54 protein-coding genes (2 of these 54 cut by a window edge) are annotated in these 57671 nt (G+C 67.2%); 26 read left to right on the top strand and 28 right to left on the bottom strand.

Annotated elements, in window-relative coordinates; all coding sequences use genetic code 11:
* The 3 genes from ACFC4D_RS29175 to ACFC4D_RS29185 all read left to right on the top strand — a co-directional run.
* Positions 1–139 carry the end of a hypothetical protein gene (locus ACFC4D_RS29175; protein ID WP_364642007.1) on the top strand. The gene continues 179 nt to the left of window position 1, outside the view, so only the last 139 of its 318 coding nucleotides appear in the window; the start codon falls outside the window, past its left edge; it ends in the stop codon at positions 137–139.
* A 63-nt stretch (positions 140–202) separates the two neighbouring features.
* Entirely contained in the window at positions 203–880 is a 678-nt protein-coding gene (locus ACFC4D_RS29180) for a hypothetical protein (protein WP_375965044.1), read from the top strand.
* Between the two features lie 3 nt (positions 881–883).
* Positions 884–1516 (top strand): DUF2461 domain-containing protein, encoded by a 633-nt coding sequence (locus tag ACFC4D_RS29185; protein WP_375965041.1) that lies wholly within the window; start codon positions 884–886, stop codon positions 1514–1516.
* Positions 1517–1573: 57 nt separating this feature from the next.
* Here ACFC4D_RS29185 and egtD read toward each other — a convergent pair whose 3' ends face one another.
* The 4 genes from egtD to egtA all read right to left on the bottom strand — a co-directional run bounded on the left by egtD (position 1574) and on the right by egtA (position 6167).
* Complete coding sequence (egtD, locus tag ACFC4D_RS29190; RefSeq protein WP_376068143.1) at positions 1574–2545, bottom strand: L-histidine N(alpha)-methyltransferase; 972 nt, start codon at positions 2543–2545, stop codon at positions 1574–1576.
* Positions 2542–3393, bottom strand: a complete 852-nt coding sequence (locus tag ACFC4D_RS29195; RefSeq protein ID WP_376068145.1) for an ergothioneine biosynthesis protein EgtC — start codon at positions 3391–3393, stop codon at positions 2542–2544. The genes egtD and ACFC4D_RS29195 overlap by 4 nt, the downstream gene beginning before the upstream one ends.
* Positions 3393–4733 (bottom strand): ergothioneine biosynthesis protein EgtB, encoded by a 1341-nt coding sequence (egtB, locus tag ACFC4D_RS29200; RefSeq protein ID WP_376068146.1) that lies wholly within the window; start codon positions 4731–4733, stop codon positions 3393–3395. Before egtB ends, ACFC4D_RS29195 begins: the two co-directional genes overlap by 1 nt.
* 123 nt (positions 4734–4856) lie before the next feature.
* Positions 4857–6167 (bottom strand): ergothioneine biosynthesis glutamate--cysteine ligase EgtA, encoded by a 1311-nt coding sequence (gene egtA / locus ACFC4D_RS29205; RefSeq protein ID WP_376068249.1) that lies wholly within the window; start codon positions 6165–6167, stop codon positions 4857–4859.
* 188 nt (positions 6168–6355) lie between these two features.
* Here egtA and ACFC4D_RS29210 point away from each other — a divergent pair, with 188 nt between their 5' ends.
* Together ACFC4D_RS29210 and ACFC4D_RS29215 are read left to right on the top strand one after the other, a co-directional pair.
* Complete coding sequence (locus ACFC4D_RS29210) at positions 6356–7528, top strand: aminotransferase class V-fold PLP-dependent enzyme (RefSeq protein WP_376068148.1); 1173 nt, start codon at positions 6356–6358, stop codon at positions 7526–7528.
* A gap of 117 nt (positions 7529–7645) precedes the next feature.
* Positions 7646–9292 (top strand): fatty acyl-AMP ligase, encoded by a 1647-nt coding sequence (locus ACFC4D_RS29215; protein ID WP_376068149.1) that lies wholly within the window; start codon positions 7646–7648, stop codon positions 9290–9292.
* Positions 9293–9347: 55 nt separating this feature from the next.
* Here ACFC4D_RS29215 and pth read toward each other — a convergent pair whose 3' ends face one another.
* From pth to ACFC4D_RS29230, 3 genes are all read right to left on the bottom strand, one after another.
* A complete protein-coding gene (gene pth / locus ACFC4D_RS29220; RefSeq protein WP_375965024.1) occupies positions 9348–9929 on the bottom strand; it encodes an aminoacyl-tRNA hydrolase in 582 nt (193 codons plus the stop codon).
* 21 nt (positions 9930–9950) lie between these two features.
* A complete protein-coding gene (locus ACFC4D_RS29225; protein ID WP_364642036.1) occupies positions 9951–10559 on the bottom strand; it encodes a 50S ribosomal protein L25/general stress protein Ctc in 609 nt (202 codons plus the stop codon).
* A 250-nt stretch (positions 10560–10809) separates the two neighbouring features.
* Positions 10810–11478: a lysophospholipid acyltransferase family protein gene (locus ACFC4D_RS29230; RefSeq protein ID WP_375965021.1), complete on the bottom strand. Its 669-nt coding sequence runs from the start codon at positions 11476–11478 to the stop codon at positions 10810–10812.
* 120 nt (positions 11479–11598) lie between these two features.
* Between ACFC4D_RS29230 and ACFC4D_RS29235 the strand changes: the two genes are divergently transcribed.
* Positions 11599–12207 (top strand): TetR/AcrR family transcriptional regulator, encoded by a 609-nt coding sequence (locus ACFC4D_RS29235; protein WP_375965018.1) that lies wholly within the window; start codon positions 11599–11601, stop codon positions 12205–12207.
* A 53-nt stretch (positions 12208–12260) separates the two neighbouring features.
* The gene (locus ACFC4D_RS29240; RefSeq protein ID WP_375965015.1) at positions 12261–13889 is read left to right on the top strand and encodes a peptide chain release factor 3; all 1629 of its coding nucleotides are present in this window, start codon (positions 12261–12263) and stop codon (positions 13887–13889) included.
* 30 nt (positions 13890–13919) lie between these two features.
* Here the strand turns inward: ACFC4D_RS29240 and ACFC4D_RS29245 are convergent, their stop codons facing one another.
* On the bottom strand, positions 13920–14444 hold the full coding sequence (locus ACFC4D_RS29245; protein ID WP_364642045.1) for a nuclear transport factor 2 family protein: 525 nt from the start codon (positions 14442–14444) through the stop codon (positions 13920–13922).
* A gap of 115 nt (positions 14445–14559) precedes the next feature.
* A complete protein-coding gene (locus tag ACFC4D_RS29250) occupies positions 14560–15387 on the bottom strand; it encodes a DUF4393 domain-containing protein (RefSeq protein ID WP_364642048.1) in 828 nt (275 codons plus the stop codon).
* A gap of 362 nt (positions 15388–15749) precedes the next feature.
* Between ACFC4D_RS29250 and ACFC4D_RS29255 the strand changes: the two genes are divergently transcribed.
* The gene (locus tag ACFC4D_RS29255; RefSeq protein WP_375965011.1) at positions 15750–17027 is read left to right on the top strand and encodes a hypothetical protein; all 1278 of its coding nucleotides are present in this window, start codon (positions 15750–15752) and stop codon (positions 17025–17027) included.
* Complete coding sequence (locus tag ACFC4D_RS29260; protein WP_376068152.1) at positions 17018–17878, top strand: Abi-alpha family protein; 861 nt, start codon at positions 17018–17020, stop codon at positions 17876–17878. Before ACFC4D_RS29255 ends, ACFC4D_RS29260 begins: the two co-directional genes overlap by 10 nt.
* Positions 17879–17944: 66 nt before the next feature.
* Here ACFC4D_RS29260 and ACFC4D_RS29265 read toward each other — a convergent pair whose 3' ends face one another.
* From ACFC4D_RS29265 to ACFC4D_RS29275, 3 genes are all read right to left on the bottom strand, one after another.
* Entirely contained in the window at positions 17945–19738 is a 1794-nt protein-coding gene (locus ACFC4D_RS29265; protein ID WP_375965006.1) for an ABC-F family ATP-binding cassette domain-containing protein, read from the bottom strand.
* A gap of 91 nt (positions 19739–19829) precedes the next feature.
* A complete protein-coding gene (locus ACFC4D_RS29270) occupies positions 19830–20765 on the bottom strand; it encodes a 4-(cytidine 5'-diphospho)-2-C-methyl-D-erythritol kinase (protein ID WP_376068154.1) in 936 nt (311 codons plus the stop codon).
* A 23-nt stretch (positions 20766–20788) separates the two neighbouring features.
* Positions 20789–21541 (bottom strand): SDR family oxidoreductase, encoded by a 753-nt coding sequence (locus tag ACFC4D_RS29275; protein ID WP_376068156.1) that lies wholly within the window; start codon positions 21539–21541, stop codon positions 20789–20791.
* A gap of 81 nt (positions 21542–21622) precedes the next feature.
* Between ACFC4D_RS29275 and ACFC4D_RS29280 the strand changes: the two genes are divergently transcribed.
* From ACFC4D_RS29280 to ACFC4D_RS29305, 6 genes are all read left to right on the top strand, one after another.
* On the top strand, positions 21623–22234 hold the full coding sequence (locus ACFC4D_RS29280; RefSeq protein ID WP_375964997.1) for a TetR/AcrR family transcriptional regulator: 612 nt from the start codon (positions 21623–21625) through the stop codon (positions 22232–22234).
* 100 nt (positions 22235–22334) lie between these two features.
* Positions 22335–22541, top strand: a complete 207-nt coding sequence (locus tag ACFC4D_RS29285) for a copper ion binding protein (RefSeq protein ID WP_364642071.1) — start codon at positions 22335–22337, stop codon at positions 22539–22541.
* Positions 22542–23426 carry a hypothetical protein gene (locus ACFC4D_RS29290; protein ID WP_376068158.1) on the top strand — a complete coding sequence of 295 codons (885 nt, stop codon included), beginning with the start codon at positions 22542–22544 and terminating at the stop codon, positions 23424–23426. It begins immediately after the preceding gene.
* Positions 23426–25666: a heavy metal translocating P-type ATPase gene (locus ACFC4D_RS29295; RefSeq protein WP_376068159.1), complete on the top strand. Its 2241-nt coding sequence runs from the start codon at positions 23426–23428 to the stop codon at positions 25664–25666. Before ACFC4D_RS29290 ends, ACFC4D_RS29295 begins: the two co-directional genes overlap by 1 nt.
* A gap of 156 nt (positions 25667–25822) precedes the next feature.
* The gene (locus ACFC4D_RS29300) at positions 25823–26320 is read left to right on the top strand and encodes an LpqN/LpqT family lipoprotein (RefSeq protein ID WP_364642081.1); all 498 of its coding nucleotides are present in this window, start codon (positions 25823–25825) and stop codon (positions 26318–26320) included.
* Positions 26321–26338: 18 nt separating this feature from the next.
* Entirely contained in the window at positions 26339–27115 is a 777-nt protein-coding gene (locus ACFC4D_RS29305; protein WP_376068161.1) for a hypothetical protein, read from the top strand.
* Position 27116: 1 nt separating this feature from the next.
* Here the strand turns inward: ACFC4D_RS29305 and rsmA are convergent, their stop codons facing one another.
* The 3 genes from rsmA to ACFC4D_RS29320 all read right to left on the bottom strand — a co-directional run bounded on the left by rsmA (position 27117) and on the right by ACFC4D_RS29320 (position 30623).
* Entirely contained in the window at positions 27117–27998 is an 882-nt protein-coding gene (gene rsmA / locus ACFC4D_RS29310) for a 16S rRNA (adenine(1518)-N(6)/adenine(1519)-N(6))-dimethyltransferase RsmA (RefSeq protein WP_376068163.1), read from the bottom strand.
* 104 nt (positions 27999–28102) lie between these two features.
* On the bottom strand, positions 28103–29239 hold the full coding sequence (locus ACFC4D_RS29315; protein ID WP_376068165.1) for a lipase family protein: 1137 nt from the start codon (positions 29237–29239) through the stop codon (positions 28103–28105).
* Positions 29240–29462: 223 nt separating this feature from the next.
* Positions 29463–30623 (bottom strand): lipase family protein, encoded by a 1161-nt coding sequence (locus ACFC4D_RS29320; RefSeq protein ID WP_376068167.1) that lies wholly within the window; start codon positions 30621–30623, stop codon positions 29463–29465.
* A 150-nt stretch (positions 30624–30773) separates the two neighbouring features.
* Here ACFC4D_RS29320 and ACFC4D_RS29325 point away from each other — a divergent pair, with 150 nt between their 5' ends.
* Positions 30774–31541 carry an SDR family NAD(P)-dependent oxidoreductase gene (locus ACFC4D_RS29325; RefSeq protein ID WP_375966393.1) on the top strand — a complete coding sequence of 256 codons (768 nt, stop codon included), beginning with the start codon at positions 30774–30776 and terminating at the stop codon, positions 31539–31541.
* 131 nt (positions 31542–31672) lie between these two features.
* Here ACFC4D_RS29325 and ACFC4D_RS29330 read toward each other — a convergent pair whose 3' ends face one another.
* Positions 31673–32800 (bottom strand): transglycosylase family protein, encoded by a 1128-nt coding sequence (locus ACFC4D_RS29330; RefSeq protein ID WP_376068168.1) that lies wholly within the window; start codon positions 32798–32800, stop codon positions 31673–31675.
* A 173-nt stretch (positions 32801–32973) separates the two neighbouring features.
* A complete protein-coding gene (locus ACFC4D_RS29335; protein WP_376068169.1) occupies positions 32974–33801 on the bottom strand; it encodes a TatD family hydrolase in 828 nt (275 codons plus the stop codon).
* A 67-nt stretch (positions 33802–33868) separates the two neighbouring features.
* On the opposite strand from ACFC4D_RS29335, the gene metG reads away from it, so the two are divergent.
* Complete coding sequence (gene metG, locus ACFC4D_RS29340; protein WP_375964974.1) at positions 33869–35428, top strand: methionine--tRNA ligase; 1560 nt, start codon at positions 33869–33871, stop codon at positions 35426–35428.
* On the opposite strand, the gene ACFC4D_RS29345 is transcribed toward metG, so the two are convergent.
* On the bottom strand, positions 35425–36354 hold the full coding sequence (locus ACFC4D_RS29345; RefSeq protein WP_376068171.1) for an SMP-30/gluconolactonase/LRE family protein: 930 nt from the start codon (positions 36352–36354) through the stop codon (positions 35425–35427). The genes metG and ACFC4D_RS29345 overlap by 4 nt on opposite strands.
* 297 nt (positions 36355–36651) lie before the next feature.
* Here ACFC4D_RS29345 and ACFC4D_RS29350 point away from each other — a divergent pair, with 297 nt between their 5' ends.
* From ACFC4D_RS29350 to ACFC4D_RS29380, 7 genes are read left to right on the top strand one after another with little or no spacing between them, the layout of a single operon-like run.
* Positions 36652–37701: a 3-oxoacyl-[acyl-carrier-protein] synthase III C-terminal domain-containing protein gene (locus ACFC4D_RS29350; protein ID WP_364642104.1), complete on the top strand. Its 1050-nt coding sequence runs from the start codon at positions 36652–36654 to the stop codon at positions 37699–37701.
* 2 nt (positions 37702–37703) lie between these two features.
* Positions 37704–38615, top strand: a complete 912-nt coding sequence (locus ACFC4D_RS29355; RefSeq protein WP_375964968.1) for a hypothetical protein — start codon at positions 37704–37706, stop codon at positions 38613–38615.
* A complete protein-coding gene (locus tag ACFC4D_RS29360) occupies positions 38612–40642 on the top strand; it encodes an AMP-binding protein (RefSeq protein WP_376068172.1) in 2031 nt (676 codons plus the stop codon). The genes ACFC4D_RS29355 and ACFC4D_RS29360 overlap by 4 nt, the downstream gene beginning before the upstream one ends.
* Before the next feature lies 1 nt (position 40643).
* Entirely contained in the window at positions 40644–40919 is a 276-nt protein-coding gene (locus ACFC4D_RS29365; protein WP_376068174.1) for a hypothetical protein, read from the top strand.
* Positions 40919–41977 carry an NAD-dependent epimerase/dehydratase family protein gene (locus tag ACFC4D_RS29370; RefSeq protein ID WP_376068176.1) on the top strand — a complete coding sequence of 353 codons (1059 nt, stop codon included), beginning with the start codon at positions 40919–40921 and terminating at the stop codon, positions 41975–41977. The genes ACFC4D_RS29365 and ACFC4D_RS29370 overlap by 1 nt, the downstream gene beginning before the upstream one ends.
* Positions 41978–42005: 28 nt before the next feature.
* Positions 42006–43190 carry a peptide synthetase gene (locus ACFC4D_RS29375; RefSeq protein WP_376068177.1) on the top strand — a complete coding sequence of 395 codons (1185 nt, stop codon included), beginning with the start codon at positions 42006–42008 and terminating at the stop codon, positions 43188–43190.
* A complete protein-coding gene (locus ACFC4D_RS29380; RefSeq protein ID WP_376068251.1) occupies positions 43190–45325 on the top strand; it encodes an MMPL family transporter in 2136 nt (711 codons plus the stop codon). The genes ACFC4D_RS29375 and ACFC4D_RS29380 overlap by 1 nt, the downstream gene beginning before the upstream one ends.
* Positions 45326–45389: 64 nt before the next feature.
* Here the strand turns inward: ACFC4D_RS29380 and rsmI are convergent, their stop codons facing one another.
* Positions 45390–46244, bottom strand: a complete 855-nt coding sequence (gene rsmI, locus ACFC4D_RS29385) for a 16S rRNA (cytidine(1402)-2'-O)-methyltransferase (RefSeq protein WP_376068179.1) — start codon at positions 46242–46244, stop codon at positions 45390–45392.
* 158 nt (positions 46245–46402) lie between these two features.
* Here rsmI and ACFC4D_RS29390 point away from each other — a divergent pair, with 158 nt between their 5' ends.
* Positions 46403–48007, top strand: a complete 1605-nt coding sequence (locus ACFC4D_RS29390; RefSeq protein ID WP_376068181.1) for a dolichyl-phosphate-mannose--protein mannosyltransferase — start codon at positions 46403–46405, stop codon at positions 48005–48007.
* A 63-nt stretch (positions 48008–48070) separates the two neighbouring features.
* Here ACFC4D_RS29390 and ACFC4D_RS29395 read toward each other — a convergent pair whose 3' ends face one another.
* Positions 48071–48439, bottom strand: a complete 369-nt coding sequence (locus ACFC4D_RS29395; protein WP_364642132.1) for a GntR family transcriptional regulator — start codon at positions 48437–48439, stop codon at positions 48071–48073.
* Positions 48440–48445: 6 nt separating this feature from the next.
* On the bottom strand, positions 48446–49675 hold the full coding sequence (gene arcA / locus ACFC4D_RS29400) for an arginine deiminase (RefSeq protein WP_364642135.1): 1230 nt from the start codon (positions 49673–49675) through the stop codon (positions 48446–48448).
* A gap of 75 nt (positions 49676–49750) precedes the next feature.
* Here arcA and soxR point away from each other — a divergent pair, with 75 nt between their 5' ends.
* The gene (gene soxR / locus ACFC4D_RS29405) at positions 49751–50266 is read left to right on the top strand and encodes a redox-sensitive transcriptional activator SoxR (RefSeq protein ID WP_364642138.1); all 516 of its coding nucleotides are present in this window, start codon (positions 49751–49753) and stop codon (positions 50264–50266) included.
* A 60-nt stretch (positions 50267–50326) separates the two neighbouring features.
* On the opposite strand, the gene ACFC4D_RS29410 is transcribed toward soxR, so the two are convergent.
* From ACFC4D_RS29410 to ACFC4D_RS29440, 7 genes are all read right to left on the bottom strand, one after another.
* Complete coding sequence (locus ACFC4D_RS29410; protein WP_376068183.1) at positions 50327–51271, bottom strand: SDR family oxidoreductase; 945 nt, start codon at positions 51269–51271, stop codon at positions 50327–50329.
* A gap of 88 nt (positions 51272–51359) precedes the next feature.
* Positions 51360–53225, bottom strand: coding sequence for a sensor domain-containing phosphodiesterase (locus ACFC4D_RS29415; RefSeq protein WP_364642144.1), 1866 nt, complete (start codon positions 53223–53225; stop codon positions 51360–51362).
* Positions 53226–53241: 16 nt separating this feature from the next.
* Entirely contained in the window at positions 53242–55467 is a 2226-nt protein-coding gene (locus ACFC4D_RS29420) for an Rv1355c family protein (RefSeq protein WP_376068185.1), read from the bottom strand.
* Positions 55464–56225, bottom strand: coding sequence for a hypothetical protein (locus ACFC4D_RS29425; protein WP_376068187.1), 762 nt, complete (start codon positions 56223–56225; stop codon positions 55464–55466). Before ACFC4D_RS29425 ends, ACFC4D_RS29420 begins: the two co-directional genes overlap by 4 nt.
* A gap of 253 nt (positions 56226–56478) precedes the next feature.
* Complete coding sequence (locus tag ACFC4D_RS29430) at positions 56479–56910, bottom strand: effector binding domain-containing protein (protein ID WP_375964942.1); 432 nt, start codon at positions 56908–56910, stop codon at positions 56479–56481.
* Positions 56907–57350 carry a GyrI-like domain-containing protein gene (locus ACFC4D_RS29435; protein WP_364642155.1) on the bottom strand — a complete coding sequence of 148 codons (444 nt, stop codon included), beginning with the start codon at positions 57348–57350 and terminating at the stop codon, positions 56907–56909. Before ACFC4D_RS29435 ends, ACFC4D_RS29430 begins: the two co-directional genes overlap by 4 nt.
* Before the next feature lie 121 nt (positions 57351–57471).
* Positions 57472–57671, bottom strand: partial view of a trimeric intracellular cation channel family protein gene (locus tag ACFC4D_RS29440; RefSeq protein WP_375964939.1) — the 3' end only. 463 nt of this gene lie beyond the right edge of the window; the window shows 200 of its 663 coding nt (coding positions 464–663); its start codon lies beyond the right edge, outside the window — the gene reads right to left on this strand; it ends in the stop codon at positions 57472–57474.

Consider the following 57671-nt stretch of genomic DNA (forward strand, 5'->3'; position numbering starts at 1 on the left):
TGACAACGGCCGGCTCGGTATCGAGGCCGAACTCGATCAGGAGTGGACCCGCCGCCGTCAGCGCGATGAGAACAAGTCCGAGGACGATCGGCCCGCCGAACTCGCCGCCATGGAAATCGTCGACGAACCGGACGATTAACGAACAGCTCCGCAGCGTGATACCCATGGAAAGCATTCACACCACCAGCGAGGAGGGTGCGAGATGAGCACGCCGCCGAACGAACCTCAATCCAACCCGGGCGACATGTTCAAGAAGGACTCCGACGCGAACGCGCCGGAGACCCCGGCCGCGGGTCAGCCGCAGGACGCGGGCACGGCGGGACAGTGGGGGGAACCGGCTTCCGGACAGCCCGCGGCCGGACAGTGGCAGAGCGATCCCGCCGCATCATCGCAGCCGGGGTACCCGCAACCCGGACAGTGGCAGGACCAGCAGACCACGCAGTACAACCCCGGCGCGGCCGGGCAGCAGCCGCAGCAGCCGGGTGGATATCCGGCGGGCGGGGTGTACAACTATCCGCCGATGGGCGGCCAGCCCCAGGGCGCGCCGCAGGGCGGGTATCCGTCGTATCCGCAGCAGCCGTACGGGCAGCCGGGACAGTCCGGGTATCAGCCGTTCCCGCAGCAGCCCTACGGCGCGCAGCCCTACGGTGTGCCGCAGCCGCGCGGGACGCAGATCTTCTCCATCATCGGATTCATCTGCGCCGGAATCGCTTTGCTGTTCTGTCCGCCGATCTTCGGCATCGCGGGCATCGTGCTCGGCGTCATCGGCAATAACAAGGGTGAACCGCTGGGCAAGTGGGCGGCCGTCGCGTCCGGTGTGACCCTGGTGCTCGGCGTGATCATCGGAATCGCCATCTACGGTTCGAGTCTGACCCGCTGACATATGACCGCGTTCACCGGATTTCCGCTCACCGGCCTCGACTTCTACGAGGATCTCGAGGCCGACAATTCCAAAGCGTTCTGGACGGCGAACAAGAAGGTGTGGGAGACCGCGGTGCGGGATCCCATGCAGGCCTTGCTCGCCGAGCTGGAACCGGATTTCGGCACGGCCAAATTCTTCCGGCCGTACCGGGACGTTCGATTCTCCAAGGACAAGTCGCCGTACAAGGATCATCAGGGCGCGACGGTGCACGCCACCTCCGGCGGCGGGTGGTACGTGCAGATCGGCGCGGCCGGGCTGTTCGTCGCCGCCGGGGTGTACGCGCCGTCCCCGAGTCAGCTCGCACAGCTGCGCGGCACCATCGACAACGAGGTGCGCGGAGCCGAGCTGGAGAACCTGCTCGCCGCATTGACCAAGGCGGGGTACACGATCGGCGGTGACAAACTTCGCACCAAGCCCAAGGGCTATGCGGCCGACCATCCGCGGATCGAGTTGCTGCGGCATAAATCGCTGGTCATCAGCAAGGATTTCGGCGCGCCCGCCTGGCTCGATACGCCGCGCGCGGCCAAGGAGATCCGCAAGTCGTGGGAAACCATGCGACCCGCGATGGAATGGCTTGCGGCCGTAACCGGTTGACAGTGGATGGCGGCGAGGCCCGAACCCTCGCCGCCTCCCTCAATTCGCGGTCCGGGGCTAGCGCCGTTCGGCGAGCACCAGGGCGAAGCGGTCATCCGGATCCGTCCAGATGCGCTCGGTGGCGAAACCGGCTGCGGCCAGCTCACTTTCGAGGCCCTCGCGGCGGAATTTGGCCGAGATCTCGGTGCGGAGCTGCTCACCCTTGGCGAATTCGACCGTCAGATCCAGATCGTCGATCCGGACGATGGCGGCTTCGGTTGCCTCCAAACGCATTTCGATCCACTCGTTATCGGCGTCCCACAGCGCGACGTGCGCGAAGTGGTCCGGATCGAAGTTCGCGTGCAGGCGGCCGTTGAGCACATGCAGCACATTGCGATTGAATTCGGCGGTCACACCGGCGGCGTCATCGTAGGCGGGCACCAGGATGGCCGGATCGATGACCAGACCCGCGCCCAAGAGCAATTGCTCACCGGGCTCCAGCACATCGTGCACACCCGCGAGGAAGGCCGCGCGCTCGCTCGGCACCAGATTGCCGATGGTGCCGCCAAGGAAGGCGATCATGCGGCGGCCGCCGCGCGGCAGATTGTCCAGCGTGGCGGTGAAATCGCTGACCACGCCGTGCACGCTCAGTCCGGGGAACTCCGCCGACACCTGATCGGCGGCGGCGCTCAGCGCGGACACCGACACATCCTGCGGCACATATGTTTTCAGCGGACCCTCGGCGGTGAGCGCCTCCAGCAGCAGCCGGGTCTTGGCCGCCGATCCCGCACCCAGCTCCACCAGCACCTCGGCCTGCGCCAGCTTCGCGATCTCGCCTACCACGCGCTCCAGCAGGGCCCGCTCGGTGCGGGTCGGGTAGTACTCCGGCAGTTCGGTGATCAGCTCGAACAGCTCACTGCCCCGCGCGTCATAGAACCACTTGGGCGGCAACCACTTCGGGTCGGCGGTCAACCCCGCGCGCACGTCCGACCGCAGCGCGGCGGTCAGATCCTCGTCGGTCAAATGGATGTCCAGCGCAGCCGCACTCATGAATCAGCCCTTCCGATCTCGATATTCAGGTCTTCCACCGACAGCCACCCCGGCCGCGCCACCACGAGTTGCCCATCCGCGATGGCACGCCAGCGCGGATCCTCGTCGTACGCCTCCGAGGCGACCACCGTGAACTCATCCCCCGGCAGCACCGTCAGCGCGTGCCGCCATGTCGTAGCCCACACCGAATCACCGTCCCCCAGCAGCAGATTCAGCCGAGCGTTCGGCGACCGTTCCACCACGGCCTGGGTCACCGCCCGCAATGCCGCCTCCGGCCCCAGCCGCCCGCCGTCCAGCAGACCGCGCAGGATCACCCACAGCACCGCCGAATCCGTGAGCGACTCGGCCTCCAGCAGTGAGGGCGAATCGAATTGCGCGGCAACGGCGGTCAGCGCCACCCGCCAGTCCGGAATCGCCCCGTTATGGCTGAAAGCCCAGCGGCCGTGGGTGAATGGGGCACACGCCGCCTGCTCCACCGGCAGCCCCACCGTCGCCGAACGGACCGCGGCCAGCACCGCCGGTGAACGCAATTGCGGCAGCACCTCATCCACCGCCGGATCGGTCCAGATGGGCGCGGCATTGCGATAGCGGGTCGCCGTCGGCGCGCCCGTCGCGGCCTGCGGCGGGGCCGCGAGGTCCTGGCGGGTGCCGCCGTGCCAGATGACGCCCTCGGAATGGGTTGGGGGCGCGGGGGTCCACCAGGCGACGCCGAAACCGTCGGCGTTGATGGTGCCGCCGCCGCGCATATCGCGGGGCGCCCAGGATTGGGTGCGCAGCGAGTTGGGGCCTCGGGTGAGGAGTTCGCCTACCGCGGCGGGTGGGCCGAGATAGGCGAGGTGGCGGCACATCAGGCGTCCTCCGGGGTGAGGTCGCGGGCCAGGCGGAAACCGGAGAAGATCTGGCGGCGAATGGGGTGATCCCAGTTGCGGAAGGTGCCGCGCACGGCCACCTCGTCCGCGCCGAAGGAACCGCCGCGCAGCACGCGGTAGTCACCGCCGAAGAAGACGTCGGAGTACTCGGCGTAGGGGAAGGGGCGGAAGCCCGGGTAGGGGGTGAAGCCGGAGGAGGTCCACTCCCAGACGTCACCGATCAGCTGGTGCACGCCCTGCGGGGAGACGCCCGCAGGGTACGCGCCCGCGTCCGCCGGTTCCAGATGGCGCTGACCGAGATTCGCGGTCTCCGCGGTGGGATCGGCATCGCCCCACGGGTAGCGGCGGGAGCGGCCGGTGGCCGGATCGAAGCGCGCGGCCTTCTCCCATTCCGCTTCCGTCGGAAGGCGTTTGCCCGCCCAGGCGGCGTACGCCTCGGCCTCGAAATAGCAGACGTGCAGCACCGGCTGATGCGGGCGCAGCGGCTGCATGACACCGAAAACCCTGCGCCACCAACGGCCGCCGCCATCGCGCTCCCAGAACTGGGGTGATACCAGCCCGGCCTCGACGCGATGCGCCCAACCGGCTTCGGACCACAGCTCCGGGCGGTCGTAGCCGCCGTCGGCCATGAATTCCAGGTACTGCTCATTGGTGATCGGCGCGATATCGATGGCGAAGCCCGGCACATGCACGGGATGCGCGGGCCGTTCATTGTCCAGCGCCCACGGATCGGTATCGGTGCCCATGGTGAATTCGCCCGCGGCAATGACGACTTCACCGCGCGGCGGTGTCGCCACGGTCGGCGCGGCCGGTGCGCTGAGCACCGCTTCCCCCTGCCGCAGTTGATGTGTCGCGAGCATGGTCTCGTCATGCTGCTGCTCGTGCTGGGCGATCATCCCGAACGCGAAGCCGTTGTCGACCAGCGCCGCACCGCGTAATGGGTTGCGCTCCAGCACATCCCACACCTTGCCGCGCACCTGCCCGACATAATCGCGGGCCTGTCCCGGATTCAGCAGCGGCAGCGACGGCCGATTCGCCCGAGCGTGTTTGAACGCGTCGTACAGCTCGTCGATATCGGACCGCACGGCTTCCCGCCCGCCCACATCCCGGACCAGCCACAGCTCTTCCTGATTGCCGATATGCGCCAGATCCCACACCAGCGGACTCATGATCCGCGAATGCTGCGCCACCAACTCCGCCTCATCCAGGCAATCGGTCAATCCGGCGGTCCGCCCCCGAGCCCGCTCCAGCACCTGCGCGATCCGCTCCCGCAGCCGCTCCGTCTCGCCCCGATCAGTCCCCGGTAGCTGAATAGTCATGACAAAACTCCGAATTCGATTCGAGAATGGATAGCGCCCGCAGCGCATTCGGGCGTGCCCGCCGGAGAGCCCGGCCGGAACCGCGATTCGCGGTTCCGGTGTGTGGTCTGTGACAGGGCGCGGTCATGCGCCGGTTCCGGTGGGATCCGCTGTGGGCGCGTGTCCCAGGCGACATCGCTCCGCGGCGGCGGCCAATTCCGCCGCGGCGGCGGGTGTCGCGGCGTGTGCGGTGGCCAATTCGAGGAGAGCTACTGCCGTAGCGCGGATTTCGAGGTCGGCGAGGCCGTAGCGCGCGGCCTCGGACCAGAGATCAGCGGTCGAGGCCGCCAGTGCCGTGGCCTCCGCGACCACGGTGGGACTGGAGACCAGGGCGTCGATGGCGTGCACCGGGACGGTCCAGGTGTCGCCGGGTTGGGCGTCCAGGTAGCGGACCTCCAGATGGCCGGAGGCGCGGACCTGGGGGAAGACCGTGGTCAGGTGGTAGTCGAGGTCGGTGTGGTCGGGGCGGCGGCCGATCTCCTCGTCGAGAGCGCCGCACAGCCAATCCGCGAAGGTCGCCCCCGGCGGGGCGGACCAATCGGCGGTAACGGGGTCGCCGCCGCCCGCGTTCACGGGGTTGGCGGCATCATCCGGGTTCGTGGGCCGAATGCAGAGCAGGGGGACGTCCAGGGCCCAGCGGGCGTAGCCCGCGACCGGATCGGTCCAGTGGTGCACGGGTGGGCGGGTGCGGAGGTGGTCGAGGCGGAGCCAGGTGCGCATGCGCTGGGAGGCCCAGGCGCCGGGCGGGGCTCCGCTCAGGGTCGGGGAGCAGGCGAAGGCGGCCAGCAGGGCCGGGCCGATGGCGTAGAGGGCCGTCACGCGGGCGGTGATATCGGCGGGGTCCGCACCCGCGTCGACGCTCACCTGGGTGGCGGCGGTATTGCACATCATGAGTGCGCCGAAGGGGCCGATACCGGCGAAGGTGCGCTCCATGGCGCGATAGCGCGGGAGCTGGAGCAGGCGTTGCGGATCGCGAGCCGGATCGGCGGAGGCGGAGAAGGTGTGGATGCCATGGGAGGCGAGGAGTTCTCGTAGGCGGACCGTATCGGTGCGCAGGCGCTCACACAGTTCGGCGGCGGTGCCGAACGGGGCACTGGAGAGTTCGATCTGACCACCGGGTTCGATGGTGACCCGGCTGCCTCCCGGCAGCGGATGGGCCGGGGAATCTGGCGAAATGGACTGCGGCGCATAGGGCCCCAGTGCGTCTGCGATCGCAGTCAATCGCGGGCGCGGGGCCGACGCCGAGGGCTCCCCCTGAGCGGTGAGCCATTCCAATTCGGCGCCGATGAGCGCGGGTGGCCCCTGCTTGAAACAGACCTTTCCGACATACGCCTCGGCTGCGGCACGGGTGGAGAACGCACTCCCGGGCGCCTGCGCAACCCGTCCCGTCTGCACGTCGGCGTCCTGCGCCGCGTGCCCGGCAACTCGCGGCAAATCGGAGAGGGACGCAGAAACAGCCATGTCGACCTCCACTCGATCAAACCAACCCTGCCCGGCATGCCGGGCGATCAATCCAGAGTAGCGATGAACACCGACAACAAAACTTACGAAATGAGGAACACACCAACCGATATGGTCGATTCATGGTGAACATTGCCCGGTTGCGCGCCGATACACCCGGTTGCGAAGGCCAGATTTTTCTCGACAGCGCGGGCTCATCACTGCCGCCGCAGGTGGTCGTGGACACCCAGATCGCACATCTGCGCCGGGAAGCGGAGATCGGTGGCTATCGTGCCGCCACCGAACGCCTGGACGATCTGCACGGCGTCAAGACCGCGATCGGGCAGCTCATCAATGCCCCCGCCGCGGCCATCGCGCTCAGTGACAGCGCCAGCCGCTCCTGGAGCGACTTCTTCTACTCGGTCCCGCTGCGGCCCGGCGACCGCATTCTCATCTCCGGCGCGGACTACGCCAGCAATGCCATCGCCGCCCTGCAACGCGCACGGCAGAGCGGGGCCGTGGTGCAGACCATCCCGAGCGACGGCAATGGGCAGATCGATCTCGCGGCGCTGGAAACCATGGTGGACGAACGGGTGAAACTGGTTTCGCTGGTTCATGTTCCGACCAATGGCGGCCTGGCGAATCCGGTCGCCGAGGCCGCGCGCATCGCCCGCCGCGCCGGTGCGCTGGTACTGCTGGACGCCTGCCAATCGGCGGGTCAGCTACCCCTGGATGTGGCCGAACTGGACGTGGACGCGCTGTCCGCGACCGGGCGCAAATGGCTGCGCGGACCGCGCGGGACCGGGTTCCTGTACGTGCGCCCCGAACTCGCCACCACCATGGAACCCACCCGGCTGGATCTGCACAGCGCCGAATGGACCGGTCCGGACAAGTACACCCTCGCCGCCGACGCGAGCCGCTTCGAATTCTGGGAGTGCGATATCGCGGCCCGGCTGGGATTGGGCGCGGCGGTCCGATACCTGCTCGACCAGAGCCCGGCCGAGATCTACGCGGCCATCGCCGAGCGCGCGGAACTCCTGAGGGCGGCCCTGTGCGAGCTCCCCCGGGTGACCGTGCGCGATCAGGGGCTCCGGCACGCGGGCATCGTGTCGTTCACCGTCGACGGGCTCGCACCGGTGCAGGTGCGCGATCGGCTGGCTCCCGAGCGCATCACGGTGACCGTGAGCCACCGTTCCTCCACCCTGCTCGATATGACCGCCCGCGATCTCGATTCGGTGGTGCGCGCCTCCCCGCACGCCTTCGTGAGTTTCGAGGACCTCGACCGCTTCGTGGCGGCGGTCGCCGCATTGGAGTGAGTCGTCGATCTTGTTGCGAAGCTTGTGCGCGCTGGCAACTATTCCGAAACTGTTAACAGGACAGGGGTTCCGGCGGGATAGTTGAGGTGAGTCCGGCCAGCGTTTGAGGAGTCGATCGTGAGCCGCTTCACCGAGGAAATGTATGCCACCGCGGACACCTCCACACATGGACTGGTGACCGGGGAACCGGAGGCCCCGCTGCGGCAGTCGTGGGGCGAGATCCACCGCATCGCAAGACAAATGGCCGGCGGGCTCGCCGCCGCGGGCATCGGGCACGGTGACGCCGTGGGCGTGCTCGCGGGCATGCCCGTCGATATCGCCCCTGCCTGCCAGGCGGTTTGGATGCGCGGGGCCTCGATCACCATGCTGCATCAGCCGACTCCGCGCACCGATCTGATGGTGTGGGCACAGGACACCGAAACCGTGCTCGGCATGATCGAGGCCCGCGCGGTGATCCTGGGCGCACCGTTCGAGGCCGCGGCTCCGCTGCTGGCCGAGCGCGGCATCACGGTGGTGACCATCGACGAGATGCGCGCGGGCGAGCCGATCGATCCGCTGCCGACGGGTGAGAACGATATCGCCTTACAGCAGTTGACATCCGGGTCCACCGGCTCGCCGAAGGCGGTGCGGATCACGCACGGCAACTTCTTCGTGAACGCCTACGCCATGTTCGATCGGGTGAAATTCCAGCTCGACGACGATGTGATGATCAGCTGGCTGCCGCTGTTCCACGATATGGGTATGGTCGGATTCCTCAGCGTGCCAATGCAGTTCGGCGCGGAGGTGGTGTGCGTGACACCGCTGGACTTCCTGGTGCGGCCCATCCTGTGGGCCGAGCTGATCTCGAAGTATCGCGGAACGGTCACCGCCGCACCGAATTTCGCGTATTCCCTGCTGGCACGCAGACTTCGCAATGCCGAGGACGGCGCGTTCGATCTGAGCAGTGTCCGATATATGTGGAATGGCGCGGAACCCGTGGACGCCGACACCATGGACACCCTCGCCGCGGCGGGAAAACGCTTCGGGCTCAACCCGATGGCGCTCACCCCGGTCTACGGTATGGCCGAAACCACCCTCGCGGTATCGATTCCGGATCCCGGCCTCGGACAGGTGCTCGATGTCGTCGACGCCGATCTGCTGGAGGCGATCGGCAAGGCGGTGCCGGTGCGCGATCCCGAACACCATCACGGCGCGGTGCGCCGCCTGCCCACGCTCGGCTATCTGGTCGACAACCTGGAGGGCCGGGTCGTCGACGCCGACCGGCAGCCGCTGCCGACGCGCAGCGTCGGCGTGATCGAATTGCACGGTCCCGCCGTCACTTCCGGCTATGTCACCACCGAGGGCTTCCGCCCCGCCCAGGACGCCGACGGCTGGCTGGACACCGGCGATATCGGCTACATCACCGAGAACGGCCTGGTCGTGGTGTGCGGCCGCATCAAGGACGTCATCATCATGGGCGGGCGCAATATCTTCCCCACCGATATCGAACGGGCGGCCCTGCGCATCAAGGGAGTTCGCCCCGGCAATGCGGTGGCGGTACGACTGGACGCGGGCCAGAAGCGCGAGAGTTTCGCGGTCGTGGTGGAGAGCAACGACTTTCAGAATCCCGGCGAGGTCAAACGCATCGAACACGATATCGTGCACGCGGTCTTCTCCGAGGTGGGCGTGCGCCCGCGCAGCGTCACCATCCTCGGCCCGGGCGCGCTCCCGAAGACCTCCTCCGGCAAACTGCGCCGTTCGGCCACCACCGCCCAACTCGGCTGACAAAAGCGAACACCCCCGTCCGGAATCCGGACGGGGGTGCGAAAGTCTTTACAGCTCAGTGCAACTGGTTCTGCGCGGGCTCCAGGCCCACGCGCAGCAGTAGCTCCACCGCGTCGGCGGCCTGCTCCACGATCACCGGCACCTCCTTGCGCTCGGGAGCCGAGAACGGCTTGAGCACATAGTCGGCGGGATCCTGGCGGCCGGGCGGACGCCCGATACCGAACCGGACCCGCAGGTAATCCTTGGTGGTCAGCGCCTGCGACATGGAGCGCAGGCCATTGTGCCCGCCCTCGCCGCCGCCCTGCTTCAACCGGATCACGCCGAACGGCAGATCGAGTTCATCGTGGATGGCGATCACCTCGGTGGCGGGCACCGAGAAGAATTTTGCCAGTGCCGCGACCGGGCGACCGGACAGGTTCATATAGCTGCGCGGTTTGGCGATCAGCACCTTGCGCCCGTCCAGGCGCGCCTCGAGCAGGTCCGCGCCGGACTTCTTGTGCACGGTGAAACGGCCGCCGACGCGCTCCGCGAGCACATCGGCGACCATGAATCCGACATTGTGCCGGGTGCGCTCGTATTCGGAACCGGGATTACCCAGTCCGACCACGAGCGCGGGCCCGGCCGTCGCCTCGGTCACGAGAACCCTTGTGGGGCAGTATTACTCGGCGGCGGAGTCGCCGGCGGCGGCAGCCTCGGCGGCCTCTTCGGTCTCCTGCGCGGAGGCCGGGGCGGCGATGATGTTGACGATCAGCGCGTCGGCGTCGCCGGCCAGGGTGACACCCTCGGGCAGGGTGATGTCGCCCGCGTTGATCTGGGTGCCGGCCTCGACGCCCTCGATGGAGACGTCGATGGCGTCGGGCAGGCTCATGACGTCGGCCTCGATGGAGAGCACGGTGACATCGGAGGTGACCAGGGTGCCGGAGGCGGCCTCTCCGACCAGGTTCACGTGCACATCGGCGACGACGCGCTCACCGCGACGGATGACCAGCAGGTCGGCGTGCTCGATGTAGCGACGGATCGGGTGCACGACCACGGACTTGGTCAGCGCCAGGTGCTTCTTGCCCGCGATGTCCAGGTTCAGCACGGCGTTGGTGCCGTGCTCACGCAGGATGGCGGCGAATTCACGCGCGTTCACGGCGAGGTGCTGCGGCTCGGTGTTGTGGCCGTACAGCACGGCGGGCACATTGCCGTCGCGGCGGGTACGACGCGCGGCACCCTTGCCGAACTCGGTGCGTACAGTGGCTTCGAGAAGGTTGGCGTCGGACATGACTGTCTACTCCTACGGGCTCGTCCGGGCTGATGTCAGCGTGCTGGCCAGGGGATATTGCCGCCCTGGCGCGATGTTGGTCTATTCGTCGGGCGAAGACCAACAGGGACGGCCGGAAGCCGAGCCCGTCGATCACGGTGGACATTTTTGGGGTGTCGCACCCTCGCCGAGACAACCTGAAGACTTTAACACGCGGTGATAGATGCTCCGCACCACCCCCACCTCCGCGAGGTAAGGTGTCGCCCTTCGGCTACGCGGCCTCGGCCCGATCCTTGAATGTGGCTGCGTAGCAATCGACATAGGGGCGACCCGAACGGCGCACCAGATCCGCCATCAGTTCATCGGTGGCCTGCCGCACGCCATTGCGATCGGCGGGGACGAAGTAGCGCGGGCGGCCGATCGAGATGCGCACCTTGGCCGGGCGCAGGAAGCGGCGATTGCGCGGATTGACCCGATCGGTGCCGGACAGCACCACGGGGACCACGGGCGCGCCGGTCTGCATGGCGACCCGGATGACGCCGGTGCGGCCGCGATAGATGCGGCCGTCGGGCGAACGGGTGCCCTCGGGGTGGATGCCCCAGATGCCGCCCGCTTCCAGAATTCGCACGGCCGCGGCGAGGGAATCGCCACCGGCCTGCCCGCCGGTGCGATCCACGGGGACCTGTCCGGTGGCCTTCATGACCCAGCGGTTCACCCGGCCGCGGAAGCCGCCGGTGGTGAAGTACTCCTGCTTCGCGATGAAGGTGACCGGGCGATTCAGCACCAGGCACAGGTAGAGCGAATCCACCACGGCCAGATGGTTGGCGGCGATGATCACCGGGCCGTCAGCCGGAACATGGTGCAGCCCTTCGACTTCCGGCCTGCCCATCAGCCTGAGCAGGGGTCCGACGAATACATGTTTCAACAGCCAGTACCACACGAGAACCTCCCCGGAAGCCAAATGCGTAGACATCGTCTACGCGGTCGTAATCAGGTCTACACCATGCGAGTAGACAGTGTCTACGATGAATCGCACACACGACTTGGGAGGATGTGCGGCATGAGTGTGGTTGAGCCGCTGCGGGAACGGCTGGTGAGCGCCGGGGTCGAGATGCTCGAGGAGGTCGGCGCGGGACAGCTCGGCCTGCGCGCCATCGCCCGCGAAGCGGGGGTGTCGCACGGTGCGCCGCGCCGCTGGTTCCCCACCCACAACGCACTGCTGGCCGCCATCGCCGCGCGCGGTTATGCCGACCTCGGCGCGAGACTCGAAGCGATACAGGCGGATACGCCGCTATCCCCCGCCGCTCCGGCCTCCGCACCCCGCGATCGACTCGAGCGCACCGCACTCGCCTACATGGAATTCGCCGCGCGCCGCCCCGAGATGTTCACCCTCATGTTCCGCCACGACCTGCTGGAGGGCGCGGGCGAGAACCTGCGCGTGAACGTCACGCTCCCGCTGTTCCGCCGCTGGCGCGAACTCGTCGCCTCGAACATCCCCGCGGCCGAACCCGGCGCAACCCCCCTCGACGCCGCCGAGATCGCGCTGAGCCTGTGGACCAGCCTGCACGGCATCGCCACCGTGGTCGCCAACCGCAGCATCGAAGCCATCGCGCCCGGCGCGGATCCGGCCCGCCTGGTCGCCAACGCCATCACCCGCCATCTCGGCTGACGGGCCTCGTCGCGTACCCTGGTTCGGTTGCCTCGTCTGCGAAGGAGTCCCCCGTGAGTTCCCCGACTGCCAGCGCGACCACCGCACCCAGTTCCGGGCGGTTGGCCGACGAGGTGGCCCGGCGGCGCACCTTCGCGGTGATCTCCCATCCGGACGCCGGTAAGTCGACGCTCACCGAAGCGCTGGCGCTGCACGCGAAGGTCATCTCCGAGGCCGGCGCCATCCACGGCAAGGCGGGGCGCAAGTCCACCGTCTCGGACTGGATGGAAATGGAGAAGGCGCGCGGTATCTCCGTCAGCTCCACGGCGCTGCAGTTCGAATACGGCGACTGCGTGATCAACCTCGTCGATACGCCCGGTCACTCCGACTTCTCCGAGGACACCTACCGCGTGCTCACCGCGGTCGACGCGGCGGTCATGCTCATCGACGCGGCCAAGGGCCTGGAACCGCAGACGCTCAAGCTCTTTCAGGTGGCGCGCGATCGCGGCATCCCCGTCATCACCGTCATCAACAAGTGGGACCGGCCGGGCCAGGCGCCGCTGGAACTGCTCGACGAGATCATCGACCGCATCGGGCTCACCCCCACCCCGCTGTTCCTGCCCGTCGGCATCGCCGGTGATTTCCGCGGCCTGCTGCGCCGCGGCGCGGAAGGCGCACCCGCCGAATACATCCACTTCACCCGCACCGCGGGCGGCGCGACCATCGCGCCCGAGGAGCATCTGACACCCGAACAGGCCGCCGAACGCGAGGGCGAGGCCTGGATCACCGCCGTCGAGGAGAGCGAACTGCTGTCCGCCGCCGGACAGGACCACGATCAGGAACTGTTCCTGGCCGGGCACACCTCACCGGTCATCTACGGCTCCGCCATGCTGAATTTCGGTGTGCGCCAACTACTCGAGACGCTCATCGAACTCGCGCCCGCGCCGCGCGCCCGCATCGACATCAATGATCGGCCGCGCGAGACCGGCGATCCGTTCAGCGCGGTCATCTTCAAGGTGCAGGCCGGTATGGATACCGCGCACCGCGACCGCCTCGCCTTCATGCGCATCGTGTCCGGTGAATTCGAACGCGGCATGGTGGTGACGCACGCGCAGACCGGCCGCCCGTTCGCCACCAAGTACGCGCTCACCATTTTCGGCCGCGAGCGCACCACCGTCGACACCGCGTACCCGGGTGATGTGGTGGGTCTGGTCAACGCGACCGCGCTGGCTCCGGGGCACACGCTGTTCGCGGACAAGAAGGTGCAGTTCCCGCCGATCCCGTCGTTCGCGCCGGAGCATTTCGCCACCCTGCGCGCGCAGAGCGCGGGCAAGTACAAGCAGTTCCGCAAGGCCATCGACCAGCTCGACTCCGAGGGCGTGGTTCAGGTGCTGCGCAACGATATTCGCGGTGACGCCTCCCCCGTGCTGGCCGCCGTCGGCCCGATGCAGTTCGAGGTCGTGACCGCGCGCATGCTCGGCGAGTACAACGTCGAGACCAATCTCGACTCGCTGCCGTATCAGCTGGCCCGCCGCACCGATGCCGAATCGGCCGTCGAACTCGGCCGCCAGCGCGGCGTGGAAGTGTTCACCCGCACCGACGGTGTGATGCTCGCGCTCTTCGGTGACAAGTGGAAGCTGGCCTACGTCCAGAAGGAACACCCGAATCTGACGCTCGAACCGCTGGTCGCGACCGCCGACTGAGCATCCGCTCGTCGGCCGGAATGACGGGAGTCAGCCCATGGTCCCCGTCGCGTCGGGCGGGGCGGGATCGGTGCGCGGGGTGTCGGCCGGATCGCGGGCGATCAGGCCCCAGCGGCTGGAGGTCAGGCGCAGGCTCGGCAGGTCCGAGAGGGACATGACCACTTCGTAGGTGCGCTCGTAACCGGTGTGCGCGATGCGCCAGTTGCCGTCATCGCATTTCACGTACTGGTCGGAGTAGAAGGCCGCGCCGCGCAGCAGCATATTGTGGCCCGGGATCAGGACCGTATCGGCGAGGTACCAGGTGCCGACCGCCTTATCGCCGGTGACATCGATTTCCGGGTGGTCGCAGCGGTGTTCGGTGATGACGTGCGGGCCGAGCGTATTGCGCATGAACGCCAGGAACGCGTCCCGGGATTCGAACTGTAGGTACTCGCTGTAGGTGGCGGTCGCCTCCGGGATCATGGTGTCGGCGAACTCCTCCCACGACTTGGTGTCGAGGGCACGCAGATACCGGAACTTCAACCGGCTGATCGCGGCGACCGCATCGGAATCCATAACACCCACAATCCCATCAGAGGTGCGGGATACTCGAAATTTAGCGCACATTAGTACCGTATCGCTATCAACGCGGCACTCTCGCACCCCGGTTCGCACCGGGGTTCGAGTCGAGTCAGTGGCTGATGCTGAAGCAGGTGGTGCAGAAGTCCTCGCCGAACTCGGTCAGCCGCAGGCTCTTTCGGACGATCTTGGGTACGCGGCCCGCCTTCTTCAGCGCGGACTCCACCACCGGCTGCACTTCGAGCACCATGTAGCGCGAGAGCACCACCGGATCATCGGAGGTGGTGGTCAGGCCCAGCCGGTTCAGGTTGATCAGGTAGTGCCGGGCGCGATCGGGATAGCGGACGCCCGCCTGTTCGGGCACCGAGGTCAGATCGCCCTGCACCAGCTCCGAACCGATGCCGAGCGGCCGGTTGGTGCGCACATCCACGGTCGGCTGCGGGCCGTTCAGGGCCATGAAGCGCAGGATGCGCGCCTCATCGGGCGCGAGCTGATCGAGAATCCGGTCGTAGGCCGGGTGCACGTCCTCGGTGAAGTAGACATCGGCCGACCGCGCGAGCAGCGCGTCACCGCGGCGGCGCAGTTCCTCGCTGGTGGCCGAGCGCAACAGCGCGCCCGCACCGATGGCGTGCTGATTCGGCCCGTTCACGGGAGTCGGTACGTAACTGACGATTTCGCGCACCGAACCCTCGGTGACGCCCAGTGCGCTGCGCGCGATGGAACGCAGTGCCGCACCGGTGCGCTCGGCGATATCCGCTGAGGATTCGCCGTCCAGGGCCGCCTGCGTCAATTGTTTGGTGATATCGAAGCCGGTGCCGACCGCCCACTGGCTACCGCGCGCCGCGGTGCCGACGGCGAGTCCGGCCGCGCGGAAGACCCCGCGGATCATCCGGGCCTCATTGCTGATCTGGCGCTGCTCGACGTCCGAGCTGCGTTCCACGGCACGGGGACCTGGACGGACCACCTCGCCTGCACCCCCCTGCGACTGCGAGGTCCTGTCGTCTGTCACGTCCATCTCCGAATATTGCCAGGTGAACTAGATCGTCCACAGATTATGCCGCTAGACCCACCCGCAGTCCCCGCCATTCTCGCGGTGAAGTCGAAACAGTGGAACACCGGGGTGGAACACTGTGACCGAGATCTCCGACCCAGACACTGCGTCACTGGACTCACTTCCTGAATCCACAGTAAGGTCCGAGACGCCGATGGGGTTGATGCCGGCGGCGGGTACCGGTGTGGGTCGGCAGGAGGGTGACGTTGCTAGAGAGTGTCTTCGGAGTACACCCGACAATTTTGCTGGAATTGATCACGATTCCATTGTTCACCGGCGTCATCGGATACATCACCAACTGGACCGGCGTGCTCATGCTGTTCAAACCGGTGAGCTTCCACGGATTCCGCATGCCGGGGCTGGCGGCGCTGTTTCCCTTCCTGCCCAAGCGGATTCAGGTGCTGCCGCTGCTGCAGTACGACGGGCGGATGGGCTGGCAGGGGATCGTTCCGTCGCGCGCGGACAAGATGGCGAGCATTGCCGTCGACAAAGGGCTGGCGAAACTCGGAAACGTCGCGGACTTCTATCGCGAACTCGAACCCGACAAGCTCGCGGAACACCTGACTGAAATAGCAGAACTCCAGATTCGTGACATCGTGGAAGACATTCTGCGGCGTGAACATCCACAACTCTGGTATAACCTGCCCAATGGCGTCCGCGAGATGGTGCACAACCGGGTAGCCGAACAGCTCCCGACAATTCTGCGCGAACTCACCGATGAACTCGGCAACAACATCGATCAACTGCTCGACGTCAAGCAGATGGTCATTCGCTACTTCCAGGCGCGACCGCAGTTGCTCAACAGCCTGTTCCAGGTGCTCGGGGCCAAAGAACTGCGATTCATGCAGAACTTCGGCTTCTACTTCGGCGCGCCCATGGGTCTGCTGCTGGTCGGCATCCTGCACTGGACCGGCTGGTCGGCGCTGGCGGTGCTGCCGCTCGGCGGCATCGTGATCGGCTGGGTGGTCAACTGGGTCGGCATCAATATGATCTTCGCCCCCGCCTACCCGAAGTGGTGGTGCCCGTGGCGGCAGGGGCTGCTGGTCAAGCGGCAGCCCGAGATCACCGAGGGCTACGCCGATATGGTGGCCAGCCAGATCATGACCGTCGCCAATATCGGCGACGAACTGCTCAACGGGCCGCGCTCGGACCGCACCATGCAGATGCTGGCGGACACCCTCAAACCCGCCGCCGATCAGGCGCTCGGCCCGGCGCGCGGGGCGGTGAAGTTCTTCCTGGGCAATCGCGAATACGACTCGCTGCAGGACAGTTTCACCGCCGAGTCCATGAAGATCGCCCCGATCGCCTTCGCGGACCCGGCGTTCAACGTGCAGCAGGGCAAGCAGGTGCAGGAGTACATCGCCAAACAAATGTCGGCGCTGCCGCCGCCGGAGTTCGTTGACATGCTCCGTTCGGCCATCAAACAAGATGAATGGCTCTTGTTTGTCCATGGCGGTGTGCTGGGGCTCCTGGCCGGTTACGCTCACCTCCTGATCTTCGGAACAGGAGTTGCTACCTCATGGATATGACCGAAACCGACTCGGGCGAAGGGGATCCCGCCGATACCTCCACCACGCTGGTGGTGCGGCCCGCCGCACCGCTGCCGGTTCCGGTGACGGCCACCGCCTCGGCCGGGCCGGTGCGCGCCGCCGGAGGCGTGGTGCGCGTGGCGGTTTCGGCCGCCGTCGAGGCCGGGGTGTGGGGCTTGAGCACCGCGCTCGGCGTCACCTCGGTGGTGCTGCGCGGCAGTATGGCCGGGCAGGCGCCACGCGACATACTCTCCGATGCCGGTGCGCAGGTGCGGCATTCGGTGCGGCAGGCACTCGGCGTGCCCGCACCGGAAGCGGTCGAGGTGGCCTCCGCCGAACCCTGCTCCCCCACCGTGCTCCGCGCACGCGGAGCCGAATTGCTCCGCCGCTCAGCCGAATTCCACGATGACGATGACGCGCAACGGCATCCGGCGTACGCGCGGATTCTGGGCGAGCTCGCGCCCGATGAGGCGCGCGTCATCCGGTACCTCTACCTGGACGGCCCGCAGCCGCTGCTCGCGGTGCGCACCGGGCGCAATTCCGGTGGCGGCGAATTCAATCTGCTCGGCGAGGACGCCGGACTGCGCTACCCGAACCGGGTCGAGGAGTACCTCGTCAACCTGGATCGGCTCGGCCTGGTCGATGTGACGCGCGAGCCGCTCGGCAATCCGAACCGCTATCAGCTGTTGGAAGCGCAGCCGGAAGTGCGGCGGCTGCTCAAGCGCGCGGGCTTCGGCACCAAGGTCCTGTACCGCACCATCGAACTCACCTCGTTCGGCGCCGGATTCGTCCGCACCTGCCTGCCGGTCCCGGCACTGGATCAGGCCGCGCCCCTCGAACAACACGGCTGATATCGGCCGAACGAAAAGCCCGTGTCCCTGTCGGACACGGGCTTTCGATTGTTCGGGGCCGCCGGATCAGATGTCGGCGAGTTCCAGCCAGCGCTCCTCGGCCGCTTCCTTCTCCGTCTGCACCTGCTTCAGTTCGGTACCCAGGGCGATGAGCTTGTCCGGGGTGGTGGCCGCATCCGCCAGGGCGGCATGCAGTTTCGACTCCCGCTCATCGAGCTTCTGGATGGAGCGCTCCAGCTTGGACAGTTCCTTGCGGGCGGCGCGGTGCGCGGCCGCATCGGTGGTGGTGGTCGCGCCGGTGCTCGTATTCGCCGCCGCCGCACCGGATTTCGCGGCCACCATGGCGGACCGCTTCTTCAGGTATTCGGTGATGCCGCCGGGCAGGTTGGTGAGCTTGCCGTCGCCGAACAGCGCCCAGGTGGTGTCGCAGATGCGCTCGACCAGGTACCGGTCGTGCGAGATGACGACCATGGTGCCCGCCCAATTGTCGAGCAGGTCTTCCAACTGCTGAAGGGTGTCGATGTCCAGGTCGTTGGTGGGCTCGTCCAACAGCAGTACGTTGGGTTCGCTCATCAGGATTCGGGTCAGCTGCAGGCGGCGGCGTTCACCACCGGACAGATCACCGACGGGGGTGCGCTGTTTGGCGGGGGTGAAACCGAGGCGTTCGGCCAGCTGTCCGGCGCTGATCTCCTTATCGCCCAGCATGGTTCGCATGGCGACATCCTGAACCGCTTCCAGCACACGCATATCCAGCGGCAGATCATCGAGTTCCTGGCGCAGCCAGCCGATCTTGATGGTCTTGCCCTCGATGCGCTTACCGGCCTGCAATTCCGTATCACCGGCGAGCGCGCGCAAGAGCGTGGTCTTGCCCGAACCGTTCACCCCGACCAGGCCGACGCGCTCACCCGGGGCCAGCCGCCAGGTCAGATCCCCGACCAATTCGCGGCCGTCGGGGGTGGCCAGGGTGGCGTCCTCGAGCTCGATCACCACGCGGCCCAGGCGCTTACGCGCGAACGAGGCCAATTCCACCTTGTCGCGGGGCGCGGGCACATTGGCGATCAACGCCTCCGCGGCCTCGATCCGGTACCGCGGCTTGGAGGTACGCGCGGGCGCACCGCGCCGCAGCCAGGCCAGCTCCTTGCGCGCCAGGTTCTGGCGGCGCTGCTCGCTGGCATCGGCCTGCCGGGAACGCTCGGCGCGCGCGAAGATCCAGTCGTTGTAACCGCCCTCGTAGGTTTCCACCTTGCCACCCTGCACCTCCCAGGTGCGGGTGGCGACGGTGTCCAGGAACCAGCGATCGTGGGTCACGACCACCAGCGCACTGCGGCGGGACAGCAGATGTTCGGCCAGCCACTGCACGCCCTCGACATCGAGGTGGTTGGTGGGCTCGTCCAGCACCAGCAGGTCCAGATCGCGCACCAGCGCGGCGGCCAGCGCGGTACGCCGGCGCTCACCACCGGAGAGGTTGGCCACCAGCGAATCCATGCCGAGGTCGGCGATGCCGATGCCCTCGACCACATTGCGAATGCGGTGGTTGGAGGCCCATTCGTGCTCGGCCACACCGTCGGTCATCTGATCCTCGGCGAGCCCCGCCAGCACCACCTCACCGACGGTCGCGCCGTCCGGGAGCACCCCGCGCTGCGTCACCACGGCCATGCGCAATCCGCCGACCCGACTGACCCGGCCGCTGTCCGGCTCCTCGAGCCCGGTCAGCACCTCCAACAGTGTCGTCTTACCGCCACCATTGAGACCCACGACCCCGATCCGCTCCCCCTCCTGGACACCGAGGGAGATGTTCTCGAGCAGTGGTGCAACACCGAAACTCTTGTTGACCTGTTCCAGGTTGATCAGGTTGGCCATGAATCCTTCTGTCGCGTCGACGGGCGCAAACGGTATTTGCCCCTCGTCCAGCCTACCGAGGGTGCGAATCGGGGCCGGAGCCGCGCGTGGGTCAGCGCTTGGAGTCGACGGCTCCGGAGACGATGCGCGCGCCCGGGACCGGGCCGTGGGCGGTGCGGACGCTACGGGAGACGCCCGCGCCGGAGAGTTCGGCGGCGACCGCTATCGCGGCTTCCTCGGATTCGCAGAGGAAGGCGCAGGTGGGGCCGGAGCCGGAGACTATGCCCGCGAGCGCGCCTGCGGTGACACCCGCGCGCAGGGTGCGGCGGAGTTCCGGTTTCAGGGAGAGGGCGGCGATTTGCAGGTCGTTGCCGAGCAGGGGGGCGAGTTGGTGCGGGTCACCGGAGGCGAGGGCCTGCAGCAGGGCTTCGGGGCTGCCGAGGCGCGGCGGGTCGCCGATTTCGCGGAGGCGGTCGAGTTCGTGGAAGACCGCCGGGGTGGACAGGCCGCCCTTGGCGAGGGCGAGCACCCAGTGGAAGGTGTTGCGGCACAGCACCGGGAGCAGTTCCTCGCCGCGGCCGCGGCCCAGGGCGGTCTGGCCGTGCAGGGCGAAGGGGACGTCACTGCCGAGTTCGGCTGCGATATCGGACAATTCGACGCGGGTGAGGCCGAGTTCCCACAGTTCGTTCAGCCCGAGCAGGGCGGCGGCGGCATCGGCGCTGCCGCCCGCCATACCACCCGCCACCGGAATGCCCTTGGCGATGGCGAATTCCACCAGCGGTGCGCGCCCGCCCAGATGTGCGAGCCGGACCGCGGCCTGCCACACCAGATTTCCGCGATCGGTGGGCACCTCATCGGCGCCCTCACCGGTGACCTGCACGGTGAGGGCCGCCGCGGGGGCGATCTCCAGATCGTCGCTCAGCGAGAGCGCCTGGAAAACGGTGGTGAGGTCGTGGTATCCGTCCTCGCGAAGATCACCCACCCCGAGGTGCAGGTTCACCTTCGAGGGCGCGCGCACGACGACGGGGCTGGGCACAACAGACAGCACGCGCACAGCCTAGTTGCAGTTACCTACAGGAGTGCGCCACCGGTGGCGTCGATCCACTGACCGGTAACCCAACGGGAGGCGTCGGAGGCGAGAAAACCGACGATATCGGCGACGTCGCCGGGCTGGCCGACCCGGTTCAGCGGGGATCGGGCGGCGGTATCGGCCTGCCCCTCGGGGGTGCGCAGCCAACTGGCGTTCATATCGGTGTCGATGGCTCCGGGAGCCACCGCATTGACCGTAATGCCGCGCGGCCCAAGCTCTTTGGCGAGGATGCTGGTCAGCGCGTCGATGGCGGCCTTGGTCATGGTGTAGGCGAGCAGCTGCGGTTGATACGCGCCGCGGGTGAGACCGGTCGAGACGCTGACGATGCGGCCGTTGTCACGCAGGCGGTCGATCCCGAGTTTCGTCACGAAGAACGGGGATTTGGTGTTGATCGCGAATACGCGGTCGAACGATTCCTCATCGGTGCCGCCGATGGGTTCGCGGATGCCGTCGGTCCCGGCGTTGTTGACCAGGATGTCGAGCCCGTCGGCGTGTGCGTCGAAGGCGGTCCACAGGGCTTCTGCATCACCGGGTACGCCGAGCCGGGCCTGAATGGCGAAGGCCGAACCGCCCGCGGCCTCGATGGCGGCGACGGTCTCCTTGGCGGCGGCGGTATCGCGGTTGTAGTGCACCGCGACCCGTGCGCCGTCGTGCGCCAGGCGCAGCGCGATGGCGCGTCCGATGCCGCGGCCGCTGCCGGTGACCAGTGCTGTCTTGCCTGCGAGTGCGCTCATGAGCGGTGCTCCCTTTATCTAGCGATCGTTACAGAAAGGGACCGTAGCACATTATCTAGCGAACGCTATAAAATAGGAGGCATGGCCACACCCACCCGGGGCCGACCCCGGAAATTCGACCGAGATGCCGCCCTGGACAAGGCTTTACGACTGTTCTGGCGACAGGGGTACGAGGCCACCTCGATCAGCGACCTCACCGGCGAGCTCGGCATCGGCGCGCCAAGCCTGTACGCCGCCTTCGGCGATAAACAGCAGCTGTTCAATGAATCCGTCGGCGTGTACACGAACCACTACGCGGGTTTCGCGGCCCGCGCGCTCGCCGAGGAACCGACCGCCTGGGACGCGGTGGCCCGCACCCTGCGCGAGGCGGCACTGGAATACACCGTGCCCGGACTCCCGAACGGCTGCATGGTGATCAGCGCCGGAATCAACACCACCAATACCGAGGTCGCGACCATGCTGGAGGGCATGCGCACCGCCAATGTGCACGCCTTCGCCGATAGGATTCGCGTCGATATCGCCGCTGGACTGCTGCCCGCGGACACCGATGCGGACGCGCTGGCCCGCTATATCGGCGCGGTCATGCAGGGCATGTCACAGTCCGCCCGCGATGGCGCGAGCCGCGCGGAATTGGCACAGGTCGCTGAGCTGGCACTACGGGTGTGGCCGGAATCCGAGGCCGCGAAGAGCTGAATTTCCACGCCGAACCGCTTGCGCCAGGTACCCATGGGGGGTATGTTTTCGAAGTGTCGGGGATACCCCCGCACCGTATAGCGCGAGTCGAGGAGTCGAAATGGCCACCAGCACCTACACCGTCACCGGCATGACCTGCGGCCACTGCGTCGGATCGGTCCGGAAGGAGATCGGCAAGATCGACGGTGTCACCAGCGTCGATGTCGATCTCGCCACCGGGCTGGTCAAGGTCGAGTCCACCGCTCCGATCGCCGACGCCGATGTCACGGCCGCCGTCGACGAAGCCGGGTACGAGGTGGCGAGCTGAATGAACGATCGACTGAGGTTCGCCGCGTTCGGTGGCGGACTGGTCGTACTGTTCGGGGCCGCACTCGGCATCGGCGCCCTGGTGGGCGATCCGGCCGAGTCGGCCTCCGGCACGACCTCCGCGCATTCCACCGCGGCCGCCCCGGGGCTCGCCGACAGTGAGCAGGGGTACGCCCTCACCGATGTCACCGCCCCGACCGCCGCGAATCAGCAAGGGGCACTGCGCTTCCGGATCACCGGACCGCAGGGGTCCGTCACGAAATACAACAGTCTGCACGAGAAGAACCTGCACCTGATCGTGGTCCGTTCGGATGCGAGCCAATTCCGGCACGTACATCCCGAACTCGCCGCCGACGGCACCTGGTCCATCGACTGGAAGTGGGCCGAACCCGGCACCTATCGGGTCTTCACCGACTTCTCCCCCGCGGGCGGCCCGGGCGAGCTGACGCTCAGCCGGACCGTGAACGTCGCCGGGGACGCGGTCGCCAAACCGCTGCCTCCCGCGTCCAAGACCGCGCAGGTGGACGGTTACCAGGTCACCCTGAACGGCGATCTGTCCACCGCCGGAAGCGAAGTGAAGTTCACCGTCACCCGCGACGGTAAAGCGGTCACCGATTTGCAGCCCTACCTGGGCGCGTACGCGCACCTGGTCGCACTGCGGGCGAGCGATCTCGCCTACCTGCACGTGCACCCCGAGGGCGAGGTCGGAAAGACCGCTCCCGGACCGGAAGTCGCCTTCCACGCGCAAGCGCCGAGCGATGGCACGTACCGCCTGTACCTGGACTTCCAGCACGGCGGGACGGTGCACACCGCCGAATTCACCAACGAAACCACAACCGCCGCATCCGCTTCGGACGCGCATTCGCAGCACGGAGGAGGTCACTGATGAGCGCCCCAGCCCAGGAGCGGTCCATCGAGCTGGAAATCGGCGGTATGACCTGCGCCTCCTGCGCGTCCCGCATCGAGAAGAAGCTCAACCGGATCGACGGCGTCACCGCCACGGTGAACTACGCCACCGAGAAGGCGAAGGTCAGCTTCCCGGAGTCGGTGACCGCCGATGATCTGATCGCGAAGGTCGTCGACACCGGCTACACCGCCGCCGTGCACAGCACCGAGCCGGTGAAACCCGTTGATAGCGACGGTAATTCGGCCCCCGGTGCGACCCAGCAGCTGCGCCATCGGCTGCTGGTGACGCTGGCGCTGGCCATCCCCGTGGTCGCCATGGCCATGATCCCGGCACTGCAATTCACCAACTGGCAATGGCTTTCGCTGACGCTGACCGCACCCATCGTGGTGTGGGGCGGCGCGCAATTCCATCGCGCCGCGTGGGTGAACGCCAAACACGGTGCGGCCACCATGGATACGCTCATCTCACTGGGCACCCTGGCCGCCTTCGGCTGGTCGGTGTACGCGCTGTTCTTCGGTGATGCGGGCATGGCGGGTATGAAACACCCCTTCAGCCTTGCCATCACCCGCGGCGACTCGTCCTCGGCGCTGTACTTCGAGGTGGCGGCGACGCTGATCACCGCGATTCTGGCGGGCCGGTATTTCGAGACCCGATCCAAGGAGAAGGCCGGATCCGCGCTGCGCGCGCTGCTGGAACTGGGCGCGAAGGATGTCGCGGTCGTACGCGGCGGCGTCGAAACCCGTATCCCCGTGGGCGATTTGCGGGTCGGCGAGGAATTCCTGGTGCGACCGGGCGAGAAGATCGCCACCGACGGCACCGTGGTCAAAGGCAATTCGGCCCTCGATATGAGCATGCTCACCGGTGAATCGGTGCCGGTGGAGGTCGGTCCGGGCGATGCCGTGGTCGGCGCGACGGTGAACGCGGGCGGTCTGCTGACCGTGCGCGCCACCCGGGTCGGCGCGGATACCCAACTGGCGCAGATGGCCTCGCTGGTCGAGGAGGCGCAGAACGGTAAGGCTCCGGTGCAGCGGCTCGCCGATCGGGTGGCCGGGGTGTTCGTGCCGATCGTCATCGGGATCGCCGTCGCGGCCCTTGGCTTCTGGCTCGGCACCGGCGCGGCCGTCTCGACCGCCTTCGGCGCGGCCGTCGCGGTGCTGATCATCGCCTGCCCGTGCGCACTCGGATTGGCCACTCCCACGGCGCTATTGGTGGGCACCGGTCGCGGCGCGCAACTGGGCATCCTGATCAAGGGTCCGCAGGTGCTGGAGTCGACCCGGCGCATCGACACCGTGGTGCTGGACAAGACCGGCACCGTGACCACCGGCAAAATGACGCTGGCGGAAGCGATTCCGGCGTCGAACGTGGACGCGGCCGAACTGCTGGCGGTCGCCGCGGCGGTCGAGCACGGCTCCGAACATCCGGTCGCCAAGGCCGTGGTGAAGGGCGCGGCCGAGCGCGGACTCGATACCGAGACCGTCGAACAGTTCGTCAGCCACGGCGGCAAGGGCGTCCAGGGTCTGGTCGGCGAGCGGGCGGTCGTCATCGGCCGCACCGAACTGCTCGAGGACTGGTCCATCACGCTGCCGGAAGTGCTGGCGGACGCCAAGACTCGCGCCGAACAGGCCGGGAAGACCGCCATCGCGGTGGCCTGGGACGGTATCGCCCGTGGCGTACTGGTCATCTCCGATGCCGTGAAACCGACCAGTGCGCAGGCGATCTCGGAGATGCGGGCGCTCGGCCTCACCCCGGTGCTGCTCACCGGTGACAATGCCGCCACCGCCCGCACCGTTGCCGATCAGGTCGGCATCGACGAGGTCATCGCCGAGGTGCTGCCCAGCGACAAGCTCGCCGTGGTGAAACGGTTGCAGGAGCAGGGCAAGGTGGTCGCCATGGTCGGCGACGGCGTCAATGACGCGGCCGCGCTCGCGCAGGCCGACCTCGGCCTGGCCATGGGCACCGGCACCGACGTCGCCATCCAGGCGGCCGACCTGACCCTGGTGCGTGATGATCTGCTCGCGGTCCCGACCGCGATCAAACTGTCCCGGGCCACCCTGCGCACCATCAAGGGCAATCTGTTCTGGGCCTTCGGCTACAACGTGGCAGCCATCCCGCTGGCCGCCGCCGGTCTGCTGAACCCCATGCTCGCCGGTGCCGCCATGGCGCTGTCCAGCGTCTTCGTGGTCAGCAACAGCCTGCGCCTGCGCCGCTTCCGCGGCTGAGCGAATATCGGCTGTCACCGGGGCCGTTCGGATCATCCGATCCGGACGGCCCCGGCCGTATGCGGGGCGCGCGGTCGGGTGCGGGAGCGGTTCGTGTTCAATGGCTGGCGAACGCGGTGGGGACCGCCTCGCCCGCGATGCCGAGGAGCAGAGTTCGTGACGACTATTGCCGAGTACCTGGCCGCAGCGGAGATCGAGATCGCGCCGGTGCAGCCGGGCGAGGCCGGGACACCGCGGGTCGAGTTGCCGCTCGCCGACAGCTGGCAGGCCGTGGACGCCGCCATGTTCCCGGGCGCGTACGGCGTCTTCACCCGCCCGCCGGAGAACGGCTGGGCCGACAATGTCGTGCTGCTGGTGGGCCGGCTGTCCAAGCCCTCGAATCCGGCCGAACTGCTGGAGTCGGCGTTCGCCGATGCCCGCCAACTGCCGGACTGGCGTGAACTCGGCGCGGAAATCGCCGACTACCAAGGCTTTCCGTCGGCGGCGGTGAGCGGCACCTATTCCGTGGACGCCCTCGTCCTGTGGGTGCACACCCGCTATGTGATTGTCCCCGTTGGCAATTACGAATACCTGGTGCAGCTCACCGTGACCGCGCGCGCCGACGGCGACGGAATCGAAGACGGACTGCTCGATGCCCTGCGAATCCAGGTGTAACTCCATACAGTTCGTAGAGTGCCGGAATTTCACACCGCTTCGGGGGAATCATCCCTCCCGCCCGGCTATCGGTGGCTCGACCGGTGGCCGCGGCGGGAACGAAATACCGTGAGCGGCGGGCTCGGCCTCATGTTCGCCGGGCTGATCTCCTTCGGCCTGTTCGCGGCGGCGGTGTCCTTCGCCCTCGGCGGATTCGCCGGTCACCGGCCGATCGGGGTGGCGCTGCTGTTCCTCGCGCTGTCCCTGTTCTTTCCCGCGTCCCTGGTGCTGGGTGAGCCGCCGCCGACCGTCACCGAAGAGCCCGGGGCGCTCGTGCTGCACCGCCCGCTGCGTGGGGAGTCCAATCTCCTCCTGCTGCCCATCCTGCTGGTGGCATTGGGCGGAATCACGCTGTGGGGCTTCGAGATCCACGTCCTGCCGGTGGCCATTCTCGGCGGGGTGCTCCTGGCGTTCTTCCTCGTCATCGGACCGATGGGATTGCTGGAGCGCCCGGCGCTGACCCTCGCCAGGGATCGAATCCGCATGGGCGGCAAGCTGGACGCGCCGTGGGAACAACTCACCGATATCCAGAGCCGCACCCAGCCCAAGAGCGGAACGGCCACGGTGGCGTTCCGCCTGGAAGATCCGGTCACCCACCGTGAAATCGGCACGGGCACATATCAATTGATGCCGACGCTATGGCATGTGGAACCGAACGCGCTGCTCTCGCTCATCACCTACATGGCCGAAAACCCGCAGGCGCGGGCGACGGTGACCAGCGCCAATCTGCGCGCCATGCTCAGCCTGCCGGACTAGTTCACGCTTGCGCGGCCAGGCGGACGAACGCCGCGGTATCGAGGGTCTCACCGCGCGCTGTGGGGGCGATTCCCGCTGCCACCAAACGCTTTTCGGCTTCGACGGGAGAGCCCGCCCAACCCGCGAGCGCGGCGCGCAGGGTCTTGCGCCGCTGCGCGAAGGCGGCGTCGATGACCTCGAAGACCTTCCTGCGGTGATCCTCGTCCATCGGCCAGGGCGCCTCGGCGTAGCGGTCGATGCGCACCAGACCCGATTCGACCTGCGGTACCGGCCAGAAGATCTGGCGGCCAACCGTCCCGGAGCGGCGGACGGTGCCGAAGAAGCCCGCCTTCACGCTGGGCACACCGTAGATGCGGCCGCCGGGGGTGGCGGCGAGGCGGTCGGCGACCTCGAGCTGCACCATGATGAGAGTGGTTCGGATGCTGGGGAATTCGGCCAGCAGATGCAGCAGCACCGGGACGGCCACGTTGTAGGGCAGGTTCGCGACCAGCGCCGTGGGTGCGGCGGGCAGATCGGCGGCCTGGACACGCAGGGCGTCCTTCTCCACAACCGTGAGCCGGTCGGCGAGTTCCGGGGCGCGATCCGCGACGGTGCCGGGGAGGTGCCCGGCCAGCACCGGATCGATCTCGACGGCGATCACCCGATCCGCGACATCGAGCAGGGCCAGGGTGAGCGAGCCGAGTCCGGGACCGACCTCGAGGGCCACGTCATCGCCGGTGACCCCGGCCGCCGACACGATGCGGCGCATGGTGTTGGCATCGTGCACGAAGTTCTGTCCGAGCTGCTTGGTCGGGCGCACACCGAATCGCTCGGCCATCGCCCGCACCTCGGCGGGACCTAGCAGGGCGGCTTTTCCACGAGCGGCGATTTCGGGTTCGGACACCCTGCGAAACCTATCAACCCGCGTGCGCCGCTCCGGCCTCGCCCCGCGGCCGACACGCGCCCGCCCGATGCGATCCCCTCCAGGCCGCATCGGGCGGGCGGCGGTCAGGACTGGACGGGAGTGGCCAGCACGCGGTTGCTGAAGTCCTCGATGGCGGCCCACATCGCCGGATTCAACTGGCAGTGCGATCCGGTGCCGACGACCGTGTCGAAGTCCACGCCATTGGCCGCGAACTGCGCGGCGAGCGCACCGTGCAGCGGGGACGGGACGGTGGTGTCGGTGGCGTTGAGCAGCAGCAGGATCGGCGCGTCATAGCCCCGGACCGGAACTGTCATATAGTCCCGCAGCACCGCCGGGAACGGGCCCTCGGACAGCGGGCGCGCGAGCAGCTCGCCCATCGACACCTGCGACATGCGCTCGGAGATGGCGGGCAGGCATTCGGTCCCGATGTCATCGAGCAGACGGCGGCCGCGCTCGGTCAGATAGCTGTCGACCTGCGCGTCGGGCCGAGCGGCGCGCATGCCCGCAAGAATGCTGGTGCTGAAAGCGCCTACGCCACTGCCGATTTCACCGGGCAGCCGCGGCACCCAAGGCCCGGCGATGGGCAGCGCCTTCTCCACATCCGAGGCCGGATCGATGGCGATGGTGCCGCGGAAATCGAGATCCGGTGCGGCCGACGCCTGCAGGTTGGCGGTGCCCAGCGAGGCATGACCGCCCTGCGACATACCGGTCACCGCCCAGGTGCGCGACAGTCCCGGATTCGCGGCGCGGGCGGCGCGCACCATATCGATGGTGGCGGTCGCCTCGGTGCGCAGTTCCAGATACGGGTGCGGGCCGGTATCGAAGACGCCCAGGCCGAGATGGTCGGGGGCGACGACGGCGAACCCCTTCGAAACGAAGTACCGCATGAGCGTCTCATCGGCGGCCAGCGGCACCGGCAGCGGCGCGGTCGCCGGATCGGACTGGCCGCCGCAGTTCGCACCCAGTCCGGTGGTGCCGTGGTTATAGGCCATGATCGGCCAGCCGCCCGCGGGGGCCGGACCCGCCGGGACGAACATGGCACCGCTGGCCCGGACCTGTTCACCATTGGATCGGGTGGTCCAGTACTCCACCAGGGAGCCGTTCGCGATGCCGTGATAGCTATCGGGCTGACGGGTTGCCGAGATCAGTGACCCGGGTGCGTCCGCCTGCGCCGGGGTCACCGGCAGCATCAGCAGCGTGCTGGACGCCACGGCCGTCATCGTAAGTCTTCGAGCAAAAGTGCTGGTAAATCTCACAAATCCTCCACCGGTTGCGCCTCGGAAGCGGGGTTGCCCTTCCGAGGTGTTCATCGGACAAACTATTTGCTTGACAGTTGCTGAACAAATTCGGGCGGAATAGAGAACGCCCGCCTGCCGAGGGGAGGCGGGCGGGCGTCCGGCGGACCGCGGGTCCCGGGCTGCGCGGTGGCCCGGACCCCGGCGGTCAGGATCTGGTGGGTGTGGCGAGTACGCGCGCGGTGAAGGCGTCGATGGCCGACCACATGGCCGGATTGAGTTCGGTATGACCGCCGGTGCCGGTGACCACGCCGAAGTCCTGACCGTTCGCGGCGAGCTGTGCGATCAGCGCGGCGTGCAGCGGTGAGGGCACCACCATGTCGGTCACGTTGATCAGCAACAGGATCGGCGCGTTGTAACCGGCGGTCGGCAGGGTCATGTACTCGTTGATGGCGGCGCGGAAGCGATCGTCGCCGAGCGGGCGGGCGAGCAGATCACCGACCGAGGTGCCGTCCACGACCTTCATGATGTCGTTGAAGCACAGGCTCCCGGCCTGATCGAGCACCTGCTGACCGCGCGGGGTCAGATAGCTGTTCAGATCGAGTTCCGGATGGGTCGCACGCAATCCGGCGAGCATGCTGACGACGAATCCGTCGATGGCATTACCGTTCTGGCCCGGAATCTCCGGCACGTAGGGACCGGCCAGGGGTACGAACTTCTCCACATCCGAGGCCGGGTCCGAGGCGATGGTGCCGCGGAAATCCAGCTCGGGGGCATAGCTCGCCTGCAGGTTGGCCGCGCCCAGCGCCGCGTGCCCGCCCTGCGAGAATCCGGTCAGCGCCCAGGTTTTCGACAGTTCCGGATGCGCTTCGCGGGCGGCGCGCACCAGATCGATGGTGGCGGTGGCCTCGGTGCGGGTCTCCAGATAGGGGTGCGGGCCGGTATCGAATTTGCCGAGTCCGAGGAAGTCGGGGGCGACCACCGCGAAGCCCTTGTTCACGAAGTACTGGAGGATCGCGTCCTCCTTGGGGCGGCTGAAGCGGCTCACATCGCTCTGCCCGCCGCAACCGGAACCGAGGCCGGAGGTGCCGTGGTCGTAGGCCATGATCGGCCAGCCGTTGGCGGGGGCCGGGCCGGGCGGAATGATGAGCGCGCCGCTGGCCTGCACGGGTTCACCGTTGGAGCGGGTGGTCCAGTAGTCCACGCTGGAGCCGTTGGACATACCGCGCCAGCCGTCGGGATGTGCGGTCGTATCGATCACGGTGCCCGCCGTCGCGGCGTGCGCGGGGGCTCCCGGGATCATGAGCAGCGAACCCGCCGAGGCCATGGCGGCGGTGAAAATCCGCGCGCGCCAACCGAACAACCGCATTAATCCTCCATCGGGCCCGACCCTGGAACAATTCGACAGCGGCACTGAGCTTAGCTATTAGATCAACCGTCCAGTATGAGAAAACTCTGTGATCGGCGATTTCGGCCAACCATTGACGCGTAGTGAAACTTGTTCTAATTTCGCGCCATGTTGCGCAGATACGACGGACGTCGAGTACTCGTCACCGGAGCAGGCTCCGGAATCGGCCAGGGCATCGCCCTGCGCCTGCTCTCCGAAGGCGCCCAGCTGGTCGCCGCCGATATCAATGACAGCGGCCTGCAGGCCACCATCGACGCCACCCCCGCCGAATCACGGGACCGGCTGCACACCCTGAATCTGAATGTCGCCGATCCCGAATCCGTGCGCGCGGTACTCGGGCAGGCCGTCGAATTCCTCGGCGGGCTGGACGTATTGGTGAACGGTGCGGGCATCATGCGCGCCGGGCACACCCACGAACTGCCGCTGGAAACCTGGAATCAGGTGCTCACGGTCAACCTCACCGGCACCTTCCTGATGACCCAGGCCGCGCTGCCGACACTGCTCGAATCACCGCACGGCGGCGTGGTGGTGAACTTCTCCTCCACCTCCGCGTTCGGCTCGGTGCCGTATATGGCCGCGTACGCCGCGTCCAAGGCGGGCGTGAACGCCTTCACCCACGCCATCGCGCTCGAATACGTGAAAAAGGGTCTGCGCGCGGTGAATATCGTGCCCGGCGGCATCGGCACCAGCCTCACCGCGGGACTGGACCTGCCCGCCGATTCGGATTGGTCGCTGCTGGCGCGGCTGCCCGGATGGATCGAGGGCGGCGCGCTGGGCAAGCCCGAGGATGTCGCGGGCGCGGTCGCCATGGTGGCATCGGATGACGGTCGCTATATGACCGGCACCGAGTTGCGCGTCGACGGCGGCGCACTGATGTAAGACCGAAGCCCCGTCATTCCGGCATGCTTTCGGCCGGAATCCACCGAAATCAGCTGGAGCACAAGCTGTGTGGATCCCGGCCAAAAGCGTGCCGGGATGACGGGAGGGGTGCGCCCGAAATCGATTGGGCGTCAGCTGATGCCGAGGCGGCTGGTGCAGGCGGGCCAGGCGCCCCAGCCCTGGCGGGCGCGGGTTACCTCCGCGATGGCGATCTGTTCTTCGCGGGTGGCGAGGTCGGCGCGCGGGGCGTAGCGGGTGCCGCCCTGGCGTTCCCAGGTGCTCTGGTCGAACTGGATGCCGCCGTAGTAGCCGTTGCCGGTGTTGATGGCCCAGTTGCCGGTGGATTCGCATTTGGCGAGGGCGTCCCAGATGGGGCCGTCCTTGACCTCGGGCACCTCGGTGCCGGGTTTCGCGCCCTTGCGGATGGTCTTGGGTGCGGCGGGGACGACCACGGTGGATTGCACCGGATCCTTGCCCGCCTCTTTGCCGTTCACGATGGAGACGGCGAAAGTGACGTCCTGGGTGCCCGGTACGCCCGGATTCTCGACGATGGTGCGGCTCATATTGAGCGTCGGATCCTGGATGATGTTCTCCGGCGGATCCAAAGGCACCCGCTCGGTGCGCTTTTCGATCACCTTGCGGGTGACCACGATCTTCATACCGTCGGTGAGCGGTGTGGTCGGAGACGGTTCGACCGAATCCTGATTGACCAGCGGACGCCCCTGCACCTCCAGCAGCTGCCCGACGGTCGGCGCGGCCAGCCGCACCAGCGACGGCGCGCTCCCGTTATCGGCGAGCTCCACGGTGCGCGGATTGGTGATGAGCAATTGCGCGCCCTCGAGCGGCAGCGGGGTGGGCCGCGAGGGCGAACTGAACACGTCCCCGGGCAGATTCAGCTTCACGATGGCCTCGGCGACGGTGAGCGCGGTGGTCCACGCCTTGGATCGGGTGCCGTCGACGATGAGCGAGACCTCGCGCGCGCGATTGAGCCGGATGGTCGCGCCGTCGCCGATTCGTGAACCGGGCGAAGGGGATACGTCATCGCGCGCGTCGATGCCGTAGCCGGCGTCCTTGAGAATGCCGCGCACATTCAGGTACATGGTGTCGTGCACGGTGGCCTGCCCGTCCACCACGACCGTGATGGTCTTCTTGTTCACAATGGCCAGGCCCGCGCCGACGATGAGCGTGACAAGCATCGCCGCGATGGCGCCGTACAGCATCGGCGACCGCGACGAGTTGATCTTCGTCATGGCTTTCATCGGAAATCCCGGCATGGTCACAGTACGATAACGAGGCGGTCAGGGATTGACAACCGTTTCACCCGGACCGGCGGATACCGAAATCACGAACCGATATCGAGTCGCAGGTGAATCACGATCGCACTGGATCATAGTGAGCGGGACCACATCCGCAAAGCGGGGCGGTCGGATTCTCAGATTCCGTAGACCCGGCGCGCATTCGCGGTGGTGACCTTGGCCAGTGTGACCGGATCCTGTTCCCGAATCTCGGCCAGCGCGCGCAAGGTGTACGGCAGCATGTACGACTCGTTCGGCGCACCGCGGAACGGATGCGGAGTCAGGAACGGTGCGTCCGTTTCGACCAGAATCTGATCTTCCGGAACGATTTTCGCGGCCTCCCGCAATTCATGAGCATTCTTGAAGCTCACCGTTCCGGAGAAACTCAGCACATAGCCTTCGTCGACACACGCCTGCGCCATATTCGCATCGGACGAAAAGCAGTGGAAGATAACGGTTTCCGGCGCACCCTCATCCAACAGCACGGTCAGCAGATCGTGATCGGCCTCGCGATTGTGGATCATGAGCGGTTTGCCGAGCCGCTTGGCCAGATCGATATGCCAGCGGAAACCCTCCACCTGATCCTCGATATCGGCGCAGCCCTCCAGCTTGCCGGGCCAGTAGTAATCCAGACCCGTCTCACCGACCGCGACCACGCGCGGATCCGCGGCCAGGCGCTCGAGCTCGGCCTTGGCGGCATCGTCGAGGGCATTGGCGCGGGTCGGATGCAACGCCACCGCCGCGAATACCCGGTGATCCCAGTTCGCGGCCTGTACCGCGAAACGCGCCGCGTCGAGATCGTCGGCGACCGTCACGACCTCGCGCACACCCACCTTTTGCGCCCGATCCACAATGGCCGCAACCGATTCGGCGTCGGTGGCACCGCACGCGTCCAGATGGGTATGCGCGTCGATGAGCGGGAACAGCGGCTCCGGCGGTTCGGGAGCGGGTCGGCTGTTACGCATGGGCGACACCTGCCACGGGGATATTCACGCGAGCGACTACGGGCACGCAGATTAGAGTAGACACACCATGAGCGCATCCGAACGCCCCGCCTTCTATGTCACCACGGCCATCGCGTACCCGAATGGCGCCCCGCACATCGGGCACGCCTACGAGTACATCTCCACCGATGCGCTGGCCCGCTTCAAGCGGCTCGACGGATTCGACGTGTTCTTCATGACCGGAACCGATGAACACGGTCAGAAAGTGCAGCAGGCCGCCAAGGCCGCCGGGGAATCCGAGGCGGAGTACGCGGCGCGCAATTCGGACGTGTTCGAGACCATGGACAAGGCACTCGATGTCTCGTTCGATCGGTTCATCCGGACCACCGACGCGGACCATCAGGCCGCCTCCATCGCCATCTGGGAGCGGATGGCCGAGCGCGGTGACGTCTACCTCGACACCTACGCGGGCTGGTACTCGGTGCGCGACGAGGCGTTCTACAACGAGGACGAGACCACCCTGCTCGAGGACGGCACCCGCGTCTCCACCGACACCAAGACCCCCGTGGAGTGGACCGAGGAGTCGAACTACTTCTTCCGGCTGTCCAACTACCAGGACAAGCTGCTCGAACTGTACGAGACCAAGCCGGAATTCATCGGTCCCGCGACCCGGCGCAACGAGATCGTCTCGTACGTCAAGGCCGGGCTGAAGGATCTGTCCATCTCGCGCACCACCTTCGACTGGGGTGTGCCGGTGCCGGGCGATCCGGCGCACGTCATGTACGTGTGGGTGGACGCGCTCACCAACTACCTCACCGGCGTGGGCTTCCCGAATACGGATTCCGCCGCGTTCGGGAAGTTCTGGCCCGCGGATGTGCACATCATCGGCAAGGACATCACGCGCTTCCACGCGGTGTACTGGCCCGCCTTCCTGATGTCCGCCGGAATCGAGCTGCCCAAGCGGGTTTTCGCACACGGGTTCGTCTTCCACAAGGGCGAGAAGATGTCCAAGTCGACCGGCAATGTGGTGTCGCCGACCGATCTGGTGGACACCTACGGGCTCGACGCCGTGCGGTTCTTCCTGCTGCGCGAGATCTCCTACGGGCAGGACGGGGCGTACAGCCACGACAGCATCGTCAGCCGGATCAATACGGATCTGGCCAACGAGTACGGCAATCTGGCGCAGCGCTGCCTGAAGATGGTGGCTCGCGACTTCGGAGGTGTGGTCCCGGCCCCCGGCGAATTCACCGATGAGGACAACGCCATGCTGGCGCTCGCGGGTGAACTGCTCGGGCAGGTGCGCGCCGAATTCGACCAGCAGCAAATCCATTTGGGGCTCGAGCACCTGTGGAACGCACTGCGCGAAGCGAATCGGTACTTCTCCGCGCAGGCGCCGTGGACGCTGGCCAAAGCCGGTACGCCAGAGGACATCGCGCGCGAGGGCACCATCCTCTACGTGACCATGGAGGTCGTCCGCATCGTCACGCTGCTGACGCAGCCGGTGATTCCGGGTTCGGCCGCCAAGATCCTGGATCTGCTCGGTCAGACCGGCCGCGACTTCGCCGATATCGCCACCCCGATCCAGCCGGGCACCACCCTGCCGGACCCGGAAGTGGTGTTCCCGAAGTACGTGGAGCCCAAGAACTAACGCGTCAACCGGGTGACGGTGCCGAGAAAACCGGTGGCGTACAACGAGTTCGGGTCCCAACCGGGGCCCGAACCGAAACGCACCGAGGAGACGAACGGCAGGCCGGTCGCGATCGTGCAGAAGGTTCCGGCATCCGGATCCACCCGCACCACCTGACCGGCGGCATTCAGCGCGACATACACCGCGCCGTCCGGGCCGACGGTCAAATCATCCGCGGAATTGAGCGGACCGAAACCGGGCAGGGTAATTCGCCGCGGCGCGGCGTCGGGACGATCGATATCGATGGCGGCGATTGCGGTGACGGCATCGAACGTGGTGGACACGAATAATTCGCGCCGCACCGGGTCGTAGGCCAGGCCATTTGTGGAATTCAGTCCGGGTGCCAGCGCGTGCGCTCCGGAACCGTCCGCGGCGACCCGGGTAATTACCGCATCCGGGCCCAGATCACGGCTCACGGCGAAACCGCCGTCCGGCAATTGGGCCAGGCCATTGGGCATATGCAGGCCGGTGGCGACGGTGGTCACGGTCCCGGTGGCCAGATCGACCGAGACAATCTTGCCGTCCGGGCTGTTGGTGACGCCGCTGGCGAATGTATTACCGGAGTTCACATACGCTTTGCCCGCATTGACGACGATGCCACCGGGCGATTCCACCGCCGCGGCGAGCGTATGCGTGCCGTCGGGGGTGAGCCGATACAGGCCGCCGCCGCTACCGGTGAGGGAGATCTCCGAGAGCAGCAGGCCGCCGCCGCCATCGAAGGCGAGGTTCTCCAGGCTGCCGAAGCCGGAGGCGACGGTCGCGGCCGTCCAATTACCGCAGACCGTGGATTCCGTTGCGGCAGTTGCCATTCCGGGCATGCCGAGCGCGAATCCCGCGCCGAGTTGCGCGGCCGCCAGGCCACCTACCAGGGCTTTCCGTATGTGCATGGGCACAACCATGCCGTACTCCGCATACGAAATCCACTGTCGCCCAGACAGTTTCACTTGGAAGTATATGTAACTCCGAGTTACATCACAAGCGCGCAGCGTAGCGCGTGAAGTCCCTCACAGCGCGCATTCGCGGCTATTCATAGGACGATGCTCTCACCGGCGAAAACTGTTGCCAACCACAATGTCTCAGACAGTTTTGTGCCACTGTGTCCGGTCGCCGCGATAGTTACCGTCGGGTAGCGTCTTGCCCGTCACCGATTCAGATTGCATTTCTTCGTACTTTCAGGAGTCCCCGTGTCGCATTCTCGATTCGAGTCGATAGGCGCTTATCTGCCATCAAATCGTGTAACCACCGAGGATCTCGTCGCCCGATTGAAGACGGCGCCGGGTTTCGATCTCGAAAAAATCACGGGCGTCAAGGAACGACGCTTCCGCGATACTACCCCCGAAAACGCCGAAGACTCCTACATTCTCGCGATGAATGCCGCGCAGGACTGTCTTTCCAGGTCACAGTATGCGGCCTCGGATCTCGACGTGATCATCTCCACCTCGATCACGCGGAGTAAGGGCACCCGGATGTACATGGAGCCGTCATTCGCCGGTTCCCTCGCCCGCGAACTCGGCGCGCGCCCGGACACCATTTCTTTCGATCTTTCCAATGCCTGCGCCGGAATGATGACCGGCACCTACATTCTCGATCGAATGATTCGCTCGGGTGCGGTGAAACGCGGCATGGTGGTCAGCGGCGAGGCCATTACGCCCATTGCCGAAACAGCGGTCAACGAGATCACCGAGAAATACGATCTGCAATTCGCATCGCTGACGGTCGGCGATTCGGGTGCGGCCATTGTTCTCGACGAGGCCGTCGACGACAACGACAAGATCCACTACATCGAACTCGCCACCGCGTCGGAGTTCTCGCACCTGTGCCTGGGCATGCCCAGTGAGAAGTCACAGGGTGTGTCGCTGTACACCGATAACCGCAAGATGCACAACGAATCCCGCTTCCTGCTGTGGACCGACACCCAGGGCAACTTCATGGCGGGCCAGGGGAAGACCTTCGCGGACGAGGGCTTCGACTACATGATCCACCACCAGTTCGGCGCCGCCGCGATCCCGTTCATGAACGCGATCGCCGAGCGCGAGTTCGGCGCGCCGATGCCGCCGGATCTGAACGTCATCGAGAAGTACGGAAACACTTCCACCACTTCGCATTTCATCGTGCTGCACGATCAGCTCAGCCAGCAGAACATCGCCGCGGGATCCAAGATCCTGATGGTCCCGGCCGCCTCCGGCGTCGTCGGGGGCTTCCTGTCCACCACGATTTCATCCCTGAAGGTCTGATCATGGGCGTGCGCATCAAATCCACCGGAATCAGCCGGGCCGAAAGCACTTTCAGCATTGTCGAGCACAGCGGCGCGGCAGCGCGGCAGAGCATGGAGCGGGCCGAGGTTCGCCCCGATCAGGTCGGCGTGCTCATCAACGCGGGCATCTTCCGCGATACCAACACCGTGGAACCCGCTGTGTCGGCGCTGATTCAGAAGGAAGCCGGGATCGGGCTGGACTACACCAAGGACGATCCGCGGTCCTTCTCCTTCGATCTCATGAACGCCGGTGTCGGCGTGCTCAACGCGGTGCAGGTGGCGCAGTCCATCCTGGAGACCGGCAGCGCCGAGCACGTGCTCATCGTGTCGGGCGACACCCACCCCTCGCTGAAGCGGGGCGCGGCGGATGACGAATTCCCCTATGCCACAGCGGGTGCGGCGCTGCTGCTGGCGCGCAGCGACGACGAAGAGGGCTTCGGCCGCGTGCACACCGTCTCCGGCGGCGGCACCCCCGGCATCGAGTCGTACGTGGATGTGGCGACCATGGGCACCAACGGTCGTGAGCTCATGACCGTCGTCCGCGAGCCCGATGCCGAGGCGCGCCTGCTGGCGCTGGCCGCCGACGCCGCCCGGCTCGCGCTGTCCGAGTCGGATCCGGAGCAGGCGAGCACCGCGCTCATCGCCTCCACCCCGACCGCCGGATTCCCGGAGCTGCTGGCCGCCGAACTCGGCATCGCGCCGAACGCGGTCTTCACCCCCGATCTGTCCCAGGGTGATCCGCACACCGCGGCACTGCCGCTGGCATACGACGCGGCCGTGGCGAACCGTTCCCTGGACGCCTTCAGCCATGTGCTGTTCGTCGCCGCCGGCGCTGGACCGTCCGCCGCGGCGGTGCTCTACCGGCTCCCGGCCGCCGTCGGAGCCGCGGCGTGACCATCGCGACCTACTGGCAGGCCATCGACCGCTTCCGCGCGGTCGTGGCCGACCAGCCGGACCGGGAGGCGGTGATCTTCCCGCAGGGGCAGACCGCCACCGGCCTCCCGGAGTACCGGCAGCTCACCTATCGCGAACTCGACGCCTGGTCCGACACCATCGCCGCGCATCTGGCCGCGGCCGGGGTCGGCCGCGGCACCCGCACCATCGTGCTGGTGCTGCCCAGCCCGGAGCTCTACGCGATCATGCTGGGGCTCTTGAAGATCGGCGCGGTCCCGGTGGTCATCGACCCGGGTATGGGCCTGCGCAAAATGCTCAACTGCCTGCGCGCCGCCGATGCCGAGGCCTTCATCGGCATTCCGCAGGCGCACGCCGCCCGCGTGCTGTTCCGCAAGTACTTCCGCGATGTGCGGGTGAAGATCACCGTCGGCCCGCGCTGGCTCTGGGGCGGGCAGACGCTACAGAGCTGGGGCGCACCCGCGAGCACGGAAGCCATTGCCGCCCATGGCGATAGCGCTGAGGCGTCGAGTGTGGATACCGATCCCACCGGCACTCCGACTCCGGCCGCGGCAGCCGCGGCCGCCGCGCGCGATGGATCCGGTGGCGCGGGCCGAACCCCGCGAGTAGCCGGGCCGATCAATGCACGGGTGCGCGAATTGCTTGTCTCGCTGGAGAATTCGGAGTCCAAGCCCGGGGTTGCCGTCGCGCGGGCGGCCGCTACCGCTGATCGGCTGCGGCCGGTGATGGGCGCGCGGCTGCGCACGCTGCGGGACACCACCGTGGGCGCACGGGCGCGCTGGGAACAGGCCGCCGGGGGATCCGTTGCCGCCGTGGCGCCTTCGGCGCTGCTGGCGGATCGGGTGCCCGCGCCCGCCGACGAGCTGCTGCTGATCGCGTACACGACGGGTAGCACCGGTCCGGCCAAGGCCGTGGAGATGACGCACGGAAATCTGTCGTCCATGATCGAGCAGGTGCACGCGGCGCGTGGCCGCGTGGCCCCGGATACCTCGCTGATCACCCTGCCGCTGGTGGGCATTCTGGACATGCTGCTGGGCGCGCGATGCGTACTGCCGCCGCTGGTGCCGAGTCAGGTCGGGTCCACCGATCCGGCGTTCGTGGCCGATGCGGTGAATCGGTTCGGCGTGCGGACCATGTTCGCCTCCCCCGCCGTATTGATCCCGCTGCTGCGGTATCTGGAGCGCACCGGGACGAAAATCCCCACGCTGCACAGCATTTACTCCGGTGGCGCACCGGTCCCGGACTGGTGCATCGCCGGACTGCGGCAGGTGCTGTCCAAGGACTCCGAGGTGCACGCCGGATACGGCTCCACCGAGGCGCTGCCCATGTCGACCATCGAATCCCGGGAACTGCTGGGCGGCTTGGTGGAGCGGGCGCACAGCGGTGAGGGCACCTGCATCGGGCGGCCCGCCGAGGGCGTGCGCGCCCGGCTGGTGGCCATCACCGATGAACCGCTGTCCACCTGGGCCGACGCCGAGGCACGCGAGGCCGAACTGGTCGCCACCCGCGGCATCGGCGAACTCGTGGTCGCGGGACCGAATGTCAGCACGCGGTACTACTGGCCGCAGTCCGCCAATCTGGCGGGCAAGATCGCCGACGGCGATACCGTCTGGCATCGCACCGGCGATCTCGCCTGGATCGACCAGGAGGGCCGGATCTGGTTCTGCGGGCGCAAGAGTCAGCGCGTGCACACCGCCGCCGGGCCGATGTTCTCGGTGCAGGTGGAGCAGGTCTTCAATACGCTGCCCGGCGTCATCCGCACCGCGCTGGTCGGGGTCGGCGAACGCGGTGCGCAGCGTCCGGTGCTGTGCGTCGAGGCCGAACCCGGCACCGACACGGTGCTGCTGGCGGCGGAATTGCGCAGCCGCGCGGTGGAATTCGAGGTCACGGAGACTGTGTCCCGGTTCCTGTTCCATCCCGGGTTCCCCGTGGACATCCGCCACAATGCCAAGATCGGGCGCGAACAGCTGGCCATCTGGGCGACGGCGCAGCTCGGAGAGGGAGCGTGACATGTCTCTGAAAACCACCGCCCTGCGGGCGATTCCGATTCTCGGCTGGCTGTACTTGGCCGCCGGGCTGATCGCCGCACTGGTCGATCGCGCACCCGCCAACCGGGTGCTGCGCGCGATCTGGTGGATCGACGCGTTCCTGAGCATCGTGGTGCACGCCGCGCAGATCCCGGCGGCATTGAAAGCGGCCCAATCCAGTGACCGCTCACCGGTCGAAACCGCCGTCCTGACCCAGATCTTCGGGGCCACCTGGTGGAAGACGCAGGAGGCCGCCTGATGTCCGAGAGCAGGAAGAAGGCGCTCGTCACCGGCGCTTCCGGATTCCTGGGCGGCGCCATCACGCGCCGCCTGGTCCGCGAGGGCGGCTATGACGTCGCGATTCTGGTGCGCCCCACCAGCAATCTGCGTGATCTGGCCGATGTCATCGATCAGGTCGAGGTGGTGCACGGGGATCTCACCGATCACCTCTCGCTGGAACGCGCCACCAAGGGCGTCGATGTGGTCTTCCACAGCGCCGCCCGCGTCGACGAACGCGGCACGCGTGCCCAGTTCGTGGCCGAGAACCTCACCGCCACACAGCATTTGCTCGATGGCGCGCGCCGCAACGGCGCACAGCGGTTCGTGTTCATCTCCAGTCCCAGCGCGCTCATGGATCGCGACGGCGGGGATCAGGTGAACATCGATGAATCGGTGCCGTACCCGAACCGCTTCCTGAACCTGTACTCCGAGACCAAGGCCGCCGCCGAACGCGCGGTGCTCGCGGCGAACGGCGCGGGTTTCACCACCTGTGCGCTGCGGCCCCGGGCCATCTGGGGTGCGGGCGACCGCTCCGGGCCCATCGTGCGACTGCTCGGCCGGGCCGCCGCGGGTTCGCTGCCGGATCTGTCCTACGGCAAGGCCGTGTACGCCTCGCTGTGCCACGTCGAGAATATCGCCGAGGCTTCGGTGCGGGCGGCCGCGTCCGAAAAAGTCGGCGGCAAAGCGTATTTCGTCGCCGACGCGGAGCAGACGAATGTCTGGGGCTTCCTCGGCGAGGTCGCCGTCGGACTCGGCTATGCCGCGCCGAGCAGGCAGCCGAATCAGCGAGTGCTGAACGCGGCTGTCACCATTCTGGACGCCGTCTGGAAGGTGCCGTTCATCGCGACCCGCTGGTCGCCGCCGCTGTCGCGGTACGCGGTGGCGCTCATGACACGCACCGCCACCTATGACACCTCCGCCGCCACAACGGATTTCGGCTACCAGCCGGTTGTGGACCGGGATACCGGACTGGCCGATTTCCTGGCCTGGCTGGACGCCCAGGGCGGCGTCGTGAAACTCACCGAAAACCTGCGATAACGCAGTCAGCGCGCGAAAGAGGCAGGTAATGAGCACCTTCCGGCGGCCCATCTCCCCCACCGAGTTCATGTACTTCCCGATGCGGGAGCTGGCGCCGCCGTTCCTCATGCAGCTGGCCATCGAAGGCGTCGGCAGTATCGACGCCGAACAGCTGCGGCGCGCGGTAACCATTGCCGCCGAGGCGAATCCGGGCGCACGACTGGTCCGGGAGGGCAAGTTCTGGGTGGACAGCGGGGTCGCGCCCGCCGTACGCGTGGTGGACCACGCGCTGCAATATCCGGCGCTGGAAGCGGATCCGGTGCTCACCAGCCCGATCGGGCCGACGCCGGAGTCCACGGTGGAGATCCTGCTGCTCACCGCCGCGCCGACCACGCTGGTATTCCGGGTGTTCCACGGCGTCATGGACGGTATGGGCATGGTCATGTGGGCCACCGATGTGCTGCGGGTGCTGCGCGGTCAGGAACCGGTCGGCGCGGCGGATCCCATCGCCGATGACGAACTGGAGCGCAAGGTCGGCGCACCCGGGCGTCCGGCGCTCATGCTGCCGCGCTTCCGCTCCGCGCTGGGCACCGGACGGCAGGATCCGGGACAACCGCGACACCTGCTGCGCCACCGCACCATCAATGCCACCGGACCGGGCGCGATGGTGCGCGTCGCCGCGATTCTGGCCGATGAGGGCGGACCGCTCTCACGCATCATGATCCCGGTGGATCTGCGCCGCCACGATCCCGAACTGCGCTCCACCGCGAACCTGGCACTGCCGCTGTTCCTCGATGCCCGGCCGGGCGTCGATTGGAAACAGCTCAACGCGGACAAGAAGATCGGCCTCCAGGAACGCCGCGAACTCAATCAAATGCAGGCCGCGCGGCTCTCCAATCTGCCGCAGGCTCCCGGCCGCATCCTGCTGCGCTCACTGAACTGGACCGGAGCGCGCCTGGGCCGGAACCTGGCCTCTGCCACCGTCTCCCATATGGGCCGCTACGACTTCGACGAACTGGCGGTCCCCGGTTTCACCCCCACCTCCGTCCGCGTGCTGCCCCAGCACAGCGTCGCCATGCCGCTGCTCATGGGCCTCACCGAAGGTGGCGGCCGCACCGAACTCACCGTGTCCGCGCGCAGCGGCCGGGGCATTCCCGAACGCCTGGACGCCCTGCTCGACCGCATCGTCAACACCCTCGAAAAAGAACTCGCGCCAACGGATCCGACCGCATGATGACCGCATGGGCTCGGGTCGTGGTCGCACGGCCGAAAACCGTGCTGGCGGTGGCGGTGCTGTTCGCGCTCGCGTGCGGACTGTTCGCCACCGGGCTGGCGCAGAAGGTCAGTGCCGCGGGGTATTCCGATCCCGGTAGTGAATCCAGCGCGGTCGACCAGTGGGTGCACGATCAGCTGGGGCCGCAGAATCCGGATATCGTCGCGATCTACACCGCGCCGGAAGGGCAGACGCTGGCCGATATCGGGCCGCGGGTGCTGGACGCGATCAAGAAGGTGGATCCGGCGCTGCTGGATCGGCCGGTCGAAAGCTATTGGAACAGTTCGCGATCGCAATACATGCGGTCGGCCGACGGACGATCGGCCGTGGCCGTGGTGTTCGCCTCGGGCGATGAGAATCATCGCATCGCGGTATATCCAGAAGTGGCCGAGGCACTTACAGTGCCGGGCGTCGAAACGCGGATGTCCGGCTACAGCGCGCTGGCGCAGACCATCAGCGATCAGTCCCGGCACGATTTGATTGTGGCCGAATCGATTTCGATTCCGCTCACCGCGCTGGTGCTGGTGCTGGTGTTCGGCGGTGTGGTCGCGGCGTCGCTGCCGGTGATCGTGGGCAGTCTCGCCGTGATCGGCGCGCTCGGCGCGGTCGGGATCATCGCGCAGTTCACCGAGGTGAGCGTGTTCGCCATGAACGTGGTGTCACTGCTCGGACTCGGATTGGCCATCGACTACGGGCTTTTCGTGGTCAGCCGGTTCCGCGAGGAACTCGCACGGGGCAGCTCGACCGAGGCCGCCGTCGCCCGCGCGCTCGATACCGCGGGCCGCACCGTGCTGTTCTCCGCCGTCCTGCTCATGTGCGCGTTCGCGGGCACCTTCGTCTTCCCGCAGGCCGTGCTGCGTTCGCTGGGCTTCGGCTCGATCGCGGCGGTCGGCCTGGCGGCGCTGCTGTCGATCACCGCGCTGCCCGCCGCGCTCGCGCTACTCGGTCCCCGGATCGGCAAATGGAGTTGGCGCGCGGACGCTTTCGAACGCTCCGAGGAACGCGCACAGCGCTTCTGGGGCCGGGTCGTCACCGCCGTCATGCGCCGCCCGGGCGCGGTCGCCATCGCCGTCGGCGCACTGCTGCTGGTGCTGGCCGCCCCGCTCACCGGCGTCCGGCTCGGCGATATCGACCACACCGCATTGCCCGCGGGCAATGCGACCCGCGCCACCGTCGACGAATTGGCGGCGCGCTTCCCGGCCGCGAACAGCGGGGCCACCGTACTGGTGCGCGAATCCGATGGCGGCGCACCGACTTCCACGGCCGTCACCACGGCACTGCGTGAGCTCGGGGCCGTTCCCGGCGTCAAACAGGTGCTGCAACTCGATACCAAGGACAACACCGCCATCCTGCACGCGGTGCTGACCGCGCCGGACCGCTCCCCCGCGGCCCAGGAAATCGTGCACGACCTGCGCGATGTGCGCATCGACGGTGTGACCCTGGAGGTCGGCGGTCAGAGCGCCGCCACCGCCGACAGCGTCACCGCGGTACTGCACAACCTGCCGCTCATGCTCATCGTCATGGTGCTGGCCACCCTGCTCATGCTGGGCCTGGCCTTCCGCTCGCTGGTGCTCCCGCTCAAGGCGGTCATCATGGCATTCCTCAGCCTGGCAGCCACTTTCGGCATCCTCACCTGGATCTTCGACAGGGGGCATCTGGCCGGACTGCTGGGCGTGAGCGTCGGCCCGGTCTCGGCCAGCATGATGGTGCTGATCATCGCCGTGGTCTTCGGCCTGTCCACCGACTACGAGGTATTCCTGCTCTCCCGCATGGTCGAAGCGCATGAGGCGGGCGCGGACACCGAGGAGGCGGTGCGCACCGGGACCGTGCAGACCGCGCGCGTGATCACCGCCGCCGCAGCGCTTCTCGTGCTGATCACCGGCGCGTTCACGCTCTCCCCGCTGACGCCGATGCGCTTCCTCGGCCTCGGCATGGTGATCGCGTTGATCATCGACGCCACCCTGGTGCGCATGCTGCTGGTTCCGGCACTGGTCAAACTCATGGGACCGGCGAACTGGTGGACGCCGTTCCGGCCGCGTCAGATCGCCGCGACCGTGCGCGAAACCAGCACCGAGGCAAAGGTTTCCACGCAGTAGGACGAACGCGGTTCGCCGAAAACCAAGGCGGGCAGCGATGTCCGAGCAGACGATCGGGTATCGGTTATTCGGCGGCGCGTGCGGCCAGCACCGCGTCGTACAGTTCGCGGCGCGAGACTCCACTGGTGGAGGCCACCTCCGCACAGGCGTCCTTGAGGCGCAGACCTGCGGCCACCAATCCCTCCACCCGCTCGACGAGATCGGCGGGATCGGCCGAAACCTTGTGCGAGCCTTCGAGAACCACGGTGATCTCACCCCGCGCGCCCTCGACCGCCCACGCCGCCAGCTCACCGAGGGTGCCGCGCACCACTTCCTCATAGGTCTTGGTGAGTTCACGGCAGACCGCGGCGCGACGGTCGGGACCGAGGATCTCCACGGCATCGGCCAGGCAGTCCGCGAGCCGGTGCGGGGCCTCGAAGAACGCCACCGCGCGCGGTTCGGTCGCCAGGGTGCGGAACCACTCCTTGCGCTGCCCGGACTTACGCGGTGCGAAACCGTCGAAGCAGAACCGCTCCACCGGCAGACCGGACAGAGCCAGTGCCGTGGTCACGGCGGACGGACCGGGTAGACAGGTGATGGGGAGTTTGTGCTCGACACACGCGGCGACCATGCGGTAGCCCGGATCACTCACCGACGGCATCCCCGCATCGGTGACCAGCAGCACGGTCCGACCGGCCTCGATCTCCTCCAGCAGCATGGGGATTCGCGCGGTCTCCACATGATCGTAGAAACTCACCACCCGCCCGGTGATCTCCACGTCCAGGGCCTTGGCCAGCGACCGGGTCCGCCGGGTGTCCTCGGCGGCCACGATATCCGCCGAGCCCAGCGCATCGCGCAAGCGCTGCGAGGCATCGCCGATATCGCCCATCGGGGTGGCCGCGAGCACCAATCGTCCGCCCGAGGTCGGCTCGCCGCTCATCCCACTCCTGTTCGTCGCCACACTCCCCCTCGGCCCGGACCAGCGATCCGGCATCGGTGCCAGCATACGGGCGGCCACACCCCGACTCTCCGCCCCGACCGGGCCCCGGGTCCGACCGGGGCGGGAGTTTCGGGGCGGCACCGCATAACATCGGGTGCGTGACCCAGGTGACCGACGCGCGACCGCCAGCTGTAGAGGCGGGGGTGGCGCTGTCCAGTCCGGCGCCACTGCGACCCTCACCGGATTTCGGGCCCACCGACTGGGCGCGCGGCTGGGTGGTGACACTGTTCCTGACGGCGGTGGCCGGGCTGACGCGCTTCATCCAACTGGGCTACCCGACCGAGGGGCGTACGCCGGTCTTCGACGAGAAGCATTACGCGCCACAGGCCTGGCAGGCCCTCACCAACGGCGGCGTCGAGGACAATCCCGGCTACGGGCTGGTGGTGCACCCGCCGGTCGGCAAGCAGATGATCGCGATCGGCGAAGCCATCTTCGGCTACTCGCCGTGGGGGTGGCGGTTCATGGCCGCCGTCTCGGGAACCCTGCTGGTGCTCTTGGTGATTCGGATAACCCGGCGGATGGCGCGCTCCACGCTGATCGGCGCGTTCGCGGGCATTCTGCTGATCGCCGACGGACTCACCTTCGTCTCCTCCCGACTCGGGATGCTCGATATCTTCCAGGCGCTGTTCGTGGTCGCCGCGTTCGGCTGCCTCATCGTGGACCGCGACGAGATGCGGGCGCGCATGGCATTGGTGGCCGCCGAAGGCCGACTCGACGACAGCGAATTCGGGCCGCGCTTCGGAGTGCGGTGGTGGCGATTCGGCGCGGGCCTCCTGCTCGGGCTCGCCTGCGGAACCAAATGGTCCGGAGCGTATTTCGTGGTCGCGTTCGCGGCACTGAGCCTCGGCTTCGACCTCGCGGCGCGGCGCGGATACCGGGTGCGGCGACCGTGGGCGGGCACCGCGGTGCGCGATCTCGGGCCGACCGCATGGGCGCTCGGGGTGGTGCCGGTCTTCGTGTACCTGGCCAGCTTCTGGGCCTGGTTCGCGGCCGAGACCAGCTACGACCGGTACGCGGTCGGGGTGCGGGTCGGGCGCGGCGGGGACTTCTCCTGGGTGCCGGACGCGTTGCGCTCGCTCTGGTACTACGGCGGTGAGGTGCTCACCTTCCACGAGGGGCTCACCAATTCGGCGGGCAATCATCACCCCTGGGAATCGAAGCCGTGGACCTGGCCGATGGGGTTGCGGCCCATGCTCTATTACTACTCCGACAGCAGCAGCGGGGACTGCGGGCAGAGCCAGTGCGTGAAGGCGGTCATGCTGATCGGCACGCCCGCCATCTGGTGGCTGGCGCTACCGGTCTTCGGCTGGGCGATCTGGCGCAGCTTCGTCCGCCGGGACTGGCGGTACGCGGCGGTGCTGGTCGCCTACGGCGCGGGACTGCTGCCCTGGTTCCTGCAGCTGGATCGGCAGATGTACTACTTCTACGCGGTACCACTCGCGCCATTCCTGATGATGGCGGTGGCGCTGGTGCTCGGCGATGTGCTCGGGCACGCGCCCGCGATAGGCAGACGGCTGTCCGGGCAACCGGATTGGCAGCATCTCGCACCGCCCAGCGAACGGCAGGGGCTCGGGCTCATGCTGGTCTGCCTCTACCTCGCGCTGGTGATCGCCAACTTCATTTGGCTGTGGCCGATTCTCACGGGCGCGCCCATCACCCCGGGCAGCTGGCACGACCACCTCTGGCTGCCCAGCTGGAGGTAGGGAAGAACGTGGGGGCTTCGCCCCCACACCCCCGAACCCCCATGCGCCGCGCCGGGTTCGAGTTCAGGTTCGAGTTTCGCCCAGTGCCGCGCGCAGGTAGCGCACGGCCGCTTCGTCGTCCAGGCCGAGGCGGCGGATGACCGCTACGTATTCCGTTGCGGCGCGGCCCGCTACGTCTCGGGTGGGGTCGCCGGAGGAGGCGATGAAGGAGCCGAGGCGGCCTCGGGTTTCGAGGACGCCGTCCTGTTCGAGTTCGCGGTAGGCGCGGGCGACGGTGTTGGGGGCGAGTTTGAGTTGGGCGGCGAGGGCTCGGACGGTGGGGATCTTGGTCCCGGCGGCCAGTTCACCGGAGCGCACCCGCGCCACGATGCCCTGCCTCAGCTGTTCGTACGGCGGCACCGTCGAATGATGGTCAACCGGGATGTCCAGCATGGCTTTTCACACCTCGTCACGCGACAGCGGGCAGGACAGGCAGCGCGGACCGCCTCGGCCGGAACCCAATTCGGAACCGGGGATGGGTAGCACCTCGATCCCGGCGTCGACGAGCCGCGCATTGGTCATCTCATTGCGTTCATATGCGACAACCACACCGGGCGCGAGCGCGAGGGTGTTGTTGCCGTCATCCCACTGCTCCCGTTCGGCCGCGACACCGTCCAGGCCGGTATCGATGACCCGCAGTTCCCCGATGCCCATGGCCTTGGCGGCCGCGGGCAGGAACGGATCCGGACCGGACATGGTCACCGTGCCGTCCACCTCTTTGCGAATGGTGAACGCGCACAACGAATCCTGCATATTCGGATACATCACCATGGCATCGGTGTCGACCATGGTGCACACGGTGTCCAAATGCATGGTGGCGCGGGTCTGCGCGATCGGCACCGCCAGCACCGTATGCGCGAGATCGTCCTCGAAGAGGCTGCGCGCCAACGCTTCCGCACCCGCCGGGGTGGTGCGCTCACCGACGCCGACCGCCACCACGCCCTTGGCGAGCAGCAGCACATCACCGCCCTCGATGGGCGCGGTATGCGATTCGTACGCCCGCCGCACCCCGAGAAATCGCGGATGGAAGGCGTAGATGAGATCGGTCAGCGAGGTCTCGCGCGCCCGCGCGGGCAAGGCCAGCGAGGTGATCGCAACCCGCGAACCGACCCAGAATGAGGAATCCCTGGTGAAGAGCAGATTCGGCAGCGGATCGATGACGAAATCGTGCCCGTGATGCATGCGCACCACCAGCGAGGTGTGATCCGGCCCGAACGGCAGTTCGTCGAAGGTCATACCCGCCATGAGAATCTGCGCCAGCTCCGGCGCGGGCACCGTGCGCAGGTACGCGGCCAGCTCATCGGCGAGCGCGTGGCCGAGCCGGCGCGCGTCCACCGCGCCGGAGATGCCCTGTATCCGCGCCGCACCGCTCACCCCGATGGTTTCGGTGAGCAGATCCGACAGCAGCAACACCTCCACCCCGCGCTCGCGCAACACTCCGGCGAAGAGGTCATGCTCCTGCTGCGCCCGCTCCACCCACGGGATGGCGTCGAAGAGCAGCTGATCATTGTTGCGCGGGGTCAACCGGCGCAGTTCGTCACCCGGCCGGTGCAGCAGCACCGTGCGCAATGCGCCGACTTCCGAGGTGACGGAGAACGGTCGCGCCGGTGGCGCAGCCTTGATTCCCATATCCTGACGGTAGTTCCCCGCGGCAAAGAAGGCATGCAATTCGCGCCGGGTAAAAACCTCGACTAACCTTCAGGTATGCAGACCGCGTCCTGGCAGGCGAAGGAACTGACGCCGGGCCAGCTGGCACAACGCGCCGGAGTTACGGTGTCCGCCTTGCACTTCTACGAACGTGAGGGCTTGATCACAGCCCGCCGAACCAGCGGCAACCAACGCCGCTACCCCCGGGAAACCCTGCGCCGAGTGGCCTTCATCCGCATCTCACAGCGTGTCGGAATTCCCCTCGGCGAAATCCGCCAGGCCCTGGACAACCTCCCCGACGGCCGCAACCCCACCCGCCGCGACTGGGAAGCCCTGTCCACGGCGTGGCGATCCGACCTGGACGAGCGCATAGAACAGCTGATTCGCCTGCGCGACAGCCTCACCGGCTGCATCGGCTGCGGCTGCCTGTCCCTGGGCACCTGCAAGATCGTCAACGCCCACGACCACCTCGGCGACGAGGGCCCGGGCGCGCGCGTCCTGGACGTGCACGCCGCCGAGAACTGCACGAAGCCCGAGCAGGGCTGCTCCCTGCCCCTCGCCGAGACCTCTTGAGCGCCTAGCCTTCCCGGCCCGTCATCCCGGCATCCATTTGGGCCGGGACGACGAGGGGGCTCAGACCTCGGGCCGGACTCGTTCCGGTGCTACCGCATCTACACCGGCTTCCACCTCGGCCTGTGCCGCAGCCTTCGGCGGCAATTGCCGCTGCTCGCGGGGCAGGAACGTGGTGAACAGGGCGTTGGCGCGGCGCATGGCGAATTCGTACGGCCAGGCGAATTTGCGGACCCACCAGTAGCCGAAGCGGATGTCGAACTGGGTGTGGATGAGGTAGCGGCCCTTCTCCACCCCGCGCAGGATGGAATCGGCGACCTGCTCCGGCTTCTTGGCGTGCCGCCGGAATCGCTTGATCCAGGCCTGGATTCGCGGATCGTCACGATCCACGCCGATCACGTCGACGCTCTGCACCAGCGGCGTGTCCACCGCGCCCGGCACCACCAGGTGCACCGAGATGTCATGCCGCTCGAGATCGAACCGCAGCACCTCGGACACCCCGCGCAACCCGAACTTGCTGGCGCTGTACGCGGCATGCCACGGGAAGGCCATCAGCCCGGCCGCCGAGGACACGTTCACCAGCGCGCCGCCGCGCCCGGCCGCGATCATGGGCGGCACGAAGTTCTCGATGACGTGGATGGGACCCATCAGATTCACATCCACCAGACGCTTCCAGTGTTTGTGCTCGAGGTTCTCCACGGTGCCCCAGGTGGAGATGCCCGCGACGTTCATGACCACGTCGAGCGAGCCGACCTGATCGTGCACCTTGCCCGCGAAGGCGGTGACGGCGTCGTAATCGCTGACATCCATGGCCTGGGCATAGTCGACCACCCCGCCCGCGGCGCGGATCTCGTCGACCGTCGCGTCGAGGCCGTCGGAGTTCACATCGGTGAGCACCAGGCGCGCGCCCTTGCGGGCAGCGGCCAGCGCGGTGGCCCGCCCGATTCCGCTGGCGGCTCCGGTGATCAGGGTCTTCCTGCTACTGAAGGTTCGCACGCCGGTCCACATCCCTTTGATTGCCCCGTTTGTCCACCGAACCTACTACGCGCTCAAACTCCATCGCGAACAATGCAACCCCCCAATCAGCCCCATACTTCTAGGGGGTTACAGACCGGCCGGTACCGGGTAGGTCCAGGTCGAGGGCTATCCGCCCCGCTGCCAGATGAGTTTCCACCTCTTCGGCGGGCATCGGCCGCGCGATCAGGAATCCTTGTGCGCGATAACAACCCAGTGCCACCAGGGTACGCGCCGCGACGGTCGTCTCCACGCCCTCGCCGACGACGCCCAGGCCGAACGAACCGGCAAGTCCCACAATGGATTTCACGATCGCGAGATCATCCGCGCTGGCGCCGAGGCGCTGTACGAAACCGCGGTCGATCTTCACCGCGTCCACCGGCAGCGCTTTGAGATGCGACAAAGACGAATATCCGGTGCCGAAATCGTCGATGGCGATCTGCACGCCCATCCGCTTGAGCCCGCGCAACGTCACCTGCGTGCGAGCCAGATCCTGCACCACCACGTGCTCGGTGATCTCCAGGCATACCGAGGACCCGTCGATGCCGAAGCGCCGCAGAATCCCCTCCATGGTCTCCACGAAATCCAGGCTCACCAACTGCACCGGCGACACATTGATGCGGATCACCACGCTCGACGCCAAACCACGCCGCCGCCACTGCGCGAACTGCTCGCACGCCGAGCGAATCACCCAGCGGCCCAGCTCACCCGCGAGATTGGTGGCCTCCGCGACGCCGACGAACGCGCCCGGGGGTAGCAAACCGCGCGTGGGATGCTGCCAGCGCACCAGCGCCTCCAGGGCGACCACGCGCCCGGTGCGCAGATCCACCTCCGGCTGATAGTGCAGCAGCAGCGAACCATCCGAGACCGCACCGCGCAGATTCAGCTCCACATCGTCCTGGAGTTCGAACTGCGCGCGCATGGCATCGGTGAACACGGCCACGCCATTGCCGCCGCTCGATTTGGCCGACAGCAGTGCGTGATCGGCGCGGCGCAGCACGTCCGCGACCGTGGTCTCACCCGGAATGCCCACCGCCACACCGACACTCGCGCCGCGGCTGACGGTCTCACCGCCGACGGTGACCCGGCGCGCGATGAGCTGCTGAATCCGGGTCGCCTCCAGATCGGCGGCACTGGCGTCCATCGGCTTGGCCGGGATGATGACGAATTCGTCGCCGCCGAGCCGGGCGATCACATCATTGGGATCGAGGTGATCGCGCAATCGCGTCGCCAGCGTCCGAATGAAGTTGTCCCCCGCGGTATGCCCGAGGAAGTCATTGAGCGCCTTGAGCCGATCCAGATCCAGGAAGAACGCCGCCACCGGACCCGGACTGCCCGCCCGCAGCCGCTCCTCCATATGTTCGAGCAGCGCGCGCCGATTGGCCAAACCGGTCAGATCGTCGTGCATGGCGATATAGCGCAGCCGCTCCTCCGCCACCACGCGCGCCTGCAACTGGGCGAAGAGCGCGGCAATCGCCTTGAGCACGTTCAACTCTCGGGTACTCCACTCGCGATCGCCCTCTTTGACGAAACCAAGCACCCCGGTGGACTCCCCGCGCGACACCAGCGGCACCGCCGCCATCGACACGGTCGGAATACCCGAGGACAGATGAATCGTGTGCTGATAGTCCGCGTGCTCCGGAATCGGGCGCACGATGAGCGGTTCGGTGGCGTTCTCCAGCTTGGCGAACACCGAATCCGCGCGATCGAAGTAGGTGACCCGCAACGGATCCGGCTGAATGGTGACCTGCCGGCGCGGCCACTCCGCGATCAGCACCGAGGCGCGGCGCTCCCGATCGGTATGGCGCAGATAGCTGAAGTCGACGTCGAAGTGATCGACGAGCCAGGACAGCACCCGCTCACTCGCCGCCACCATCGTGGTGGCGTCGACACCCATCAACTCGGAGGCAACCTGGGTCACCAGTGAGTCGAGCGTCTGCCGAGGCACCTTGTCTCCGATCCCATCAGCGGGTTTCCGCACCCGGTATCGGAAGCCGCCGGCTCCTCGCCGTGACCTCCGCCGCATAGCTCAGGCGAAGTACCAACGCCACGGTCTCGTGCTCGGGCACTCCCAACAGGTCCAGGAAACGGCCTTGAAGTGACGTTAGTGTATCGGCGAACTCCGGGGAAACCGTGTTCAGATCCTCGGTCTGTCGGGCATAGAGGAACACCGGGGACACCGGATGTACCGCCAGCCGGTGCCGCTGCGCCTCGATCCAGACCCGCTGCAGGGTCTCCCCGGCGCGGGCGTACGCGGCCAATTCCCCGGGGTCGCCGACGGGTGGGGCGGTGAAGGTGACCGCGGCGAGCACCGAGGCGGACAGCACCCGGTCCCGGGTGTAGTCACCGAGCGCGATACCGCCGTTCCAATCCCGAATGCGGTCCATGATGTCGGCGCGTCCGCCGATATCGAGCTTGGCGCCTTCATCCGCGGCCAATTCCATCGTGCGCAGATCCAGGCCGGTGCGCAGATCCAGCGGCTTGTTCCCGACCGGGCGGCGCAGTTCGGAGAACATCTCCGCGTGCAGCACCGGGGTCAGATAGCGGGCCTGATCGGAGGCGGCCAGCAGGGTCGCGGCGGTCTCGAGATCCGCCGAGCCGGTGATCCAGCGCAGGCCGCCGTCCGCCTTGGCCGCGGTCACCGCCAGCGCTTCCAGAATCGCCGGGTCGACGGGTTCGCCGGTGCCGAAATTGCGATTGGTGACGCGTTCGAGCAGATCGGGATAGTCCCGCGCCAATTCCGGCTCGCTCCAATCACTCAGCTGCAATACCGCGGTCAGCGGCGCGGCGCGGCGAGCCGGACCGCTGAGCCGACCGCCCGGGCCGCTCAGGCGTCCGCTCGCGGGTCGGCTGTATTGCCCGTCGGTGTACAGATCGGCCTCGCCGAGGACACCGCGCGCGGCCGCGGCCGCGCGGGCGTTGTACAGCGCCGCGCCGACGGCGAGCGCGCTGCCGCGATAGCCGATATCCATGCCGGAACTGCGCCGCACATCGAGTTCGATGACGATGGTGGAGTTCTCGGCGCGCAGCGACCAGGGCTGCACATTGCCGCCCGACGGGGCCGATTGCGCCGCGGCCAGTACCGCTTCGGCATCGGTGCGCGGTGCGGTCGCGGGCGCGGGATCGGCGGGCCAGACGAACTCTTCTACCGGTTCGGGTTCGGCCACGGCGTCCAGCGCGGTGCTCAGATCGACGCGGGTGCGACCGGAGGCGAGGTCGACGCCGAGACCGATGCGGCGCACGGCGGCGGCCACGGTCGCGCCGCCGAGCTGGACGTCACCGGCGAGCTGCGGCCAGCTGTCCAGGGTCTGATCGATTTCCACCAGGCTGGCGGCGAAACGATCGGAGAGGCCGTGCGCGTCCAGGATTCGGACCACGTAGGGCGCCTTCTCACGGGTGGTCAGGCCGCGTAGGTCGGCGCGCGTGGCCCCGCCTAGTAGGCCGTGGAAGGGCTCCCGATCCGGTTCCAGGTCATAGCGTTCGATATCGAGCAGGCCGCGATCGCTGGTTTCCATGAGCAGCGGAATGCGATGGCGTTTGGCGGCCTCGCGCACGGCGAGTTTGATATCGAGAGAGTCGCACTCCTCCACCACCAGGGTGAGGTCCGCGAAGAAGTCGTCGACGTTGTCGTCGGTGAGTCCGGCGGTGAAGATCTCCACCGGTAGGTAGGGGTCGATCTCGGCAATCCGGCGGGCGGTGACGACGGCCTTGTTGACGCCGATATCGAAGAGCGAGCCGGGAATCCGATTGAGGTTGGCCAGTTCGATGGTGTCGAAATCGGCGAGCTTTATCCGGCCGCAGCTGCCTTCCATGGCGAGGGTGTGCGCGATGGCATGTCCGACGCTCTGTCCGACCACCCCAATTGTCTGGTTTGTCAGCTTTTCTTGTTCGGTTCGTGTCAGTTTGTTGCGGTTCCGGTCCAGCCGGACGATCCGCAGCAATTCCGGTCCCGGCAATGCCACAGCGGCCTTGCGCCACGGATAATAAATCCAGCGATCCGATTCCGACCCCTCGGATAATTCCGGCGGTGCCACCAGATCATCGAATTCGGCGCGCAGCAAATTCCGTAAATCGGTGAATTCGATACCGGATTCGGCGCGCAATTCGGAAATCCGGCGCGCATCCTCCGGATCGGATTCATCGAGAAACAGCGGTCGATATTCCGCGGCCGCGGTATTGTCGGAATTCATTGTCTGGCGCGTCCTCCGGTGCCGGTCAGGTCGGCCGGCACAGCGCCGTCGCCGTCCGCGAGAGCGATTTGTTCCGCATCGATCAAGGTCAACTGCGATTCCGCGGCGACCGATCGATAACTCCGCATATCCCACCAGAGCGGGACGGTGCGGTAGCGATCATCGGGAAACGGCACCGCGGGAATCCACCAGTCCGAGCGCGCGCCGCTGCTGCGGTAGCCCTCCGCGGCATGCTCGCCCGCGGTAACGAAGCCGTAGCGGGCGCCCAGCAGGGTGGTCACGTGGACGACGCAGCGATCCAGGGCCGCGCCCAGGGCTCGGCGCTGTGAGCGGTCCAAACCCCGGTCCGCCCACACAGCTTTCACCTCGACGACACCCTCCGGTATCCGGTCGGCAACCCGTTTGCGCAAGGCCGGTTCACCGGGCCGTCCGGCCCAGGCGCGCAATGCGTTGACCTCGTCCACGTGGGAGTACGGGCCCTGCACGCGCATACCGGCGACCACATCCCCGAATGGATCGATCGCGGCCACGAACAGCGCGCTGGAGTGGCCATTCACGGTTTTGTCGTATTCGAGCGCCGGATCCACGCCGTACCGCCGATAAGCGCGCAGCGCACCCGTGATGTTGCGGCGCCACAGGCCCGGATGTGCCTGCGGCGTGCCGACCCAGAAGGTGCACCCCGACGACGCATCCCGGAATCGCAGTAAGTCGTCATCAGCCGAATCCGACGGGACGACTGCGACCACTTCCACAGCCATACAGTTCCTACTCCGTTGCTGCGCGGGTTTCCGCGCGACTACCGAGCCCCCGTCCGATACGGTCATGTATCAACCGGGCCCGGTACAGGCACCTAGGGGAGTATCCGCCAGCCGTGAGAAATTGTCCAGGCGTCCGGCAAATCTCCCGAAACCCGAATGGACGTCTAGAAATCACCCCTGGTCAAACCATTGCTATCAGTCATGAAACACAACCACAAGACCGGTTGGTTCTCATTTAGCTAACGATCAGCAATCAGATCAGGATGGAGATGAAAAGCTCCAGTTCCGACGGCCCGGACCAGATCTCGATCTCCTCGCGGTAGGCCCGCGTGATCTCCGCCGAAGCGGTCGCGTCGTCGACCTGAGCCCACACATCTTCCGCGGGATCGTGATAATCCCCATTCGGCTCGAAGCGCGCGTAGACGCCCTTGGGCACCCGGATCAGCACATCGCCGACGGGCGCGTCATAGGGCGAGGAGTACTCGTACGAGACGAGCACGTTGTAGTTGCCGGCCGGATCGGGCACGTACACCGTGGCCAGCGGTTTGTCATCGCCGCGATCACGCAGCCGGTCGCGCAGGAACTCGATGAGCTCACTATTGGAAACCTTGAAACTGGGCCGCACCCGCGGCACCACGAGACCGCCATAGACGCCGCCCTGGCGCACCACGATCGAATAGGTCATGAGGCCTCTACCGCCAGGTACAGCTCGATCTTGTACGCGTGCGGATAGCACTCGAAATCGCCGCTGTGCGTGCGCTGAATCTGATTGTGTTCCTCGGCGTACGCGATCTGTGTCCAGAGATCGGTCATCACCTGGGGGAAGCTGCCGACCGCGGAGAATCTGGCGTACGTCCCGCGCGGCAGCCGGGCCACGATATGACCGCGGGTGACCTCGTCGAAGGACTCGCACTGATAGCCGACGATCTGGGTATTGAACGTGCCCAATTCGGGCGAGAAGTCGGTATACGCGGCCGCGAGCGGGCCCCCGAGTTCCTGATGCAGGACGGCGGCCCAGGCCACCTCGAGATCATGGTCGCGCAGCTCTCCGAGAGCACGTTTGGGGCTGCGAACCGGCAGCCCTGCGACCCACGTCTCGTCCCGCTCGACGATCTCAAACTGCATTGGTAGGAACTCTCTCTGGGTGTGATGCACAGCCCGCTGGCCAACCTTCGCCATGCTATCAACCATGTTCGGCGCGCCCGGGCAACACGACTACGCCCGCTATGCGCCGCGCCCGGTTCGGCTAGCTGGATTCGCGGCGGCGATGCGAGCGGGCCAGCGGTGCGCGCCAGTGCCGCCAGAGCGCGAGGAAGCGCAGGGCCACCGCACCCGCACCCGCCAAACCGCCCGTCCAGTAGGTGTATTCGCCGTAGTACAGCAGGGCGGCGGTGACGGCCGAGCCCAGCAGTGCGGGCACCGCGTAGAGCTCACCGTCACTCAGCA

It is taken from the genome of Nocardia sp. NPDC056000, from assembly GCF_042269265.1.
In the GTDB taxonomy this organism is placed as follows: Bacteria; Actinomycetota; Actinomycetes; order Mycobacteriales; family Mycobacteriaceae; genus Nocardia.

Bases quoted from the DNA above. Each gene is read 5' to 3' on its own strand.
- ACFC4D_RS29195 (WP_376068145.1), bottom strand. From the start codon at position 3,393: ATGTGCCGCCACCTCGCCTATCTCGGCCCACCCGCCGCGGTAGGCGAA.
- ACFC4D_RS29280 (WP_375964997.1), top strand. From the start codon at position 21,623: ATGGCCACACCCACCCGGGGCCGACCCCGGAAATTCGACCGAGATGCC.
- metG (WP_375964974.1), top strand. From the start codon at position 33,869: ATGAGCGCATCCGAACGCCCCGCCTTCTATGTCACCACGGCCATCGCG.
- ACFC4D_RS29370 (WP_376068176.1), top strand. From the start codon at position 40,919: ATGTCCGAGAGCAGGAAGAAGGCGCTCGTCACCGGCGCTTCCGGATTC.
- ACFC4D_RS29210 (WP_376068148.1), top strand. From the start codon at position 6,356: ATGGTGAACATTGCCCGGTTGCGCGCCGATACACCCGGTTGCGAAGGC.
- ACFC4D_RS29395 (WP_364642132.1), bottom strand. From the start codon at position 48,439: ATGCTGGACATCCCGGTTGACCATCATTCGACGGTGCCGCCGTACGAA.
- ACFC4D_RS29260 (WP_376068152.1), top strand. From the start codon at position 17,018: ATGGATATGACCGAAACCGACTCGGGCGAAGGGGATCCCGCCGATACC.
- ACFC4D_RS29375 (WP_376068177.1), top strand. From the start codon at position 42,006: ATGAGCACCTTCCGGCGGCCCATCTCCCCCACCGAGTTCATGTACTTC.
- ACFC4D_RS29285 (WP_364642071.1), top strand. From the start codon at position 22,335: ATGGCCACCAGCACCTACACCGTCACCGGCATGACCTGCGGCCACTGC.
- ACFC4D_RS29180 (WP_375965044.1), top strand. From the start codon at position 203: ATGAGCACGCCGCCGAACGAACCTCAATCCAACCCGGGCGACATGTTC.
- ACFC4D_RS29365 (WP_376068174.1), top strand. From the start codon at position 40,644: ATGTCTCTGAAAACCACCGCCCTGCGGGCGATTCCGATTCTCGGCTGG.
- ACFC4D_RS29425 (WP_376068187.1), bottom strand. From the start codon at position 56,225: ATGGCTGTGGAAGTGGTCGCAGTCGTCCCGTCGGATTCGGCTGATGAC.
- ACFC4D_RS29345 (WP_376068171.1), bottom strand. From the start codon at position 36,354: ATGCACATACGGAAAGCCCTGGTAGGTGGCCTGGCGGCCGCGCAACTC.
- ACFC4D_RS29245 (WP_364642045.1), bottom strand. From the start codon at position 14,444: ATGGATTCCGATGCGGTCGCCGCGATCAGCCGGTTGAAGTTCCGGTAT.
- ACFC4D_RS29315 (WP_376068165.1), bottom strand. From the start codon at position 29,239: ATGACGGCCGTGGCGTCCAGCACGCTGCTGATGCTGCCGGTGACCCCG.
- ACFC4D_RS29185 (WP_375965041.1), top strand. From the start codon at position 884: ATGACCGCGTTCACCGGATTTCCGCTCACCGGCCTCGACTTCTACGAG.
- ACFC4D_RS29295 (WP_376068159.1), top strand. From the start codon at position 23,426: ATGAGCGCCCCAGCCCAGGAGCGGTCCATCGAGCTGGAAATCGGCGGT.
- soxR (WP_364642138.1), top strand. From the start codon at position 49,751: ATGCAGACCGCGTCCTGGCAGGCGAAGGAACTGACGCCGGGCCAGCTG.
- ACFC4D_RS29235 (WP_375965018.1), top strand. From the start codon at position 11,599: ATGAGTGTGGTTGAGCCGCTGCGGGAACGGCTGGTGAGCGCCGGGGTC.
- arcA (WP_364642135.1), bottom strand. From the start codon at position 49,675: ATGGGAATCAAGGCTGCGCCACCGGCGCGACCGTTCTCCGTCACCTCG.
- ACFC4D_RS29420 (WP_376068185.1), bottom strand. From the start codon at position 55,467: ATGAATTCCGACAATACCGCGGCCGCGGAATATCGACCGCTGTTTCTC.
- ACFC4D_RS29320 (WP_376068167.1), bottom strand. From the start codon at position 30,623: ATGCGGTTGTTCGGTTGGCGCGCGCGGATTTTCACCGCCGCCATGGCC.
- rsmI (WP_376068179.1), bottom strand. From the start codon at position 46,244: ATGAGCGGCGAGCCGACCTCGGGCGGACGATTGGTGCTCGCGGCCACC.
- ACFC4D_RS29430 (WP_375964942.1), bottom strand. From the start codon at position 56,910: ATGACCTATTCGATCGTGGTGCGCCAGGGCGGCGTCTATGGCGGTCTC.
- ACFC4D_RS29380 (WP_376068251.1), top strand. From the start codon at position 43,190: ATGACCGCATGGGCTCGGGTCGTGGTCGCACGGCCGAAAACCGTGCTG.
- ACFC4D_RS29335 (WP_376068169.1), bottom strand. From the start codon at position 33,801: ATGCGTAACAGCCGACCCGCTCCCGAACCGCCGGAGCCGCTGTTCCCG.
- ACFC4D_RS29330 (WP_376068168.1), bottom strand. From the start codon at position 32,800: ATGAAAGCCATGACGAAGATCAACTCGTCGCGGTCGCCGATGCTGTAC.
- egtB (WP_376068146.1), bottom strand. From the start codon at position 4,733: ATGACTATTCAGCTACCGGGGACTGATCGGGGCGAGACGGAGCGGCTG.
- ACFC4D_RS29290 (WP_376068158.1), top strand. From the start codon at position 22,542: ATGAACGATCGACTGAGGTTCGCCGCGTTCGGTGGCGGACTGGTCGTA.
- ACFC4D_RS29355 (WP_375964968.1), top strand. From the start codon at position 37,704: ATGGGCGTGCGCATCAAATCCACCGGAATCAGCCGGGCCGAAAGCACT.
- ACFC4D_RS29265 (WP_375965006.1), bottom strand. From the start codon at position 19,738: ATGGCCAACCTGATCAACCTGGAACAGGTCAACAAGAGTTTCGGTGTT.
- ACFC4D_RS29410 (WP_376068183.1), bottom strand. From the start codon at position 51,271: ATGTGGACCGGCGTGCGAACCTTCAGTAGCAGGAAGACCCTGATCACC.
- ACFC4D_RS29275 (WP_376068156.1), bottom strand. From the start codon at position 21,541: ATGAGCGCACTCGCAGGCAAGACAGCACTGGTCACCGGCAGCGGCCGC.
- ACFC4D_RS29435 (WP_364642155.1), bottom strand. From the start codon at position 57,350: ATGCAGTTTGAGATCGTCGAGCGGGACGAGACGTGGGTCGCAGGGCTG.
- ACFC4D_RS29225 (WP_364642036.1), bottom strand. From the start codon at position 10,559: ATGTCCGACGCCAACCTTCTCGAAGCCACTGTACGCACCGAGTTCGGC.
- egtD (WP_376068143.1), bottom strand. From the start codon at position 2,545: ATGAGTGCGGCTGCGCTGGACATCCATTTGACCGACGAGGATCTGACC.